The following is a 57,671-nucleotide window of genomic DNA, read 5'->3' as shown; positions in this document are numbered from 1 at the left end:
TGCTAATTTAATCGTTGTACCACCAAGGTCAACACCAACTAACCATTTCTCTTCCATGTTGCTTACCTACCTTTATCTAATTCTTATTTAGCTCTTTTTGAATTTCTTGCTTCAATAAAAATAAAGCTGTTTGATAGTCTTGTGGATCGATTAGCTGTGATTGATTTAATTCACGCAATTCATCTTGCATTAATTGTAAATCTGCAATTCGATCTCCCGTATAAATAATCGTACCAAATTTCTTTAGCAATTGCTGAATATCATAAATAGATACCATTTCATCACCCTCTATGCTCACTTACTATAAAAAATTATAATAAGAAAACGTTCACATATTTTATTATAATCAAGAAGAAAAAGTCTCGTCAATTTTTATTTGTCTATACAAGCTTATTTATAAGCAGTGTTCCTTTTTCTGTAATAATTTTTTCTATGTTTTTATCAAATGGCTCTACTGGAATGTGTTTTACCATTTGAAAATCATACGCTAATGACAGCGTTTTCCCTTTATAATGCACGAGATAACGATCATAATAGCCACCGCCGTACCCAATTCGCTCTCCTCGTTCTGTATAAGCTACGCCTGGGACAATTTGAAGATCAATTTCATCCATATTCACTTCTTCCGTAAGCCCGGGAATCGGTTCACGTAAATTCATATACACCGTTTCTAATTGATCAAAATCATTAATTTGCCGGAAGGACATCGTTCTAGTTCCTTTATTACACTTAGGAACTACAACTTTCTTTCCTTCTTCCCAAGCTTTTTCGATAATAGGATATGTATTCACTTCATTTTCCATTGAAAGAGTAATTCCAATTGTTTTAGCTTCAACCCACTCTTTTTGCGCATACAACGAAAATGCAATCTGTTCTGATAAAGTTGTATACTGTTCTTCTGATAAAGAATTCATGTGTTCTATTATTTGTTTACGTAAACGTACTTTCTCTGCTTTCACACATTCTCCCCCTTACAGTGACACTTTACTCTATGCTGATAGTGTATCACTTTTAACATAGGAATCGAATAAAAAAAGAAACAGTAGGAAAATATTCCTACTGCTTACTTTGTTTCACGGTGTAACGTAGACTTCTTGTCACGCTTGCAATACTTTTTAAGCTCGATACGCTCAGCGTTGTTACGTTTATTTTTCTTTGAGATATAGTTACGATCTCCGCATTCTGTACATGCTAGAGTAATATTCACACGCATTCTTATTTCCCTCCAGTACTAATAACTTAAATCAGACTATACTATAATACCACTTTTAAAATAAAAATTCTACACCTTTTGATATTGTCTAATTTTTTCTATAAGATTTTTCATATTTTCCCTTGCTATTACTGGGTTTCTAGCATGTGAATACACCAAAAATTTTGGTTGTTTTGTGTCAGAAACGATATAAGACCACTCTTTTTCAGTATATTTGAACTGTACTCCTTCAAATATACCTTCTCCCTTCCTTTCTATATCATCCAATAATTTCCTCATAATTTCCCCTTTTTCATTCCATGAACATACCACTTCATCATAAAGTAAATAGAGCGGAGGTGATTGCTCTACTATGCTGAGAAACGTTTTTCCTTGCAATGCTATTAGCTCGAATAATTTTCCAATCCGATATAAAATATCTCGCTTCCACCTTACTTGAAACGACTTTCTTTCATCCTGCGTATAAAATAGAAGATAACATTCTCCTAACTTCAAAGACATTGGGTAAATATTTCCTGTCGATTCGAGTAAGAAATCTGGAATATCGACCTCTTCCAAATCTGTACCTTGGTAAATATTACTATGTTTATCGTATAACTCGAAATGATTTCCTTGCTCAGAAAACATAAGAGCCATATTCGCTTTACTTGATTTCATCAAAGCTTTCACATGATTTTTTTGTTCGCTTGCATAAATCCATGTAACTGTACAACCAAGTCTTTGTAGAAAGAGCATAAGTAAATGTTGCAACGTATCATTTCTCTTATTAATAAGAAGATGAAACTTCTGCATCTGTATTTTCTCGATATCAATATGCCCCAATATAACTTCTATATACTCATTCATAGAAACATGAACCAGCTTATTTCGCCCCATCTCTTTCTCATGCACGTAATAAAACAATTCGGACATATATACTTGTTCTATCTCTTTTTGCTGCTTATACGTTAACGGCATGCCAGCTTGACCATACAACTTTATAACAATCTCATTCTCATTCTCCACTTGAATGAAAACCCCACCTGCACATTGCAAATGATGAACACTATATTGAAAAAGTGACTCGTTCATTTCTTTACATTCCATCGTATGAATCCCTATACCATGAATAGCATGTAAAAATAAATTTTTATAAGAGGTTGTTTCTATATTTTCTTGACTTCCAATTAATATACTTTCTCCTTTTTTAAAAAGAGAACCATACGCCATCGCAATCTTCACGATAAACTGGGGAGTAATTTCAACATTCCCTCTTCCTACAATGCGGCTTTTTTGTAACCACCCTGCACTCATTTCACTTTCTTGAATACCAGCCGCTCCTACTATCGAATGACTATCAATCGCCTTATAAGGCCATAGTTTTCCTTTTTGCTTAATTACCGTACTTCTTCCGATGTGACAGTGATCCGCTACAACACTTTTTTGAAACAGTGTAACATCATCTTCAACTATTGTACGCTCTCCTATTGTCGTTTCTAATAGTTCACAATACTTCCCAATGTGGGCATTTGCAAAAACAATACTTTTTTGAAGATGAGAATAATTTGAAACGATACTATTTTTCCCAATAATAGAATATGGCTCAATTACAGCTCCTGTACCAATCTTTGCTCCTTCTCCAATAAAAGAGGGGCCATGAATTTTCGTCCCTTTACCAATCGTCACCCCTTCTCCCATCCATACCATCGGTAATACTTCTGTATAAGGAATAGGTACTTGTAACTTTTTCGTTAACAAATCAAATTGTGCTTGTCGATATTGATTAAATGTGCCGATATCTAACCAATAACCTTCTGACAAATATGCGAATAACACATTTTTGTTTGCCAATAACGGAAACACATCATGACTGAAATCAAAAAATTGCCTAGGCGGTATGTAAGAAAAGATTTCTGGCTCCATAATATATATGCCTGTATTCACAACATTAGATACTACCTCATTCCAGCCCGGCTTTTCTATATATCGTGTAACCTCCTGGTCTTTATTCATTACAACCAATCCAAATGAGAGTGGATTTTCTACTTCTTTCACAAACATTGTTACCATTCTTTTCTTTTGTTCATGAAACCTAATTCCTTCTGATAATTGAAAGTCAGTTAATGCATCCCCGCTTATCACAACAAATGTTTCATCTAAAAATTGTTCTGCTTGTTTAATACTCCCTGCTGTGCCAAGCGGAGGAGAGTCTTCAAAATAATACAAGTTAACTCCCCATTTACTACCGTCACCAAAATATTGCTTAATGGTCGTACTCATATATTGAACAGTAATTGCAATTTCACGAATACCATGCTGGCGTAATAACTCAATATTATATTCTAAAACTGGTTTTTCTAATAATGGTAACATCGGCTTTGGAGTATTACATGTTAATGGTCTAAGGCGCCTTCCTTTTCCTCCAGCTAAAATAACCCCCTTCATATACTTCAGCCTCCACTTATATAATGTTCAGTAACTCCATATACCATATGTATATTCCCTATCCCACATGAACTAGCAGCATAAACTTGATTAGTTAAACACATCCTCATTTAGAAGACTATATAATTAAATTTCTAACCTATAAAAAAGTACATTTCAAACAACAAGAAAGCGCTTACTATAAATTGGTAAATAATACTTATTAACGACAAACATATATACTAATTTTTCCATTACATTATGATACATCTTATCATCATAAACTAAAGGAAACAACGAGCTTTTTTTGTCATGTTTTGACTAAAAAAAGCAGGTGATTTCTCATCACCTACTTTCATTCCTACTCATTCAATAAATAATGCTTTCCTTTTACTAAATAAAAGACATTTTCAGCAATATTTGTAATATGATCTGCTACACGCTCAATATATCTCGCGACAAATGATAATTGTGTAATTTGCGTAATTGCTTCTGGTTGTTCCGGAACTGAAGATATAAACTCACGAATTGCTTTTCCATATATTTCATCAACGGAATCATCCATTTCAGCAATTTGTTTTGCAAAAGTTAAATTTTCTTGTTCATATGCTTCTAACGCTAAATGCAACATCTCATTTGCAACCGCAAACATTTCATCTAGGTTGTGCAAACTAACAGCCACTTCTTTTTCCCCAAGACGAATTGTAGCCTTTGCAATATTAACAGCATGATCTGCAATGCGCTCTAAATCTGTCGCTGTTTTAATTGAAATAAAAATCCTTCTTAAGTCACTTGCTACAGGTTGCTGCTTCGTAATGAGCATAAGCGCAAGATCGTTTATTTCCTCTTCTAAATTATCCATGCGGTAATCACCATCAATGACCTCTAACGCTTTCTCTACATCCCTTGTATGCAGACCTTCCATAGCAATCAATAAAGCCGCATTTGCTAATTCTCCAAGCTCAATCACCTTTTGCTGTAACGCTTTTAAATCACCTTGAAACTGTTCTCTTACCATTTTTCTTCCCCCTCAATATTATGTGCCATTATATAAAAGTGAAACTTTAATCAACCCTCATCAATCGGGATTTGATAGGCAGCAAGATCCCCTCCCTAACTTCTTTGCTTTCGCTAAATTTTAAGGTGGGGGTCTTACTGCCCGCAAATAGCGGGGTAAATCTCCTACATAGCCTCTTACGCTTGTAATAAAACTTAAGATAAGGAGAAGTATTACTTCTTTATTAACAGTAAGATAAAATAAGAAATGCCCTCTGTTAAGAGGGCATTTGCTCTTAGCTTTGAAACGATATCAACCAAAGCGACCTGTAATATAATCTTCTGTACGCTTATCTGAAGGAGTCGTAAATAATTTGTTTGTATCTGTATACTCCACAACTTCCCCGCTTAAGAAGAAAGCTGTTTTGTCTGAAATACGCGCTGCTTGTTGCATATTATGCGTTACGATAACAATACTAAAATCTTTCTTTAGCTCTTGAATTAATTCTTCTACTTTTAATGTTGAAATTGGGTCTAATGCCGATGTTGGCTCATCCATTAAAATAACGTCTGGCTCAATAGCTAAGCAGCGTGCGATGCATAGACGCTGTTGCTGTCCACCAGATAAACCGTATGCATTATCGTGCAAACGATCTTTTAACTCATCCCAAATCGCTGCTCCACGTAAACTTTTTTCAACAATTTCATCTAATGTCTTTTTGTCACGAATACCATGGATTTTTGGACCGTATGTTACATTCTCATAAATAGATTTTGGAAATGGATTTGGCTTTTGGAACACCATTCCTACATGCGTTCTTAATTCTTCAACTGGATATGATTTATCAAATATATTGCGTTCTCTATACTCAATTACACCTGTAGTTCGAACGATCGGTACTAACTCTACCATGCGATTTAATGTTTTTAAGTAAGTTGATTTACCACAGCCACTTGGACCGATAATGGCTGTAACTTCATTCTCATGAATACTTAAATTAATATCTTTTAAAGCATGGTCTTCCCCGTACCATAAATTTAAATTTTTCGTATCAAATACTACCTTCTTTGGCGCAGTCTCGATTTTCTCTTCGTTTTTCACCTGTACATTTACTACTGTTGCTACCATTTGAATTCCCCTTTCATCCACTTCCAACTTATTTTCGATTTCGTAACCATAAAACAAATATATTGATAAATAGCAACAAACCTAACAAAACAATCATCCCAGCTGCTGCTACATACTGAAATTCTTCTTGTGGCCTACTCATCCAATTAAAAATTTGAATTGGTAGAACTGTAAATCTATCAAACATACTAAATGGAACATAATTTGCAAACGCAAGTGCCCCAATAACTAATAGTGGTGCAGCCTCTCCAATTGCTCTTGATATCGCTAACGTACAGCCCGTTATAATCCCTGGGAAAGCATATGGCAATACAATTTGATACATCGTTTGCCACTTCGTAGCACCTAATCCGTAAGAACCCTCTAATAAAACACTTGGTACTGATCGAATTGCTTCTTGACTCGCCACAACAACTGTTGGTAAAACGAGTAGACTCATCGTCAATGCTGCTGCAACTATACTCTCTCCTAAATGAAGAGCATATACAAAAATAGTTAAACCAAGCAATCCAAATACAACGGATGGTACTCCTGCCAACGTTTGATTATTAATCTCTATTATTTTTTTAAATAGAGATTCCTTCGCATATTGCTCTAAATAAAGTGCTGTTCCAACTCCAAATATAAAAGAAACAGGTATAACAATACTCATAAATAATATTGTCCCTGACAAAGCTGCAGCAATACCAGCTTCTTTCGGATTACGTGAAGCGAAATTTGTAAAGAAATCTATTGAAAGATAACTTATACCTTTTTCAACAATTTGAAACAGTAACAAAAACAAAATTACGATTGAAAATAAAATTGCTATATAAAATAACAATTTGTAAATTCGATCTTTTAAAAAGCGTGATGCCATATTTTTTTGTATTTTTTTATGATTCAACATTCGCATATTATGTCATCCTCCTAAAACGGCGCATAATTGACTGCGAAATGATGTTCATAATAAAGGTAAACAAAAATAACGTTGCGCCTACAGCATACATGCTGTAATACGTAATCGTTCCATGCGGAGCATCACCTAAACTTACTTGCACAATATAGGCTGTTAACGTTTGAATAGAATGTGTCGGATCAAGCGATACATTTGGTGTGGATCCTGCTGCAATTACAACGATCATCGTTTCACCAATTGCACGAGAAGCTGCTAATATAATTGCTGCCATAATCCCTGTAAAAGCGGACGGAAACACCACTTGTTTTACCATTTCAAACCGCGTCGCTCCGAGTGCTAATGAAGCTTCTTTCGTCCCTTTCGCCACAGCTCTCATCGCGTCTTCAGATAGAGATGCAATTGTAGGCATCATCATAAATCCGATAACGATTCCTGGACTAATCGCATTAAAAAACTGTAAATCTGGTATAATCCTTTGTAAAAGCGGTGTAACAACTGTTAATGCAAAAAAACCATATACAATTGTCGGGATACCTGCTAATAGCTCTAACATCGGCTTTAATATTTTCCGTGCACTATTTGAAGCATATTCGCTTAAAAATACGGCACACGCTAAACCGATAGGAATTGCTACAAACATAGCAATTGCTGTTACAAGGAACGTTCCACATATAAGTGGTAATATACCGAATTTAGGATCTTCAAAAAATGGTAACCATTCTTTCTCCGTTAAAAAGGAGTATAATGATATTTTTTGAAAAAACATGATTGTTTCATTAGAGAGCGTAAAAACAATTCCAAGTGTCGTCACAATAGAAACACTAGCAATTATTTTTAGTAATAAAGGCACTATTCGATTGATTCGCTGCGTTTTTTTTCTTTGTTTTGTATTTCTTTCAATCAAATGTTGTACAGAAAATGTAATTTGACTTTTGTCATTATGAGCCAAAGATGAAAACCCCTTTCCACCCTGACATTACCTTTTTATTTCTGTTAACATACGCAGCTGTTCATTGTATTTTTCTTTTCTTAATTTTACATATCCGACCTCTTCAGCGAGGTTACCGACATGCTGAATCATAAACTCAACATAGTTTGCTACATTCATTTTATTTCGGATAGATGCATTATTCACATAAGTAAGTAGCGGCCTAGATAACGGCTTATACTTACCTGATTGAATGGTCTCTTTCGTCGGAAATACACCATTTACTTTTATTGCTTTCACCTTATCTCGATTAGCCATATAATAAGCATATCCTACAAAAGCAATGGCATGTTTATCATTCATTACCCCTTGCATAATAACTTGATCATCTTCAGACAAAGAGACTTTTTTTACAATGCGATGATTTTGTAAGATGACATTTTGAAAATAATCATACGTACCAGAGTCTACGCCTGGTGCATAAAACTTCACTTGTTCACGTGGCCATGTTGAATAAATTTGTGACCATCGCTTCTCTCTTCCATCTTCACTCCAAAGTAGTCGTAACTCGTCTACTGACATATCGTCTACCCATGTATTATGGCGATTCACAACAATCGTAAGACCGTCGTTAGCAACCTCAAAAGGTGTGAACTGAATAGAGTTTTTCTTCATTTCATTTTTCTCGACTTGTTTCATTACTCTCGAAGCATTATTTATATCTACTTCTCCTTTACTGAAACGATTAAATCCTCCCCCAGTTCCAGAAATACTGATGGAAATTTTCACGTCTGGATGCACCTTTGTATATTCCTCCGCTACTGCTTCTATAATAGGAAAAACCGTTGAGGATCCATCAACTCTCACTTCTCCCGTATCATTTAAAGCAAATGCAGTAGACATTTCAAAACAGAGGAACCATATTGATAATACGAAAACTTTAATCGGTGTACGCATCCATTTCACGTGTTCTTCCTCCTAGAAGTAACCGGAAATAACAGGATTACAGATATAAGAATACTGCTAAACTATTAATTCGGTTTTAATTGTTTGTAAAAGTTTTGTAAAGTTCCACAAAAATCAACATACGGTACAATTTTAATTCAGTAGTAGCTATTCATTTCCTCTGATGATTTCCCTATAAAACAGTTATCCCCTATCCCATCATATACAAGTATCATTTATACGGCCGCGTTTTTTCAATGTTGTATACTTGTCCACATTTATTACACGATATGCATAAACCATAAAAAAAAGCACACTATCTTTTCAGATAGTGTGCTTTTTTACAACTTTTTTATTCATCATCTTGCTCTTTATTTTTATTGTCTTTATCATCTTTTGGAGCTTCACCATTTACTTCCTTGTTTTTCAAATCAAAGTAAGCGTCCATAATTTCACGACCAATATATCCATTAATACCAGTCTTATCATCATGTACCCATGGAACGACAACAGAGAATGCTACTTCTGGATCTTCAAGTGGCGCATAACCTACTAATGTTAAGTTATATGTTTCCACGCGTTCACCTTTTGCATTTCTACCAATCTCTTTATCTCCACCATACACAGTTTGCGCCGTACCCGTCTTCCCTGCCGCTTTATATTTTGCACCTGTAAAGTATTTTGTAGCTGTACCACCTGAATCATTATACACTTGTCTAAATCCTTCTTGAACATGTTTAATTTGCGATTCCGGCATATCAATACGATTTAATACTTTCGGTTCCATAGATTGAACAACTTTCCCAACTTCATCTGGTTTCACTGCCGGTTGACGAATTTCTTTTACAACTTGTGGTTGCATGCGATATCCGCCATTGGCAATCGTCGAAATATATTGCGCTAATTGAAGCGGTGTATACGTATCATACTGTCCAATTGATAAATCTAGTAAGAAACCTGGTTGACTACTTCTACCCATCTGACCAGCAGATTCATTCGGTAAATCAATTCCTGTTTTTACACCAAGTCCAAACTGTCCAAAATAATAACGCATCGTATCAAATGCTTTTTGAGGTATATCTAACGTACCACCTCTCACATATTTAACACCGGCGATATTCATCGCTGTTTTAAACATATAAACGTTAGAAGACATTTTTAAAGCTGTAAGGTCATTAATGTATCCCATCGTTTTCCAAGACGACTTCGTAGGTGTACCTTTTAATTTAATTGGTTCATCCAATTGCACCGATCCTGGTTGAATCGCACCAGTTTGATATCCAGTAAGTACTGTTGCACCTTTTACAGTTGATCCCATCGGATAAGAACTTGTCATGGTACCTAATGCAAAGTCATTTACTTTCGTTTGACCATCTTCGTTAACTAATTGTTTCCCCGCCATAGATAAAACTTCACCATTTTTTGGGTTCATCATTACAACGAATGCGCGATCTAAAAGAGGTTCGCTTCCTTTAAATCTCATTAAATTCTTCGCAAGAATATCTTCCACACGCTTTTGTAATTCCATATCAATTGTTAAATTCAGATCATTACCACTTTGTCCTTTTGATACATTAATCGTTTCTAAAATATTACCGTTTTTATCTGTAACATTTCTAACTTCTGCTTTCGTACCGTGCAGACTATCTTCATACTGTTGTTCAAGATAACTTTTTCCTACTCGGTCATTTCGATTATAATCACGAACAAGATAGTAATCTAGTCTTTCTCTCGGTAAGCCTTCATCAGATGTCGACACCCCACCTAGTACACTTCGGAATAAATCATCGTACGTATATTTTCGCTCCCAATCAACATTCGTATCTACACCTGGTAATGCTGCTAGGTTTTCACTAATAATCGAATATTCCTTTTCTGTAGCATCCTTTTTAATAACTTGAGGTGTCATTGCATATCCGCCGTCCATCTTACTTTTAATCGCTAGTATTTCTAGATCTTTTGCGGATAATTGATTAATCTCTTCTTCTGTTACACGACTTCGCTGACGCTCGTCTAATTCTTTATCATCAATTTTTTTATCTTTAAACTCTTGACGATCTTTATTCGTAATTTTTTCTTTAGCTTCCTCTTTATGCATAGCAAGCCAATAATCTTTTTTATCGCGATCTGTTAATTTATCTGTCGGTACTTCAATCAAATCTGCTAGCTTTTTCGCTGTTTCTAAGCGATCTTCTGCAGTTGATCCTTTCATTTTTGTAAATGTAATAGTACGAACGGCTGCATTATCTACTACAGGTCGCCCATAACGGTCAAATATTTTCCCACGCGGTACAGGATTACTTATCGTTGAGTTTTCTTTCTTCTCCACTTCATTCTTATATTCTTCACCGCGAACAATTTGTACATATCCGAGCCTTACAATAACCGCGGAGAACATTAAAAACACGCAGAAAAACAGCACGTTTAACCGAAAAGGAACGTGGGTCTTTTTCTTATTTTGCTTCTGCTTCTTGCTCATACAAACCCCCTCTACCAACAGCTATGTAATGTGAAAGGGACACCTTCATACAGGTGTCCTCACTGCTGTCTTACATCTTTTTCTATTCTAGCATAAAACAAACGAGAAGTTAACCTTCTGGTTCAGTTTGATTTTGCGCGTTCCCTTGCGTTACAACACTTGCTTTACTCGCATTTCCCTCATCATATTTGACATTTTTAACTGCAAAATAAATAAGAAAATGTCCAGCACCTAAAATACATAATAAGTAAGGTAAACTTTTTTCAGGTGGAAAGAATAGTACAGCACATAAAAAACTTAAAATGGAACAGATTCTTCCGGCGTTTAACCACAACTCCCGAACAACGACATATTCCACACGCCATTCTCTCGCATTTTTCGCTCTACCAATTACGTCATATGTCATTGATCCGTACGGAACAAGTAAAATAGGATATGCAATTGCAATACATGCCGCATAAATAAGTAATTTCGTGTATGTAACATTGAAAATAACTAAAAAGACGACAGCATATAAAATAATGCCTCCAAGTAAAATTGCTTTTTTTCGCCACTCCTTCTTTAACATACGAGCAACTAAGTAATAACATACAAAGGATACAGCAGAGTTCACTAAACTGTATTTCCCTAATGCAAACTCACTATTAGTTGCTAAATAAACATATACTGAAATGACAAAAATAAACGTTCCTTCTCTCAATCCTTGGAAAAAATGAGCTCGTGTAATCTTTCCCCAATTTTTATCAATCCGTCGTTCTTTCAATACTTGCACGATTTCATAACGACCTTCACATTCTCTTTTAGATAAAAAGAAGCTTAAGACGACAGCAATTGCAAATAGAACTAATGAAAGAAAGAATATAACAGTATAGCCACTCCATTTCTCCATACGTGAAATTGTGTATCCTGCTGCTATTGGTCCAATCATTCCAGAGAAGGATGTAAGAAGTCCAAGAAACCCATTAAAGAAATCTCTTGTTTCTGGTTCTGTAATTTCAAATGTCAATAAGTTAAAAGCCAACCAGTAAAAACCGTATCCTACTCCTAAAAGAGCCCCCATTAATAAAATATACTGAGAAGCACTTTTCCCTGCTACTAAGACAACAATAAAAAAAATTGCGAGCGTTCCTACTCCTATTCGTAATAAAATCGAGCGATCGATACGTTTCGCTAATTTTCCCCCTACAAGAAATGTGAGAGGCTGTAATACCACGCTGGCTAAATTATACAAGCCAAGATTCACATAATTTTGTGTTTGTTTCCATAAATAAATATTTACAAACGTATTCGATAAAGAAATTGCGAGCGTGTATAAACCTCCTATAAGGAGCAATAACACTAAATCCCGATTCACTTCAACGTCACCAATTATATGTTTCCATTTCATACACAACTCTCCTTTACTTCATGTTCTAGTCTTCCAAAGACAAGCCCAATTATGTAAAAGGAAAGCATAGAAAAAAGCTAGGAGCTCTCCCCTAGCTTTTTCTATATTTATTACGATTATTTTGCTTCTTGGTAACGTTTTTCAGCAGCGTTCCAATCTACAACGTTCCAGAATGCGCCGATGTAGTCTGGACGACGGTTTTGGTAGTTTAAGTAGTAAGCATGCTCCCAAACATCTAAACCGATAACTGGAGTTTTACCTTCAGTTAAAGGAGAATCTTGGTTTGGAGTGCTTGTTACTTCTAACTCACCATTGTTTACTACTAACCAAGCCCAACCAGAACCGAAGCGAGTTGCGCCAGCTTTTGCGAATTCTTCTTTGAATGCATCGAAGCTACCGAATTTTGCTTCAATTGCAGTTGCAAGTTCACCTACAGGTTGTCCTCCGCCGTTTGGAGATAGGATTGTCCAGAAGAATGTATGGTTAGCATGTCCGCCACCATTGTTACGTACTGCTGTACGGATTGCTTCTGGTACTTCGTTTAAGTTTGCAACTAATTCTTCTACGCTTTTGTCAGCTAATTCTGCATGACCTTCTAAAGCAGCGTTTAAGTTTGTAATGTACGTGTTGTGATGTTTTGTATGATGGATGTTCATTGTTTCTTTGTCAAAGTGAGGCTCTAAAGCATCATACGCATAAGGTAAATTTGGTAATTCGTGTTTTGCCATTGTTATATTCCTCCCAGTTTATGTATTGCCACTTAAGTGACATACAACTTCATTCTACCCTAATTGCCATAGGGTGCAAACAAATAAATCACATTGTCTTGCTATCATTAAAGTAGCAAAATTCCCACTTCTTTTCAATTAAAATGCTCATATATTCCGTAAAAAAAGCTTCCTTCTACAAGGAAGCTTCCTGCTAACATAATAAACATGCGAAATGGATATGGACCCTGTAGGACTCGAACCTACGACCGGACGGTTATGAGCCGTCTGCTCTAACCAGCTGAGCTAAGGGTCCACAATTATGTATGTAACAACATATCAAATAAAGGAATTCCTATCGGATATGCTCTTTAAGAAATGTAAGATAAATTTACCATATAGAAAAGAAAAGTGTCAATTGTATTTTTCTTATTTAAAAGAAGAAAGTTAATAAAAGAAATTTAGTTATCTCCACTATATGTAAATATAATATATCTTGAGATTCTCTAGATTCCTACGTTACAATGATTTTATACATACATAAAGGAAGTGAATCTATGTCCATATTTACCCAATTCGTAAAAAGCATATACTCGCCTAAAGATATGGCGCTATTCCGTTTTCAAAAAATCGGTAAAACCATTTTGTATATTATGCTACTTTGCTTAATTACTACTATTCCAAGAACTTTTTTGTACGGTAGTTTTATCCAGGATGGTGTTGGCATGGTAAATCAAGTCATCGATAAAGATTTACCTGATTTTAAAATCGAAAATGGCGAACTAAAAGCTGATATTGATCAACCTATTGAAAAAGAAGAAGGAAATACACTTTTCGTATTTGATCCAAATTCAACAGACCTAGAAAAATATCAAAATAAAACAGGTTTATTTGTTTTAAAAGATAAAGTAGTCTCTATGGGAAATGGTCAAACACAAACGTATTCTTATAACGATTTGTTAGGTGCATCTCTTGAGAAAAAAGATCTACAAGAATTTATTTCTTTATTCGATAATATTTATCCAATTTTATTATTTGTTATTGGATTCTTAGTGTACCTATTCCAATTATTCATAACTTTTGTAGGCGTGACTTTACTTGCGTTCATCGGTTCTGCTATGAGCGGTCAACGTAAACTATCCTATAAACAAGTTTGGACACTAACTGCATACAGCTACACAATTCCAACAATCTTCTTTATGATTATGGATGCATGCAAGATTGTCGTACCTGGATCAACATTCATCTATATCGCAGTTGTTTTAATTGTTCTGTACTTAACAATTAAAGAAGTTCCAAAACCGAAAGAAAAATAAGAACGAAAAAAAATGCCTAAATAGGCATTTTTTTTTTGGACAAGCATATATTCCTAGCAAAGGAGTGAAGAATATGAAGAGATTAGGTATATTCCTATTCGTGCTTGTTCTCGGTTATATATTTTATTACGATATAAAAATCGGTACTTTACCGATGTTAAGTTCATATAAAAAAACAACTGCTGCTCAAACAATTAAAAAAGAAAACACAGACAGTCAACAAAATAAAGCGAACAAAACAGAAAAAGAAACGGATGTATCTTATAAAACAATTGAAGTAAAAACTGGTGAGACAGTTCTTTCTATTACAGAACAAATTAACAAGAAAAAAATTCCTTCCATAGAAAAAGTCATTGACGACTTTAAACAATTAAACAAAAGTACCTCTGCTACAAAAATACAAATTGGAAAGTCTTATAAATTCCCGTTATATCAATAAGCTATCACTTAATCCTTGTCAATTACATAAAGGCGCTGATACAATAGTAAAAGTGAAACCGAGTACTTCGGTTTCTATAGCCCTATATCACGTATACTATCATTGATATGAGGGACTAAATAAGAAACTTCTTTTATAAGGAGAGCGATCTATTCGTGAATGAAATGACTCATCGTACAAAAACACGTCCAGTTAAAGTCGGTAATTTAACAATCGGCGGTAATAATGAATTAATTATACAAAGTATGACAACAACAAAAACACATGATGTTGAAGCAACAGTTGCTGAAATCAAGCGTTTAGAAGAAGCCGGCTGTCAAGTCGTCCGCGTTGCCGTTCCAGATGAACGCGCAGCAGATGCTATTGCTGATATAAAAAAACAAATCAACATTCCACTTGTTGCTGATATTCATTTTGATTATCGCCTTGCTTTAAAAGCAATTGAAGGTGGCATCGATAAAGTACGTATCAATCCAGGTAATATTGGTCGTCGCCATAAAGTAGAAGCTGTTGTAAATGCAGCAAAAGAGCGCGGTATTCCAATCCGTATCGGTGTAAACGCTGGTTCATTAGAGCGACACATTTTAGAAAAGTACGGGTACCCAACTGCAGATGGTATGGTTGAGAGCGCGCTACATCATATTAAAATTTTAGAGGACTTAGATTTCCACGATATTATCGTATCTATGAAAGCCTCTGATGTTAACTTAGCAATCGAAGCATACGAGAAAGCTGCTCGTGCTTTTGATTATCCATTACATTTAGGTATTACAGAATCTGGAACATTGTTTGCCGGAACTGTAAAAAGTGCTGCTGGTCTTGGAGCAATCTTAAATAAAGGCATCGGAAATACACTACGTATTTCATTAAGTGCTGATCCAGTTGAAGAGGTAAAAGTTGCTCGCGAATTATTAAAATCATTCGGTCTTGCGTCTAATGCAGCAACACTTATCTCTTGTCCAACTTGTGGTCGTATTGAAATCGATTTAATTAGCATTGCTAACGAAGTGGAAGAATACATCTCTACACTTCAAGTACCAATTAAAGTTGCAGTACTTGGTTGCGCTGTAAATGGCCCTGGTGAAGCTCGTGAAGCTGATATCGGTATTGCCGGTGCACGTGGAGAGGGATTATTATTCCGTAAAGGGCAAGTCGTTCGTAAAGTGCCAGAAGAAATAATGGTAGAAGAACTGAAAAAAGAAATCGACGTAATTGCTGCTGAAATGGCTGCTGAACGAGAAAAAGAAAAAGAAAAAGAGACACAAGAACAATAAAAAGAAGGTTGCCACAATATTTGTGAGCAACCTTCTTTTCTACGTAAAAAAGCTCGTCAGTTATATAACCGACGAGCTTTTACTTTGCACATTTTGGACAACGACCATATATTTCAAACTTATGACCCGTTACTTCATAACCGGTAAAATCTTTATTCATAAAATCCATTGGGCAGGAAGTAATCTCTTTCGTTCCCCCACAATCCAAACAAATAAAATGATGATGATGTTCCATAATAGAACAAGTAAAACGAAAATGTTTTTCACCATTTAATTCCGTTTGTTCTAAAACACCAATCTCAGCAAAAACTGTTAAGTTACGATAAATCGTATCAAAACTAAGCCCTGGATAATCGTCCTTCATATGCTCTAAAACGTCTTTCGCAGTTAAATAACGATTATGTGCTGCAAATAATCTGAGCATCTCTTCTCTTTTTCCAGTATGTTTGTATCCTTTTTCTTTCATTAGGCGTAAAGCTTCTGTTAGATTCATACCTATCCCTACTTTATGCAGTTTTTTTCTTCTTCCATAAAATCGCACCGATTAAAATAAGAACTGCTATCATAACAATTGTACCACCTGGCGCTAGATCAAGTTGATACGAAGCAAACATTCCACCAATTACTGCAATTTCACCAAATAAAATGGAAAAGAAAATTGTTTGTTTAAATCCTTTAGCAATACGAATACTTGCTGCAACTGGTAACGTCATTAATGATGATACCAGAAGAACCCCCACTACACGCATTGATACTGCAATGACAAGAGCAACTAATATAATGAAAATAAAGTGAATCCATTTCGCTCTTAAACCAGTTGATACTGCGTATTCCTCATCAAATGATAATAGAAACAGCTCTTTATATAATAAAATAATTGTCGCAACAACAACAATTGCTACAATCCCAATAATAATTAAATCTGTACTTGTTACAGCACTGACACTACCAAATAAATAACTAAATAAGTCTGTGTTAAATCCATTTGCAAGTGAAATGAAAATAACTCCAACCCCCATCCCTGCCGAAAGGATAATTGGAATTGCTAATTCTTGATAGTGCTTATATACAGTTCGTAACTTTTCGATTAGTAGCGCTCCACCAATCGAGAAAATCATCCCCATATATAAGGGGTTTAAAAATCCACCTGTAAAAATGGTTTTTTCAAGTAATAAACTTGCTGCAATACCCGATAACGTCACGTGACTTAATGCATCCGCAATAAGAGATAAACGACGAATAACAACAAACACACCAATTAGCGGTGCAACAAGTCCAATTAAAATACCAGCGTATAAAGAATTACGTAAAAAGTCATATTGTAAAAAATCTTGTATCATTATATCCTCCCGTGATGCTCATGTTCGTGTTCTAAACGATGAACATGATGTCCATATAAGACGGACATTTCTGCATCTTCTAACTCTCGGAACTTCTCTACATTTCCATGGAAATGTAGATGTTGGTTTAGGCATGCAACATGTGTTACTTTTTCAGTAACAGCTCCCATATCATGAGTAACAAGAATTAATGTGATCCCGAGCCTTTTGTTTAAATCCTCTAATATTTCGTAAAAACTTTCCACATTTTTCACATCGATTCCAACAGTAGGCTCGTCCAAAATAAGCAATTCAGGATCACTAACGAGCGCACGAGCAATAAATACACGCTGTTGCTGTCCACCAGAAAGCTCTCCAATGTTACGACCTTGAAACTCACTCATCCCTACATCAGCAATTGCTTTTTCTACCTTTTTCTTATCCTCTTTTGTGAAAAAGCGAAAAAGCCCTTTTTTCGAAACAAGTCCCATTGACACAACTTCAGAAACAGTTGCTGGAAAACCAGAATTGAAACTATTTGCCTTTTGGGATACATAACCAACTTTGTTCCATTCCTTAAACTTCTTACTATCAACGCCAAACACGCGAATGCTTCCTTCTTTTGGCTTTAAAACACCTAATAAACACTTAAGTAAAGTTGATTTACCTGAACCATTCGGTCCCACTAAACCTAAAAAAGCTCCCTTCGGAACTTGCAAATTAATATTTTCTAACACATTCCGATCTTCATATCGGAATGTTAAACCTTCAATTTCTAATATATTATTCATAGCATCTCACCTATTTTAATTCAGAATGATTCCGATTTATATCTATTTGAATTATAGTACAGCTTATTATAGTTGTAAACCAATCTGCCTAAAATATATCTATTTTTTCAAGAAACCTTACTATTATAACAAAAAGCAGAGAAAAATTCTCTGCTTCCGAAAAATATTCCTATAAACTTTTTAGTGAATAGCCGATTTAAACTTACCACCATTTGTCTCTTGCGTGCTCATAATCGTAACAAATGCATTTTCATCAATTTCATGCACAATTGATTTTAACTTCGTCACTTCTAGACGCGTTACAACTGCATAAATAACTTCTTTTTCTTTATCCGTGTAACCACCTTTCGCTACAAGCTTTGTAGTTCCACGGCCAAGACGATGCAAAATCGCGTTTGATACTTCCTCATATTGATCAGATACAATTAAAACCGCCTTCGTTTCATCTAGCCCTTGAATTACTGTATCGATCGTTTTAAATGCGATATAGTACGTCATAACAGAATACATCGCTTGTTCCACACCAAACACAAATGCTGCCCATGCAAAAATAAATAAGTTCACAAACATTACGAATTCACCAACAGAGAATGGTAATTTCTTCGTTAATAAAATCCCCATAATTTCAGTTCCATCTAGCGATCCACCATGACGAATTACAAGTCCTACACCAAGACCTAAAATAAGACCACCAAACACTGTCGCTAAAATAGGTTCTGTTGTAAATGGTGGTACCGCATGTAACGTTGACTCAATGAAAGCTAACGCTACAATACCAAATGTCGAAGATAACATAAATGTTTTTCCAATTTGCTTATAACCGGAATACATAAATGGGATATTGAGAACAACGACTAAAGTAGAAAAACTTAACCACCAAATGTTAGGAGTAAGATAATCTAATATAAGAGAAATACCAATAATTCCACCATCAATAATTTTATTTGGCATTAAAAATAGTTCAATTGCTACCGCCGCGCATGCTGCTCCAAAAATAATCATAACTAAACGATAAATGAGATGAATAACACTTTCTTTTCGATGTTGCTTTTGCTCCATAAGTCCTCCCTTTACTCTTTTTCTGTAGTTTTGTCCTTATATTATAACATACGCTTCTTTTCCTCATGAAAAAGAAACTCCACACGAATATGTACAAGCTATATGCTCATATATTTCGATAGAAGAACGCGTGAAGGAGGATAATAAGATGAACCTCATTAAACAAATTGTTAATAAAAAATTAAATCATATTTCTACAAAAGAGCTATTAAAATATAGCAAAGAATATGAAGTTCCCATTACAGCCGCACAAGCTGATCAAATCGTTTTACTTATGAAGGGTAAAAATATTAATATTTACGATAACAACGAGCGACTAGAGCTTTTAAAACAAATCGCAAAAGTAACTTCCCCTGCCACTGCCCAACAAGTAAATACATTATTTCAGCAACTACTAAAATAAGGAGGGGATTTCCCCCTCCTTATTGCGCTTTAATTTTTTCAAGAAGCCCTTCATCAAAAGTGCCGTTTTTCAGCATTTCGATTTCCAATTTGTATGGTGGCTTCTTATCTTTTTTATCTTCCCCTACATACGGTGTTTCAAGAATTTTTGGTACATGCATTAACTGTGGATGATGTACAATGTGATGCAATGCTTTATACCCAATGTGACCAAATCCAATGTTTTCATGACGGTCTTTTCCTGCTCCGCGTACATTTTTACTATCATTAATATGAAGTACTTGTAAACGATCTATACCAACGATCTTATCAAATTCGTTTAATACGCCGTCAAAGTCATTTACAATATCATATCCTGCATCGTGCGTATGACACGTATCAAAGCATACAGATAGCTTTTCATTATATTTTACACCATCAATAATCTTTGCAATTTCTTCAAAGCTACGACCGCATTCTGTTCCTTTTCCTGCCATCGTCTCTAACGCAATGTTAACCGTCTGTTCTGGCGTTAATACTTCATTAAGCCCTTTAATAATTTGTTGAATACCAGCATCTGCTCCAGCACCAACGTGCGCTCCTGGGTGAAGAACAATTTGTTTCGCTACACCTAATGCCGATGTTCTTTCAATTTCCATGCGAAGAAAGTCTACGCCTAATTGGAATGTTTCTGGCTTCGTCGTATTCCCAACATTAATAATATACGGCGCATGGACGATAATTTCCTCAATTCCGTTCAGCTCCATATGTTTTCTTCCTGCTTCTATGTTCAATTCTTCAATTGGTTTTCTTCGTGTATTTTGCGGTGCACCTGTATAAATCATAAACGTTGTTGCACCGTATGAAACAGCCTCTTCACTTGCTGCTAATAACATTTTCTTACCACTCATGGAAACATGAGATCCAATCTTTAACATACAATCACCTCTTCAATATACAATAGATATAATGATAGCATAATTTGTAGAAATATGTAGTGAATTGTTTGTTCACAAAAGACGCACTACACAAATTCATATGACTATTTAGACAGACTATACTCTTCATTTAAATTAGCGGGATTAAAAAAAGATAAGGGAAACCCCTTATCTTTTTTTATTGCTATATTTTCTCTTCACTTTGTCACGTTCTGTTGCAAGTTTACGTTTATAGTTTGGTTTTACTTTTTTCGGTTTTTTAATAACTTTCGTTGCCATAACATCAAGTTCGTCATTTGGTTTTTTACGGCTCTTACGACGACGACGCTCACCTAAATCTGCCCACTCATCTCCACGTAAATCTACATGTTTAAACTCGATATGACGTTGTTTTTCTAAGCTATCTAACGCTTCTTCGTTTGCTGGATCATAAATCGTCACTGCAATACCAGAATGCCCCGCACGTGCTGTTCTTCCAACGCGGTGAACGAAGAAATCTAAATCTGATGGTAGCTCATAGTTAATAACATGGCTAATCCCTTCAATATCAATACCACGTGCTGCTAAATCAGTCGCAACAATATATTGGAATTCAAGGTCACGAATTTGTTTCATCATTTTTTTACGATCACGTGGTGATAAATCCCCGTGAATTCGTCCAACTTTTAAGCCACGTTCCATTAATCCATCAGCAACTTGGTCTGCCATCTTTTTCGTATTCGTGAAAACAACTGCTAAATACGGTTTAAATTGAAGTAGCATTTTATGCACTAAATCAATTTTATTACGATGTTTAGAAGGCACTAAATAGTGTTCAATGTTTCCAGCTGCAACTTGTTTTGGATTGATATGAATATGCTCTGGATTCTCCATATATTTCTTCAGAAACGGTTTTAGTTTTTGAGGAATTGTTGCAGAGAAAACTAACATTTGCAAGTTTTTAGGCATGCGTGCTGCAATTTTGTCTACATCATGAATGAATCCCATATCAAGCATTAAGTCTGCTTCATCGACAATAATCGTATTTGCTTTATGAACAAATAATGCTTGTTCTTCAACTAAGTCTTTAATACGTCCTGGTGTCCCAACTACGATATGAGGTTGTTTTTTCAATTTCTCAATTGAACGTTGTTTATCAGTTCCACCAATTAAACAACGTGCTGTAATCATTTGGTCTTCCGCACAAAACTTTGTTAATTTCACGATTTCTTCGTAAATTTGTTGTGCTAACTCACGAGTAGGCGCTGTAATAACAAGTTGTACTTCTTCACGACTTGCATTAATTCTGTTTAATGTAGGAAGTAAGTATGCATGTGTTTTCCCAGAACCTGTTTGGGATTGTCCAATTACACTTACACCTTTTTTCACGACTGGGAAAATTTTCTGCTGAATTCCTGTCGGCTCTGTAAAGCGTAGTTCACGAACTGCATCTATTAAAAATGGTTTAAAATCATACTGTGTAAAAGTTTGTTGTGTCATAAGTTACACCTTCTTTCTAAAATTTCTACTGCGCGCACAAATCAGTCAAGTCTACATTATATCGAAATCTACAAGTAAAATCCATCTTTAGTTTAGGTTTTCACTTCAAAAACTAACCTTCTTCCCTTTTATTGCATATTGTATGTGTATATACCTAACTGAAGAAAGGAGGATTTCTCACATGTTTCCGAAATCCCCTACAAGGCAAATGTATCCGAATCCAGGGCAGCAACCTTATACACCATATCCAATTCCACAACTACCACCAATGGCACAAAAAAAGAAAGGTTTTCTTGCTAAGCTTTTTAAAAAACACGATCCAACCGAGCCATTTATGCAAATGGTTCCACCTTACCGACAAATGGAAGGGCAACCAATGATGCATCAGCAACCACCACCGCAGCAATACCAGCAACAATATCCGCAGCAACATCCACAATATCAACCATACATGCAGCAACATCCTGAGCAAATGATACCGCCTCAAATGTATGAATCAAATGAAACGCGCGGCGGCTCAACTACAACTGCGGCAACAGCAAGCAGTGGCATCGGCAGTTTTTTTTCGAACTTAATTTCGAATCCAACTAATATGATAAATAACATCGAAAAAGTATCCCAAGTCGTTCAATCTGTAGGTCCTGTCGTCGAACAGTATGGTCCTATTATGCGTAGTCTACCAAGCATTGTTAAAATCCTCACCTCTGGAAAAAGCACGGAAGAAAATCAAACGGAAAATGTAACAGAGCCAGTTGAGGTAGAAAGTCCGCCTCCTGCACCTCAAAAAAAGAAACGAAAACGAAAGAAAATAGTGATTGAACCTGTAATAGAAAAAGAGTTACCGAAAGAACCAGTTCAACAAACAGCAACAAAACCAAAACTATATGTGTAACAATCCTTTGTTTTCTATCCACTCCTCCTTTATAATGTAAAAGACTATGCACAAAAGTATCCCTTGTTTAGAAGGAGAGGATTACTCATATGAAAATTGTTAAAATTTCCCCTCGTGGTTATTGCTACGGTGTTGTCGATGCAATGGTAATTGCACGTAACGCCGCATTAGATAAATCATTGCCGAGACCCATTTATATTTTAGGTATGATTGTTCACAATAAACATGTTACAGACGCTTTTGAAGAAGATGGAATCATCACATTAGACGGTCCAAGTCGCTTAGAAATTTTAGATAAAATTGATTCTGGTACTGTTATTTTCACTGCACACGGTGTTTCTCCAGAAGTTAAACAACGCGCAAAAGAAAAAGGTTTAACAACAATCGATGCTACTTGCCCAGATGTTACCAAGACGCATGACCTTATCGAAGCTAAGAAAGCGGAAGGGTATCATGTCATTTATATCGGTAAAAAAAATCATCCAGAGCCAGAAGGCGCAGTTGGTATTGCACCTGACATCGTTCACCTTATCGAAAGAGCCGATGATTTAAAAACATTAGAAATCCCAACAGATAAAATTTTAGTAACAAATCAAACAACGATGAGTCAATGGGATGTTCAACATTTAATGGAGGACATTCAAAAAAAATTCCCAACAGCAGAATTCCATAAAGAAATTTGTTTAGCAACTCAAGTTCGCCAAGAAGCTGTCGCTAAACAAGCTGATGTTGCAGACTTAACAATTGTTGTTGGTGATCCGAAAAGTAACAATTCAAATCGCTTAGCACAAGTATCACAAGAAATCGCGGGTACAAAAGCATATCGAGTTGCTGATGTAAGCGAAATTCAATTAGAGTGGCTACAAGGTGTAGAAAACGTAGCTGTTACAGCAGGTGCTTCTACTCCAACGCCAATTACGAAAGAAGTTATCGCTTTCTTAGAGCAATATAACCCAATGAATCCCGCTACATGGGAAAGAGTTCGAAAAGTACCGTTACAAAAAATATTACCTCGCGTGAAAGTGAAAAAAGAACAATAATAAAAACCGTTGCTTGCATGAGCAACGGTTTTTATTTTTCTTATACAAATATAAATGGATCTGTATGTAACTGCGAAGCATGAATGTGTACATTGAGTTTCTTTGCATCCACTTTTTCTTGTAATTGCTTTTGTACACCTTGTTTCATTACTTTTTCAACATTATGTCCTGGGTCAACTATATTTAAACCGAGCATCATCGCATCATGAGCAACATGATAGTACATGTCACCAGTTACATATACATCTGCTCCTTTAAATTTCGCTTGGTTTATATATTTATTACCATCTCCACCAAGTACAGCTACTTTACGCACTTTATCGTCTAACTTACCGACAACTCTTGCGCCCTTCACGTCTAATGATTGTTTCACATGTTCTGCAAATTGACCAAGCGTCATTTCTTCTTGTAAGTATCCTATTTTTCCTAGGCCTAACGTTTCACCTTTATTATCAAGCGGATACACATCGTATGCTACTTCTTCATAAGGGTGCGCCGTTACCATTGCTTTAATCACTTTCCGCTGTAATGAAGCTGGAATAATCGTTTCGATCCGCACTTCTTCTACACGTTCTAACTGTCCAGTTTCCCCGATATAAGGATTTGTCCCCTCTTGAGGTACAAATGCGCCCGTACCCTCGCTACTAAACGTACAGTGGCTATAATTGCCGATATGACCAGCACCTGCGTCTCCTAATGCATTCCTTACTTCTTCTGCATGAGTGACTGGCACAAACACAACAACTTTTTTCATTTCTTCTGCATATGTCGGTGCCAAAACTTCTGTATTTTGCAATCCTAACGCCTCAGCAAGTAAATCATTTACCCCGCCCTTAGCAACATCCACATTTGTATGCGCTGCATAGATTGCAATATCATTTTTAATACACGTTTCAATAATTTTCCCATACGCCTTATCTGTATGAATCGCTTTTAACGGGTTAAAAATTAAAGGATGATGAGCAATAATGACATTTGCCCCTAATTGAATTGCTTCATCCACAACTTCTTCCGTTACATCTAACGCAATCAATACGTGCCGCACGGGTTTATTAAGCGCTCCAATCTGCAGGCCAATCTTATCTCCTTCCATCGCCAAATGCTTCGGATACATACTTTCAAATAAAGAAATAATTTCATGGCCATTTGGAATTTTACTCATGATAAAACCTCCCCTATCATTTTCATTTTCGCTTCTACTTCCCCACGCTTCGCTTTTGTTTCTTCAGAATCAGCTGCACGTTCTAACTGTTTTAAAATATTTTGGAAGTTTTTTAATTCTCCTTCCCATTTTTCAACGAAGGCTTCACTTTTTTCTGTTATTAAAAATGGTCCCATAAACAATTCAGCTTGTTTATTTTCAGAGTAAGGCGCTGCAACATTTCCTCGCTCCCCTACTAAAATTTCGTAAATTTTCCCATCTTCTTTTACGATTTTTTCATGGATAAGCTCCCAACCATTCTCAATAAACCATTCACGAATATGATGCGCTGCAATATTAGGCTGTAAAATTAAACGTGTTACACCTTCTAATTTTTCTTTACCACTTTCTAAAATGTCACGAATTAACGCTCCGCCCATTCCGGCAACTGTAATTACATCTACTTCTCCTGGTGCGATAACAGCTAATCCATTCCCTTTACGCACATCTACTTTATCTTGTAAACCACTTTCAGCTACAGTTGCTTGCGCAGAGCGAAATGGTCCATCTACGACCTCTCCTGCAACTGCTTTTGTAGCAATATTATTTATAATTGTATAACACGGTAAATACGCATGATCCGATCCAATATCAGCGACTGTAGATCCTACTGGTATTTCACGTACAACTTCTTCTAATCGTTTTGAAAGCTTTACTTCATTCATGTATTTCCATTACTCCTTCTCTTGTCAGTCTGTCTCCATGATAATGAATTTATAGTAGTTGTTGCAAGCCCATAACAACAATTCACTGCTCTATCATTCATCGTATTTTAGAAAATATAGAAAAACAAGCCCTTTGCATAAGCAAAAGGCTTGTCATACGGAACTTTATTTTTTCTTCGATAACCAATCAGCTACTTTAGCGGCTTGATCAGCTGGAACTATATTGGCAGGCATATTGCCTTTTCCTTTCGAAAGAATTTCTTTAATTTCATCCTTTGAAAGTTTCCCACCAATTTTTTGCAAGTTAGGTCCAACTGCCCCTTGTAACTGATCACCATGGCAGCTCGTACAGCTTTGCTTCACAATATCTTCTGGTTTTGATGCCGTTTGTGCTGGCTTCCCGCCATTTTTTGCATCAGCTAACTCTTTAGATTTATTTAGCCCCTGAAATGAAAATACAAACATAACGATAATACCCAATGCTGCAATAAGAGCGAACGGAATCAGCGGATTACGTTTCATATCTCTTCTCCCCCCTCTATACCCCTAAATAGTTAGATGATTCAGTCATTTCCATTGTACTTGAAAACGCTCTATCAGAAAAGAGTAAACTACCACTTGTTAAAAATATTCCATAAATTCAGTTTATTGTTTTTTATTGTCATATCGCTTATTATTTCGATAATTATTAACGTTTCTCATCATATTTTTCGCTTTTCTACATATATTTTTGTATAGAATAAACAAAATTAATCGAAAAATCGAAAAATGAGCATTTGCAAATCAAAAGACAATTCTGTAAAATAAATTACAAGAAATTGTAATCGTTGCCGATAGCTAAATTTTAACAAAAATTAACAAAATAAAAAAGTTTACTTCACAATGGTGAAGTAAACTTAAAAAATAACCTATTCTAAGAAATCCTTAAGACGCTTACTACGGCTTGGATGTCTTAATTTGCGAAGTGCTTTTGCTTCAATTTGACGGATACGCTCTCTCGTTACGCCAAATACTTTCCCAACTTCTTCAAGCGTACGAGTTCGTCCATCATCTAAACCGAAACGAAGACGTAGAACATTTTCTTCACGATCTGTTAGCGTATCTAACACATCTTCTAATTGTTCTTTTAGCAATTCATAGGCTGCATGGTCCGCAGGCGATGTTGCTTCTTGGTCTTCAATAAAGTCACCTAAATGGGAGTCATCTTCTTCACCAATTGGTGTTTCAAGAGAAACTGGCTCCTGTGCAATTTTTAAGATTTCACGTACTTTTTCTGGAGCAAGATCCATTTCTTCACCAATCTCTTCAGGAGACGGTTCACGACCTAAATCTTGTAATAATTGGCGTTGTACACGAATTAACTTGTTAATCGTTTCAACCATATGGACTGGAATACGAATTGTTCGCGCTTGGTCTGCAATGGCACGTGTAATAGCTTGGCGAATCCACCAAGTTGCATACGTACTAAATTTGAAACCTTTACGATAATCGAACTTTTCAACAGCTTTAATTAGACCCATATTACCTTCTTGAATTAAGTCTAAGAAAAGCATACCACGGCCTACATAGCGCTTTGCAATACTTACTACAAGACGTAAGTTTGCTTCTGCAAGACGACGTTTCGCTTCTTCATCGCCTTCTTCAATACGCGTTGCAAGTCGAATTTCTTCTTCTGCAGATAGTAAGTCTACACGACCAATTTCTTTTAAATACATACGAACAGGATCGTTGATTTTAACCCCTGGTGGTACACTTAAATCATTGAGGTCAAACTCTTCTTCTGTTTTTGAAATTTGGCGATTATTAGGGCCTTCTTCGTTGTCATTATCACCAACTAAGTCAATGCCTTGTTCACCTAAATATTCATAGTATTCATCCATTTGATCGGATTCAATTTCAAATCCATTCATGCGTTCTGCAATCTCTTCATATGTAAGAACGCCACGTTTTTTTCCGAGCTCAGTGAGTTGTTCTTTCACTTGCTCAAGGGTCATTTCAGTTTCAATTTGTTTAGAACGAGCTGGTTTGTCAGCCATCTGTTCCCCTCCTTACGCGAGATACAAACATTCATTATACTAAAACTTTATCAAAAAAGCTATTTTCTCGCTTTTTGATTTTGTAAATATGCTACATAATATTTAGCAGCCTCTACAGGATCTGTTTTTTCCATTTGTTTCACTTTAAAGATGATCTCCATCTTTTCAAGTTTTTCCTGATGCCGCCTAAGCGTCTCCAAATGGCCTTGCAACACTTCTTCTGTGTATTCTGGATTAATAAATTCATCCGTCGAAATATCAGTGATAATATTTTTCAACTTTTCATCAGAGAGCCAACTTAAAAATGTTCCGACTGAAGGTTCATTTCCCTTTTCATAATATGCGTATAGTTCATATAAAATCCCTTTATGTTCTTCTGTATGAAAATCTTCTATATGGGATTCCATACGAACAGCTACTTCTGCACTTTGCAACATATGGTAAATAATTTCTCTTTCCGCTCTTTCAAAACCTGTTAACTTCGGTTTTGTTTGAACGACTTGAGACGGTTTAGCAACCTGCTTTATTTGTTTTTGCTGTACCTTTTGTTCTTTGCGATATTGGTGCAATTGATTCAAAAGTGTTTCCATTGAATACGAAAATTCTTGCGATAATGACTTCAAATATGACTCTGCCTGCATCGCATCTTGTAACAACGATAACTCTTTTAAAACACTTTTCACATATTCTTCTTTGCCAGACTCATCTTGCAAATTTTTCCCTAAACGCAAATAATTTATTTTAAAACCAACAAAACTCACACTTGATTTCACAAGATTTTCAAAAGCGGTAGTCCCATATTGTTGCACATATTCATCAGGATCAAGCTTATCTGGCAAGGATGTGACTTTCACTTGGCAACCAACTTTTAGCAATAATTGCCCTGCTTTCATCGTCGCTTCTCGCCCTGCTTTATCACCATCATAGCAAAGAACAACAGTTTCAACGTTACGTCGCAGAAGTTTTGCTTGTTCTTCAGTTAAAGCTGTTCCCATTGTCGCAACAGCTTCTTCCACACCACTTTTTACCGCAGCTAGTACATCGGCATATCCTTCAAAAAGAACCACTTGCCCACGCTTTCTAATAAACGGTCTTGCTTGGTGGAAGTTATACAACAATTTACTTTTGTGAAAAATCGGTGTTTCAGGGCTATTTAAATATTTCGGAGTGTCATCCCCTAACGCCCTTCCACTAAACGCTATCACCTTACCTTGTAACGTATAGATCGGGAACATAACTCTTCCACGGAAGCGATCGTAATGACTACCATCCTTCTCACTTCTTATTAGAAGGCCAGCTTGTTCCATACTAGACAGCGATAAACCTCTTTTTTGTAAAATTTTCGTCGCCGCATCCCAAGCAGGTGATGCATAACCAATTTCAAACTTCTCAATCATCTCTTTCGTAATACCACGGTTTAATAAATATGAAAGTGCTTCATTTCCCTCTTCCGTATTTACTAATAAATGATGATAATACTTTTTCAATAATTCATGAGCTTGTTGCATGATGACAGTGTCATCAGATATGTCTTCTTGTTGTCCTTGTCCTGATGTGTACTCTGCAACCGCAATTCCATTTCTTTCGCCTAGCTTTTGAACAGCCTCGGTAAAAGCCAGTCCTTCCATTTTCATTAGAAAGGAAAATACATTTCCACCTTCTCCACATCCGAAGCAATGAAAAATTTGCTTATCAGATGAAACAGAGAATGAAGGAGAATTCTCACCATGAAATGGACAAAGGCCGAAATAGTTACGCCCCTGTTTTCTAAGTTGAACGTATTCACCAATGACTTCTACAATATCGGATGATGTCCGAATCTGTTCAACAACTTCTTCGGGAATTCTGTTCCCCATAACTCCATCTCCGTGTCGTATTTTGTATTCGATATAAATTAAAAAATTCCTTTATAATTCGACAATATTTTTCTAAACTTGTTAGAAAGTGTTGCCGATTACATTGTATAAACGATTTTGAACCTTTCCTATAGGTCCTTTATCTGCATAAATCGCATATACATACTTGCTATATAAAATTGTATACATTTGCTCATCTGTTACAAATGTATCTCTTAGAAACAATACATATACACCTTTTTCCAAGAAGAGTAGCAAGCCACATATACTGTTTGATCTTGAGATCTGTAACTTTTTCATGTTGATCCATATAACAATCAACTCCATTTTGTTCAGTATCTACAATGATCCAATTGCCTTGCTATTTCCTTAAAGGATGAGCATATGATGCGACAAACAAAATTCCGACATGAAATTCCGCTCCAACTTGCACAATTTCAGCCTTCACGGGATATACATCTACACCAACTAATATGTTGTTGATGTTTTGCATATTTCTGTATTCTACATCCCTTCTGTGAATCCTTCCATAATGTGCGTTTTCTTGTATAGATTTTGTCGATTTAACGTAATTACATGTCTTTTTCGTAAATCCTATCCCTAGTTTATTCTGAAAAATTAAAGTCTAAACGTAAAATATAGGTTTTTATCACAATTTTTTATTATAATATATTTTCTTCAACTACGCTACATATCCCTTTATTTTTTCATCTTACATTTCAGGATGACAAACTCACACCTTGAATATACTAAAAGACAAAGGAGTATAAGTATAACCATTACACTACAATCTATTACAAAATCCATAGGTATCATATTTCACACGAGCGAAAAAAGCACATTCACCTTTGGTAAATGTGCTAAAACATTTTTTGGTTTTGCACTGCATTCACAATAATATTTGCTGTTTCTTCAATCGCTTTATTCGATACATCGATTACTTGGCAATTTATTTTACTAATTACTTCCTCAAAGTGATCAATTTCTTCTTGAATACGATTAATATTTGCATATGTTGCTCCATCACTTAATCCAAGTGATTTTAATCGTTCTTTTCGAATATGATTTAACTTATCTGGCGTAATTTTCAAACCGAAACATTTTTCTTTTGCCACTTGATATAGTTCTTCAGGTGGGTCAACTTCTGGCACGAGTGGTACATTCGCAACTTTCAAGCGTTTGTTATGAGCTAAATATTGGGAAAGTGGTGTTTTTGATGTACGCGAAACACCAATCAACACGATATCTGCTTTTAAAATACCTCGTGCATCTCTGCCGTCATCATACTTCACAGCAAACTCAATCGCTTCAATCTTTTTAAAGTATTCTTCATCTAACCTACGGACAACACCTGGCTCATATCTCGGCACTTGCCCCGTAATTTCTTCAATTTGATCAATAAGAGGGCCGATAATATCGTATGCCTCTACCCCTTCTTTTGCAGCCTCTGTTACTAAATACTGGCGCATATCAGGCTTAACTAACGTAAAACATATAAGTGCTTGATTACTCTTAGCAATCGAAATCACTTCTTTTAATGTCCCTGTATCTTCTACATACGGTACACGTCTAATATCAGGAGCAAACGGGAATTGCCCCATTGCTGCTCGAACAACCAAATCAGCCGTTTCCCCTACAGAGTCAGATACGACATATACGATTTTATTATCCATTACATTACCTCACTTTAAACAAATTACACTTATTCGTTATTTACTAAATTTACAAACGCACGTGTAATATTTGTTTTTGTAATTCGCCCAATCACTTCTAAACCTTGTTTCGTATCTTTTACAACTGGCATTGCATCAATCTGTCTTTCTATTAATTCCATCGCAATATCATATAAAGAATCCTCTCTACGACACATCGCAATGTTTGGCATCCTTGTCATGATAATATTAACCGGAAGAGAGGTTAAATCCTGCTTTCCTAAGCTCGCTCTTAATAAATCTTTACGAGACACAACACCAACTAATAGAGTCATCTGATCTACAACGAACAATGTACCAACGTCCTCTAAAAACATCGTACAAATTGCATCGTATACGGAAACATTTTTATCAATTACAACCGGTCTAGATTGATAATCTTGTACTTTAATTTTCTTAACAGCTTCAGATAATAGCTGCCCCCCAGTTTTACCCGTATAAAAATAACCTACGCGTGGACGTGCTTCTAAATAACCAGCCATCGTTAAAATTGCTAAGTCTGGTCTTAGCGTCGCACGTGTTAGACCCAATTGCGCTGCAATTGATTCCCCTGTAATAGGACCGTGATCTTTTACAATCTGAATGATATGTTCTTGCCGTTTATTCAGCTCTATGATAATCACCACCTTTAATGCACAACGAAAAAAGTTATACTATCTCTTAAATATTATATACTAAATATGCTATTCGAAAAAGAAAGTATGTAAAAAGGACCGTATACGGCCCAAAATTATATTTGAAACTTATCAAGTTGTTCTAAAAAACGTCTTGATTTCAAATAAATTCCGCAATATTCATCATAATATGTATTCAATACTAAACGCATTTGTTTTTTTGTGCTATCCTTTACCGATACATTTCCGAGCCTATGTAAATCGAAATGGAAGAAAAGACGTAATAATTTATGAACAGCTTCTCCTACCGGTATACGATATGGGTCTTGCTCTGCATGACGTGAGCACAGAAAACCGCCTTCCCTGACGGAGAAGGCGACAAAGTCTGTTTCTTGATGACAAATCGCACATGTATCAAAGTACGGGCGCATCCCTAATACCGGAAGCATTTTCGTTTGATAAATTAATGATAATACTTCTGGATCAACACCCTCACACATATAATGCAACGTTTGATATAACATTTCAAATAAATACGGATTATGTTTTTTATCTTCTGTTGCTTTATCAGTTAACTCAACAATAAATGATGCATAAGCAGTTAAAAATATATCCTCGCGAATTTCTTTCATAGTTGAAATAATCTCGCCTTGTTGCAATGTTCCAAGCCCAGATCCCATTTGAATTAGAAAATGGCCATGTGTCATTAATTGCGACACAGATGCTAATCGGCTTTTCGGTTTTTTTGCCCCTCTTGCCATTGCACTTACCTTACCAAGTTCTCTTGAGAATATTGTAACAATTTTGTTCGTTTCTCCGTAATCTGTCGTACGGATAACGATGCCCTCAACTTTTTGAAACATGTTCGTCACCATCCAAGGTTTGAACAAAACGGGTCAAGAAATTGGAGAGTCTAGATGCGCTAGCTCCTCTTCATGTTGATCCATCTCATCGTTTACGTCTTTTTCCATTTCTTTCAAAAGCAAGTACGTTTCAATGCTTCCTGTTTTGGAGAAAAACTTCCAGGTAAAATCTAGCATAAGAATCCACCTTTCTCAATAAGCGTAGCCTATAAACCAATTTCCTTTGTTGTTATTAAATTGACCCATTTTGTCCATTTTCATGTGAGAAAAATTTTTCCTAATTTATCAAAGTTCATAAAAACCAATAATCAGTGGATGAACCAACCATCCACTGATTACAACTTTACTCTATTTTAGTACTCATCCTCGCGGAAACCTAGGTCACGAAGCTGAGACATTTTATTACGCCAATCTTTTTGCACTTTTACCCATACTTCTAAAAATACTTTAGAACCAAGTAGCGCTTCAATATCAAAACGAGCTCGCTTACCAACTTCTTTTAACATTTTTCCTTGTTTTCCGATGATGATTCCTTTTTGTGATGCACGTTCAACAACAATCGTTGCATTTATATAAACTGCCCCGCCCTCACGCTTTTGAATCGCATCGATAACAACAGCCACAGAATGCGGCACTTCTTCACGTGTTAAATGTAGTACTTTCTCACGAATAAGCTCTGCAATAATAAATCTCTCCGGATGATCCGTTACTTGATTCTCTGGATAGTATTGTGGTCCTTCTGGTAAATACTTTTTAATTGTCCCAATTAAAGCGTCCACATTATTACCGTCTAACGCAGAAATTGGTACAATCTCTGCAAACTCATGTAGTTTACGATATTGATCAATTAACTCTAGTAATTGCTCTGGATGAAGTTGGTCAATTTTATTAATGACTAAAAATACTGGTTGTTTTGTTTCTTTTAATTTCTCAATGATGAATTCCTCACCACGACCAAATCCTTCAACTGCATTAACCATAAACAGAACAATATCAACTTCTTTTAATGTCGTTTGCGCCATCTTTACCATGAAGTCGCCTAATTTATGTTTAGGTTTATGTATTCCTGGTGTATCAATGAAAATAACTTGTGCATCATTTTCTGTATATACACCTTGAATTTTATTACGAGTCGTTTGTGGCTTATCACTCATAATAGCAATTTTCTGGCCGATAATACGGTTTAAAAATGTAGATTTTCCAACATTCGGTCTGCCAATAATAGAGACAAAACCTGATTTATAACCTTTTCTATTCATGTAAATCCTCCGCTAAAAATGCTCCTGGTAACAATTCTCCGACTGTCGTCTCTTGAACGTCACCATGTAAGTTTGATAAGTATACTTTCGTATCCTGTTTACATAATTCTACCATAACTTGTCGACATGCTCCACAAGGAGGTACTGGACGCTTTGTATCTGCTACAACCGCAATGGCTACAAATTCGTTATCCCCTTCAGAAACCGCCTTAAATAAAGCTGTTCTTTCAGCACAATTACATAAGCCATATGATGCATTCTCAACATTACATCCACGATACACTTTTCCATCGCGCGTTAATAATGCTGCACCTACTTGAAATTTAGAATATGGTACGTACGCTTGTTTACGCGCTTCGATTGCTTCTAGAATTAATTGTTTACTATTCATATTCCCGCATCCTTCCTGTTCACAGCTATGAAGAGATACACTCTCTCATTAAAGGCCCTTACGGCACTTCCAAAGCTTAATAAAAGCTTCGGAATGCAACTATACCATATACGGTAAAAAGATAATAGCACCAATTATAACAGCTATAATTGCAAACAATAAAACCGCTCCTGCCGCAACATCCTTTGCAATTTTTGCAAACGGATGAATATCGGCAGTCGCTAAATCTACCGTTTTTTCCACAGCCGTATTTACCATCTCTAAACTCATTACACTCCCTATTACAATAAGTAATATCATCCACTCTATTTTCGTAATATGGAAATAAAAGCCGCAGCATATAACAATGACTGCGGCTAAATAATGGATTTTCATATTTCGTTCATGACGAAAACAAAAGAATATACCAGCTATAGCATATCCAAAACTATCTATAAGTTTTCCTTTTTTCATCGTCCTAATCCAAAAGCTTCTAAAATTTCTTTTTGTCTTCCGAACATTTCTTTTTCATCTTCTTCTGTCATGTGATCATAACCAAGTAAATGTAAAAAGCCATGTAACGCCAAAAATCCAAGTTCACGATCGAAAGAATGTCCGTACTCTTCAGCTTGCTCTTTCGCCCTTGGAATAGAGATAATAAGATCCCCTAACATGCGCGGCATCTCTGCACCAACAATCTCCATTTCTCCTTCTCCCATCTCTTCCATGGCAAAGGATATTACATCTGTAGGTTGATCTTTATCTCGGTAATCACGATTAATTTCTCTAATGCGCTCATTATCTACAAATGTCACCGATACCTCCGCACCATCCTCGATATTTTCCATTTGAGCTGCTTTTTCTAACACTTCACGAATTAAACTCATATACTCTTCTTTTACTTCTTCTGTTTCATCAATAAAATCAATTAACAAACTCATTCTTTCTCCTTTTCTTCCGGAGGTTCCGGATATGTAATACGCGAATGGAAAATACCATTTAACGTTTCACACAACGTTTTTCCAACGATTTGTAGTTCCTTAAACGTCAAATCACATTCACTAAATTGACCGTCTTGCAGTCGATCTTTAATAATACTTTGCACCAAATTATTAATTTGTTCTGGCGTTGGGTGATTCATAGAACGTACCGCAGCTTCTACACTATCAGCAATACCAACAATTGCCGATTCTTTCGAAGTTGCTTTTGAACCTGGATAACGGAACATCTCTTCTGTATATTTTTCTTTATCTTCTTTAATAGCTTTATAATAAAAATATTTCAGTAACGTTGTACCGTGATGTTGCCCAGCGATATCAATAATTTCTTGTGGAATATGATATTCTTCGAGCATTCTTACTCCATCCGTTACGTGAGCAATTATAATATCTTTACTCGTTACAGGATCTAATTTATCATGCGGGTTTTTAATTCCCATTTGGTTTTCAATAAAGAATTGCGGTTGTACTGTTTTTCCTACATCATGATAATATGCCCCTACACGCGCTAATACACCATTTGCCCCAACTGCTTCACAAGCAGCCTCAGAAAGATTCGCTACCATTACACTATGATGATATGTCCCTGGCGCTTCTAACAAAATTCTGCGTAAAAGCGGATGATTTGGACTTGATAGTTCCATAAGCTTCATACTTGATACGATTCCAAGTCCACTTTCTAAATATGGTAAAATCCCCATAGCCAAAACGGATGATATAATCCCTGAAAGTGAAGCCATTAATAATTGCGTACCAATTTCAAGAGGCGAAAAATTCCCATTACGTAATAATAAAAGCGCCGCCAATACGACTACATTTAATACAGAAACGAGTATACCAGCTTGTAAAATCATTGTACGACGATTTTTTTCTCGCAAGAAAATACTAACCGATAACGAACTTAACAATACGTAAATCCCTACACTATAATTTAATGTACTCGTTACTCCTTCATTAAACATAATACTTCCGCATACAGAAAAAATCATACTCGTTAAAAAGACAAATCGATCACCAATCATTAGTTTTACAAGTATTGTTCCCATCGCAACTGGGACAACATATGCAATCCCTGCGTATTCAAGTTTTTGAAACAAACTAATGATTTTCATTAAGACGATTGTGATAGACAAAATTGTAATATACGCTAAAACATACGGTCTATCTTCTCTTTTTCTCTTTAAAAATAATTCAAATTGTTTATGCATAAAGTATAGTAACACACCAATGAGTACCGCTAATCCAACATAAGGTTGAAAACCGTTCCCTTTTTCTAACAAACCAACTAATTTCAACTGATTATACACATCACTTGAAATTGTTTCACCTTCTCTAACAAGAACTTGTCCTTGAAGAATATAAACAGGTGGAACTAAATCTTCCTCTGCTTTTCTCTTCTCTTTCGTTAAGATTGGGTCATAAAAATAGTTAGCTGAAATTGCATATCTTCCTAGCGCCTTAATTGATTCTTTTAAACCATTATCAACATTAACACTATTCATCTCACTTACATATCGTTCTTTCGCATCTTTCAATTCGTCCATTTTAATATGCTCAGTCATGATACTATTAATCGCTGTGACCGCAGCATCTTTCGCTAATACTAATTGGCTCGGATCTGCATTAATCAAATTCAGTAAGTTTGAATCAGATAACTCTTTCGTTAAGTCAGCGGGTAGTTTCTTTTTTAACTTGTCCACTTTCTCAGCATCAGTCATCTTTTTTTGATCATCCGGTCCAACAGCTTTAATCTCTTGCACCACTTCATCCACTTTAGCAAAGACGTCATTCACAATATCAACTTTGTTTTGTTTATACTCACTTTTATATGTATATTGATCTTCAACTTTTGTAGCGGCTTCTTTTTTCTTTTTATCCGTTGTAACTTTATCTTCAATTTTTATAGGAGAATGGATTGTCTTTTTCGCAATAGAATACATATTAACATCTAATTGTTCTGGTTTTACATTATTCATAAGCGCAAAAAACAGCACTGCTCCTAACACAACGTAAGAAATCCAACTTAGTTTTTTCGAATGTTGTAAATTACGAAACCACTTAGAAATTTCTTGAGATCTTGACATGATTTCAATACCTTCTCCTCTCCAGAAATAAAGTGAAACTATTTATAGCTTTCATTTCTTCTACCAAACGATACTTTGAGGCAATATTTTATACACTAGTACCAATAGTTTATTTTCCTTATCTTTCATGATAGTAAAAAATATGACGTTCGCCAACCTTATCATACAAAAAGAAATGATCCTGACAAATAGGATCATTCCATTTTATCATATGCCTCAATAATACGTTGCACCAATGGATGTCTCACAACGTCCGTTTGTTCTAATGTAATAAATGACAGACCTGATACACCAGATAAAATATTAGCAGCTATAGATAGCCCTGATTTTACCCCTTTTGGCAAGTCTACTTGTGAAGGGTCCCCTGTAATAACCATTTTAGAACTAAAACCTAATCTTGTTAAAAACATTTTTATTTGAGCACCCGTTGTATTTTGAGCCTCATCTAAAATAACAAATGAATCATCAAGCGTACGCCCCCTCATATAAGCAAGCGGAGCTATTTCAATTACTCCTCGCTCCATCATACGCTGCGTATATTCTTGTCCAAGAATATCATGTAAAGCATCATATAACGGGCGTAAGTATGGATCTACCTTCTCTTTCAAATCCCCTGGTAAAAAACCTAAATTTTCTCCAGCTTCTACAGCAGGTCTTGTTAAAATAATTTTCTTTACATATCCTTGTTTTAAAGCCCTCACAGCCATTACTACAGCTAAATATGTTTTTCCAGTTCCTGCAGGCCCTATCCCAAAGACAATATCATTCTTCTTCATCGCATGAATATATCTTCTTTGCCCCATTGTTTTTACACGAATGGATTTACCTTTTGCAGTCTTGAAAATTTCTTCCTCATATAACTCTTCAAATTGAGCAATTTTCCCTTGTTGTGCAAGCTGAATCGCATACGCAACATCTCTCTCTGAAATTGATATACTTTTACGAATTACAACAAGTAATTGCTGTAAGATTTTTTCTACGAGTGCCACCGTTTCAACTGCCCCAGATACATGAACAGTTTCTCCTCTAGTTACGATCGATACATTCAGTTCTCGTTCAATTACTTTTAAATGCGCATCATTAACTCCAAAAAGAGCGATTGCTTCGTTAGCATTTTCCAATTGTTGGTTCATTTCTACTAATTGTTCTGCCATTACTCAGTCTCCTTGAATATCGGATTCGGATATTGGTTGTGGCTCTGCAATATTTTCAACCACAGTATAATGCAATGTAACTTTTAGTTGATCCGCCTCAACCTCTTTACTCAAAATCTTATCACTTACAATCATAGCATGTTCATCCAATTTTTTCTTTAGTTCTTTTTCGGCCATCTCCTTCGCTACTTTCAGCGCTTGCTTTTCTGTATATTCTCGATTCGCTTCTTCCTCTTCTCTCACAACATCTTTTTCATATGCAATCGGCAGTGTAAAACCAAATAATTTCACATCATGCTTTACACTTTCAGTACGAGAGCGTTTATACTTATCATGCTGAAATCCCCATATTTTTATTTTCGTATCCCCAAATTTAAGAAAATGTTCATTGTATACATTACCAGTATACACTTGGAATTGCGTCTTTAACGGGACATCCACCTTAGATGTATACCACGTTTCGCCATATACAATACCTTTCGCTGAAACAATCGTCGGACTTTCCTCATTACCATATATTCCCGATACGAGAATCTGTCCTTTTTCTACATGATCATTTTTCAGTACAACCGGCTTTCCAACTTCTACAAACGTTTTTGTAATAATCGCTTCTTTTTTTGCTACTAAATTTTGCGGCCTTTGTTCCTTTTCTTTCTTTGGTTCGTTTTTTTCAACAATTTTAAAATGATAAGTCGTTCCCCTTACTTCTAGTCCCGCCCAAGTAATGGCATTAATATTATCTGTCAAATGGCGTTGTACATCTTCTACATTCGGCATTTGAAATTGTAGTTTCCCTTTTTTAATACCCATTTTATCCAATTCTTTCATCAATATATATTCTGTTTCAGGTTTAGCTCCTGTAATTTCAATTTTCCAAACCATATTTGACATTGCAATCACACCAAAAAAGAAAATTAAAAAACCAATTAAAAATCCACTGTTTTTAATTAAACGTTTATTCCAAAAAGGAAAACCATAACGTCCAATAAAATATAATTTACATTCATTTTTTCTATAAATTGGTTTTATTTTTTTCACATCGCGTAACAACATACAAAAAACTAACGTTTCATCAGCTATCTTTTTAACATCCCAAACTAATAAATTCCTCCGTACACATTCATTAACAAACCGTTCCGCTCCTCTACCTTCAATTCGCACTTTTACATATCCAAGCCACTTTATAAACCATTTATTTTTCATTTACCACCTTCACTACCTTTCTAAAAGTAGATATACTACTTTTTATTTGAAGCATTAAAATAGCTCGTACTAAAATAAAACAGAGTAAAACTGTAATCAGTCTCTATCAACGGAACTTTTACAGGATAAAGAAGAAAAACTTCACAAATGGAAGTTTCACTTCAATCACCTTTTTTTTCATTTTCTAAAAATGTTACTTGCTCAATTATCCCCTCGAGTAAAAGCTCTTCTGGAAGAATCGTTTTAATAACAAAGGATTGTCCTTTAATTAATAATTGACCGTGTTTTAAAAGCAATCGCACTTCTTTATCTGAAAACACTAATAACCCCCGATGATTTTCTATATAAATATGTATTTGCCCAACAAGAGTAATCCGAGGTAGATCCATTAATACATCCACTGGTAGGTCTACTTGTTTTGTCAACCAATTTTTCATTTGTTCTAATTTCTTCATCTCGAAAGACCCCCTCTCATCCCATATATATGTATTTCTTCACAAGTGCCTATCGTGTTATAACGACTTCACTAACATAACTATATTCTGCAAGAGTTCATATCATGTTAATTAAAACAGTCGCTATATGAAATCATATTTGTCAGGACAATGATGGATCAGATAATAGAAGTATTAATACAAGAATATGCGCCCCTACAGGATATCAGTACAAGTTACATTAAGAAATTGAGCCTAGCGAGAAGTGGGAAACTTGAAAAAACCTGTTACAATTCGTTCTGGACGTGACATACTGACCATAGAATAAGTAGTTGTCATTTATTGGACAACTGAGATAAAGTAAAACTATAATCAATCCTCACCAATCGGGCTACCCGTTAATGCGGGATAAAATCAAAAAAAAAGAAAATTTCTTCACTCTGAATGTTACGTTGTAAGTAAGAATATTTTATAGATGGTTGTTATATGAATTTCAAAAAATATTAGGGTTCATTAAAAAATGAATTAATAAATGAGGAAATACGAAAGGAAATCGGCTTTGGTCAAGAAGTTTTGAATGTTATAAAACAAGTTACCGACAGTAATATCCAGCCATTTTATGCAACTGATGCAAAATCTAAAATAGTTAGAATCTCTTTCGTTACCTTTGAGGATTATGCTGAAGAGCAAGCTATAAAACTTCAATCTGAGTTTCAGAAGGCTCGGTACTTAGCTTTTATTCGCGAAAGAAGTTTTAGTCAAGGAAGTAAGAATAGGTGTAGAATCGGAATTATACAAGGAAATAATAAATTGAAACTTTAACTAGAGGGGTTTTTATCACTTACAGAAACGCTTTTTAAGCAATATAGCGTTTCTCCTTAATCAGAACAATAAAAAAACGTCTCATACGAAATGAGACGTTTTTTTATGCTAATAGCTGGATAACCAGCTTATTCACAAGTGATCCGTCTGTTTTACCTTTTACTTTCGGCATAACAGCAGTCATCACCTTACCCATATCTGCTTTAGAAGTCGCACCAACTTCAGAAATAACTTGCTTGATTACATCAACTAGTTCTTCTTCAGTTAATTGCTCTGGCAAATATGCGCTTAAAATCTGAATTTCACTTTGCAGTTTATTAACAAGGTCTTCACGACCAGCTTTTTTAAATTCAAGGAGGGAGTCCTTATACTGTTTTACTTCACGAGCTAAAACTGTTATTTCCTCTTCTTCAGTAAGAGTATGTTGCAGTTTAATACCTTCATTTTGTAAAGCAGCCTTAACCATACGAATAACGGTTAATTTTTCTTTTTGTTTATTCTTCATCGCTTGTTTCATATCATCGTTTAAACGACCGAGAAGACTCATAACTTACACCCTCTCTTAGAATTTACGCTTTCTTGCCGCTTCAGATTTCTTCTTACGTTTTACACTTGGTTTTTCATAAAACTCGCGCTTTCTTGCTTCAGCAAGTGTACCAGTTTTAGAAACCGATCTTTTAAAACGGCGAAGTGCATCCTCCAAAGACTCGTTTTTACGAACGACTGTTTTTGACATTCTCTTTCCCTCCCTCCGAAACATCACACTTACATACTAACTTCAGCATGCAAAAAGAAACACTTCTTCAGCATGTCTTTTACGATTATAATACATTTTATCACTTCAGGTCAACTATTTGGCAGAATAAAAGAAGAATAGAAGCATTTCCTTTTCAAAAGTTATGCAAATAACTAGTATCCTTCACTGATGAAGACAACTATATTTTTATCATTTCATCTTTTTTCATACAGGGATGCATGAAACGCCTCCCCACCTTCTATTACTTAACCGCTTCAAATAAAGAAAGCATGCAAACCGTTTCCGGTTGCACGCTCTTTTTATGCGCTAGCTGATTCTTTTTTCACATCATCTTCAAGAACACGAACAAATTGCGCTTCGTTATATGGATAACCAGCTTTCGTAATTTTCACTTTCACTAGCTTACCAATTAATTCTTCTGATCCTTCAAATACAATTTTCAAGTAGTTATCTGTATAACCTACATATAACCCTTCACGGTCGCCCTCTTTAAATTGCTCTTCCGGAATGATTTCAAGCACTTCACCTTCAAACGCTGATGCGTACTCTTTCGCTAATTGATTAGATAGCTCAATTAAACGATGAACACGATCGTTCTTCACATCTTCAGGAACTTGATCTTCCATGCGCGCTGCAGGTGTTCCTGTACGTTTTGAGTAAGGGAACACATGTAACTCAGAGAAGCGGTTCTCTTTAATGAAATTGTATGTTTCCATGAATTCTTCTTCTGTTTCACCTGGGAAACCAACGATTACGTCAGATGTAATCGCAAGGCCTGGTAACGCTTCTTTCAAACGATCTAAACGCTCTTGGAAGAATTCCATCGTATATTTACGACGCATACGTTTTAATACAGTATTAGAGCCAGATTGCAACGGAATATGCAAGTGACGTACAACTACTTCAGATTTATCTAACACTTCAATTACTTCATCTGAAATTTGACTCGCTTCAATAGAAGAAATACGAAGACGTTTTAATCCGCCTACTTCCGCTTCCATATCACGAAGTAATCCAGCTAAGTTATAATCTTTTATGTCTTCGCCGTATCCACCTGTATGAATACCCGTTAATACGATTTCTTTATAGCCTGCATCCACTAATTGTTGCGCTTGTTTAATAACTTCTTTTCCATCACGAGAACGCATTAAACCGCGCGCCCAAGGAATGATACAGAATGTACAGAAGTTATTGCAACCCTCTTGTATTTTTAAAGACGCACGTGTACGATCCGTGAAATAAGGTACATCAAGTTCTTCGTACACACGTGTTTTCATAATATTGCGGACAGCATTAATTGGTTGACGCTCTTTACGGAATTCTTCGATGTAACCTAACATCTTTTCACGATCCTGTGTACCAACTACAATATCTACACCTGGAATCGCCATAATTTCAGCTGGAGATGTTTGTGCATAACATCCCGTTACGCAAATAACTGCATCTGGATTTTGACGCACAGCACGTCTGATTACTTGACGGCTTTTTTTGTCCCCAGTATTCGTTACTGTACATGTGTTAATAACATATACATCAGCTTTCTTTTCATATTCTGTTCTTTCATAACCACCTTGTTTAAACAATTGCCAAATGGCTTCTGTTTCATAGTGGTTTACTTTACAACCTAACGTATGGAACGCAACAGTTGACATTGATCATCACCCCATCAATTCAAAATGATACGAAGCAGCACTTAACGCGTATAACGGCGCCGTTTCTGTTCTTAAAATTCTTGGTCCTAAACTACATGGTACAAATTTATGTTCACGAAGCGCTGTAATCTCTTCCTCAGCTAAACCGCCTTCTGGGCCAAATACAATCAATAGCTTTTGACCTGGTTTCATTGTCGTTAAAGCTTTCGCAAAATTAGATTTCTCGCCTTGTTTTGCTTCCTCTTCGTAAGCAACAAGACAAGCATCATACTCACCACTCATTGAAAGCAATTGCTTAAATGATGCCGGAGCATGTACTTCTGGAATTTCACTTCTATGTGATTGTTCCGCAGCTTCTTTCACAATTTTTCTTAAACGCTCAACTTTTTTATCAGCTTTTTTCGCATCCCATTTTACGATAGAGCGAGATGCTTGAAATGGTAAGAATGCAGCTGCCCCAAGCTCAGTTCCTTTTTGAAAAATTAACTCTAGCTTGTCTCCTTTTGGCAGTCCACTTGCAATCGTCACGAAAACAGGAAGTTCACTTGACGCCTCTACCCATTCTACAATAGCCGTATTAATAAATTCACTGGTAATTTCATCAATTGAACATACTGCTGTTTTTCCATTTACACAGCAATAAATATGATCACCAGCTGACATACGCATCACTCTTGCGATATGATGTACGTCATCACCTACAATGCGAATACTTGTCTCATTTACATATTTCTCTTCTACAAAATAACGTTGCATATAATCACCTTAGTAGAGTTTCGTTCCTTTCGTAAGTCAACACTTACGAAAAGAACGAAACGTTATCATTTTTCATATAACAAACGGCAAGTCCCTCACCTTATAGTGAGAGACTCCCCTTTTCATTATAGACTAAAATCTATATTACGCATTTCGTGCAATAATTGCTACCCAATCTTCCATTCGTAACACTTCTTCAATTGTAAATCCAGCTTTTTCTAGCGCCTCAGAAATTACTTTTTCCTTCGCAGCAATAATGCCCGATGTAATAAATAATCCACCTGACTTCACAACTCTTGCTGCATCTTCAGGGAATAATAGAATAATTTCTGCTAATAAGTTAGCTACGATTAAATCAACTGGACCTTCAATACCTTCTAAAAGACTATTTTGTCCAACAGACACGATATCATCTGTTTTATTTAAACGTACATTCATTTCTGCACTTTCAACCGCAACCGGATCTAAATCATACGCTTGAACAGAAGACGCACCTAATTTTGCTGCTGCAATACTAAGTACACCAGAACCTGTTCCTACATCAATAATGTTGTCACCTGGCTGTACTGTTTTTTCTAAAGCACGGATACACATCGTTGTTGTTGGATGAGTTCCTGTACCAAACGCCATACCCGGGTCTAATTCAATGATTTTTTCATCAGGAGAAGATGGTGTATATTCTTCCCAAGTCGGTACGATTGTGAATGTATCAGAAATTTGTACTGGATGGTAATATTTTTTCCAAGCAGTAGCCCAATCTTCTTCATTGACTTCGTTAACGGTAATATTTCCAGTACCAATTTCGATGTCGTAAGATGGAAGCACATCAATAGATGATTTTACACCTGCAATCGCTTCATGTAAAGAATCCGTTTGCGGGAAATACGCTTTTATTAATACACCTTCCGCCGGATATTCATCTGGGTTCAATGCATAAATTTCACCATATTGTTGCTCGCGCTCTTTCGTTAACTCCGCTGGATCCTCAATCGCAACTCCACTAGCACCAGCTTCATGTAAAATATGAGAGACAGCTTCTACTGCTTCTTCTGTTGTATGAATACTAATTTCTGACCATTTCACAATTTACCAACTCCATTTTTTATTTCCATTATTCCCCTTTGAAAGCACGTTTAAGCTTTCCGAATAAACTATCATCCTGCTCTTCTTGTCCTGCAAATTCACGTAATAAATCTTTTTGCTGTGAAGTCAATTTCGTCGGTACAACAACACGAACGACTACATATTGATCTCCTTGGCCGTATCCACGTACATTCGGAGCACCTTTTCCTTTTAAGCGGAATTCTGTTCCAGTTTGTGTTCCTGCTGGAATTTTCAGCTTCACTTTACCATGAACAGTAGGAACTTCCACTTCATCACCAAGCGCCATTTGCGCAAATGTTAATGGCATTTCGCAAATAATGTGATCTCCTTCACGCTCGAAGAATTCATGATTTCTTACATGAACGACAACATATAAGTCTCCTGCTGGTCCGCCATTTACGCCGGCTTCACCTTTTCCAGACACTCGAATTTGTTGACCATTATCGATACCCGCTGGAATTTTAACATTGATTTTTTTACGTTTACGAACTTTACCTGAACCGTGACATGTCGTACATTTTTCTTTAATAATTTGTCCAGTTCCTGAACAATGACCACAAGCTTGACGGTTTACGATACGACCAAACGGTGTGTTTTGTTCAACACTCACTTGACCAGAACCTGAACAATGTTTACATGTTTCTTTTGAAGTTCCTGGTTTTGCTCCACTACCTTTACAAGTATCACATGGATCTTCTACTGGAATTTCCACATTTAATTCCTTACCAAAAATAGCTTCTTCAAAATCTAAAGTGACTTGATATTGTAAGTCAGCACCTTGGCGCGGAGCATTTGGATCACGACGTCTGCCGCCGCCACCGCCAAAGAAAGAACTAAATATATCTTCAAAACCGAAGCCACCGCCGAAGTCTCCTCCGCCGCCAAATCCACCGAATCCTTGATTTGCACCAGCATGACCAAATTGATCGTACTGCGCACGCTTTTGATCATCACTTAACACTTCATATGCTTCTTGTACTTCTTTAAACTTTTCAATTGCATTTTCTTCTTTGCTTACGTCTGGATGGTATTTTTTAGCCAAACGACGATACGCTTTTTTTATTTCATCTGTTGAAGCGCCCTTGCTAAGTCCAAGGACCTCATAATAGTCTCGTTTACTCATAAATTTACAACCCCCGAATCTTTCACATAAACGTAATTTTAACACCGAAAGAAAGTGCTTTGCAACAAAGTTTCCTCACTTACAGTATGCAAAGCGAAAAACTTAAGATCCTCACACATCGCTTCTCATTCGTGAAAAAAGCCAAAGTCAAGGCACGCTTGACTTTGACTTTTTGTCATCTTACTTATTATGTTTACAGTTGAATTACTTGTCTTCTTTTACTTCTTCAAACTCAGCGTCAACTACATTGTCTTTCTTCGCGCCAGCGTCTTGTGCACCTTGCGCACCTTCTGCTTGACCAGCAGCTGCTTGAGCTTGCTCGTATAATTTAACAGTTAATTGTTGTACGATTTCTTGTAAAGCATCTTTTTTCGCACGAATTTCTTCAAGCTCGTTTTTCTCAATTGCAGCTTGTAATGCTTCTTTCGCTTCTGTTGCTTTTGCAACTTCAGCTGCATCTACTTTACCTTCTAAATCTTTTACAACTTTGTCTGTTTGGAATACAAGTTGGTCAGCTTCGTTACGAAGTTCAACTTCTTCCTTACGTTTTTGGTCAGCGTCAGCATTTGCTTCCGCTTCTTGTACCATACGTTCTACTTCTTCATCAGAAAGACCTGAAGAAGATTGGATTGTAATAGCTTGCTCTTTGCTTGTTCCTAAGTCTTTCGCACGTACGTTAACGATACCGTTCGCATCAATATCGAATGTTACTTCGATTTGTGGAATACCACGTGGTGCTGGCGGAAGGTCAGTTAATTGGAAACGACCTAACGTTTTGTTGTCAGCTGACATTGGACGCTCACCTTGTAATACGTGAATGTCTACTGCTGGTTGATTATCAGCAGCTGTCGAGAATACTTGTGACTTACTTGTTGGAATTGTAGTGTTACGCTCGATTAATTTCGTGAACACGCCACCCATAGTTTCAATACCTAAAGAAAGTGGAGTTACGTCTAATAATAGAACGCCTTCTACATCACCAGTAAGTACGCCACCTTGAACTGCAGCACCTAATGCTACAACTTCATCAGGGTTTACACCTTTATATGGCTCTTTACCAGTTTCACGTTTAATAGCTTCTTGTACAGCTGGGATACGAGTAGATCCACCAACAAGAATAACTTTATCTAATTCGCTTGGAGCAAAACCAGCGTCTTTTAATGCACGACGAGTTGGCTCTAATGTTCTTTCAACAAGACCTGCTGAAAGCTCTTCGAATTTCGCTCTTGTTAACGTTAATTCTAAGTGTAATGGACCAGCAGCTCCAGCACTAATGAATGGTAATGAAATTTGAGTTTGTGTTACACCAGAAAGATCTTTTTTCGCTTTTTCAGCTGCATCTTTCAAGCGTTGAAGCGCCATTTTATCTTGACTTAAATCAATGTTATTTTCTTTTTTGAACTCAGCTACTAAGTGATCGATGATAACTTGGTCAAAGTCATCGCCACCAAGACGGTTGTCACCAGCAGTTGAAATAACTTCGAATGTGCCGTCTGCTAACTCAAGGATAGATACGTCAAATGTACCGCCACCTAAGTCATATACTAAGATTTTTTGTTCTTCGTCTTGTTTTTCTAAACCGTAAGCAAGTGCTGCTGCTGTTGGCTCGTTAATGATACGCTCAACTTCTAAACCAGCGATACGACCAGCATCTTTCGTTGCTTGACGCTCTGCATCGTTGAAGTATGCAGGTACTGTAATAACAGCTTTCGTTACTGTTTCACCTAAGTATGCTTCAGCAGAAGCTTTTAAATTTTGTAAAATGATTGCAGAAATTTCTTGAGGTGTATAATCTTTACCTTCAACTTCTACTTTGTAGTCTGTACCCATATGACGTTTAACAGACATGATTGTATTTGGGTTTGTAATTGCTTGGCGCTTTGCAACTTCCCCAACTTGACGTTCTTCATTTTTGAAAGCTACAACAGAAGGTGTTGTACGGTTCCCTTCTGGATTTGGGATAACCTTTGGTTCTCCACCTTCCATAACAGCTACACAAGAGTTTGTTGTACCTAAGTCAATACCGATAATTTTACTCATGGCGAATCCTCCTAGTTTTATGTAAATTATTGATTTACTTTTACCATTGATGGGCGAATCACACGGTCTTTTAATTTATAACCTTTTTGGAATTCTTCCACAACCGCGTTTGATTCAAATTCACTATCTTCCACTTGCATAATAGCTTGGTGTTCATTAGGATCAAACTGTTTACCAACAGCTTCAATCACTTCCACACCTTCTTTAGTCAGCGCTTCTAACAATTGACGATGCACCATCTCCATACCTTGTAACAATGATTTCGTTTGCTCATCAGTCGCTTCCACTTGCATTGCTCTTTCAAAATTATCAAGAGCTGGCAAGATGTCTGAAACTAGACTTTGTGCTCTATATTTTTCAGCAGCCTGTTTATCCATTTGGACACGGCGCTTATAATTTTCAAAATCAGCTTGTAGACGTAATGTGCGACCTTCCGTTTCCGTTAGTTTCGCTTGTAACTCATCTACTTTTTCTTGTAAAAGAGCAGCCTCACTTTTTTCTTCTACAGTTTCTTCACTGTTTTCTGGCGTGACAGCTTCTTCAACTTGCGCTTCTTTTACTTCTTCTACCACTTGTTCGTTACGCTCTTCCACAATATTCACCTCCTTAAAAGGTATTAGGTATCATGCATAGCATGATTACCTAATCATTATATATTACACACAGCAATGAAAATTTCATCACTTGAGCGAATGTATTACTCTCATTTACTTTTTAAGCCCATCAGTAAATTGTCTCGTAAATAACTGTAACAAACTAATTACACGAGAATATTGCATTCTCGTAGGACCTAAAATAGCAATTGTTCCAAGTTGCTCTTCGCCGATCGAATATGTTGCAGAAATTAAACTACAATCCTCCATAGCCGTCGAAGAGTTTTCCCTACCAATTTTCACTTGAATCCCGACTTGTTTATGACGCAAAATGTCATAAAATTCGGCTTCATTATCAATCATGGTAAGTAAAGATCTAACCTTTTGAATGTCATGGAACTCTGGCTGCGAAAGCATATTTGCTTTTCCTCCAAAGTATATCTTTTCCGATAACGGAACTTGAAATGTACCATCCAACATTTTTATTGCACTATCGTAATTATGAACATACCCACGTAAAACTGTAACAATTTCCTTAAAGATTTTATTATGAAGTTCTTCCATCGGTACGCCAGATAGCTTTTCATTTAAAATATTAACCATTTTTTCTAAATCTGATAAATCAACAGATTCCGGAACGGTAATCGTTTTACTTTGTACATGCCCTGTATCGGTTACAATAATAGCGACTGCAGTTTGACGATCAAGCGGCACAATTTGTACATTTTTAAGTTTATTTGTACTTAACTTCGGTCCAAGAACAATTGCCGTATAATTCGTAAGTTCTGATAAAATTTGAGCAGATTGCTGTGCAATTTTTTCCGCTTCAAAAATTCTTTCAGCAAATAAATCTTTAATTTGTACAATTTCAGCGTTCGGTAAGTTTTGCGGCGCTAAAAGATGGTCTACATAAAATCGGTAGCCTTTCTCAGAAGGAACACGTCCAGAAGAACTGTGCGTTTTTTCAATAAAACCTAATTCTTCTAAGTCCGCCATTTCATTTCGAATAGTAGCTGAACTAAATGTGATTTCATCTTTTTTAGCCAACGTTCTAGACCCAACGGGCTGCGCTGATCCAATAAAGTCATCAATAATTGTTTGTAAAATTAAGAGCTGACGTTCCGTAAGCATCTCATCATCACCTCTGTTAGCACTCTTTGTCTTTGAGTGCTAAATCTATTAATAACTTACCAAAATTGACATTCAATTGTCAACGGAAACGTCACGAAATAATGAAACTTTTTCACGCCTATGGAACATTTAATTAGTCAATCAAAAATGATTGGAATACTTCATTCCCTAATAATTTTCCTTTTCGCGTTAAACGCACATGTCCATCTTCCTCTTCAAGCAATCCCTGCTCTTGGTTGCTTTGTAACTGCTTCGCGAAAACTTGATCCATCTCTACATTAAATTTATTGCGGAACGCCGTTTTAGAAACACCTTTTGTTTTTCGAAGCCCTAAGAACAGCTCTTCTTCCATTCTTTCTTTCTCCGTCACTTTGTGAACATCTAAATACGGAAATCCTGTTTCATCAATTTTATTAAAATATTGCTTCAGAGGACCAACATTTTGAATACGTTCTCCGTTCACATAACTATGAGCTCCAGCTCCAAATCCATAATACTCTTCATTATTCCAGTATGTGAGATTATGTCTACTTTTATTGTCACCTTTTGAGAAATTACTAATTTCATACTGGTTATAACCGTGTTTCTCCATTTCATCCATTACTATTTCATACATTTTCGCTTCATGGTCTTCACCCGGAAGACGTAATTTCCCTTTGTTCATTAAGTTATAAAACACTGTTTTTGGCTCCACAATTAATGAATATGCCGAGAAATGTTGTACACCAAGCGTAAAAGCAATATCTAATGTTTCTTTTACATCTTCTATCGTCTGTCCTGGCAAAGCATAAATAATATCTACATTAATATTTTTAAAGCCTACTTCCTGTGCCTCTCGAATCGCGAGGAATGCATCTTCCCTCGTATGCTTGCGCCCGATCTTCTCAAGAAGTTCATCACGGAACGTTTGCACACCAAAACTAATTCGATTTACTCCACCTTCTAGCAGTACATTTAGCTTCTCTTTCGGTAAATCTCCTGGATTCGCTTCAAATGTTAATTCACAATTCGGGGCGAACGGACGCAAATGACGATTAATAATCTCGAGTAATTTTTTTGTCTGTTCCATATTTAACGCTGTCGGAGTTCCCCCACCCACAAAAATCGTTTTCATACTATCAAATGGAACTTTTTGAACCGTATTTATTATTTCCTTCTCTAAATAATCTAAATATTGATCAACCGGTTGGCGTTCAATAAACACTTTATTAAAATCACAATAGTGACAAATGTGCTGACAAAATGGAATATGAATGTATGCAGCTTGTACCAAATATAACTCCTACCTTTCTAAAAAGAAAACCTCCGCACTCCGGAGGGTTCTCTACTTCTCTAACGTATTACGAATTTGTTCCATTCGCATTTTTCCCCAATCATACATCATTTCAACGATCGGTAAAAGTGACATGCCTAGTTCCGTCATATAATACTCAACGCGAGGAGGAATTTCGGGATATACTGTCCGATCAACAATCCCATCTTCCATTAACTCTTTTAATTGGTTCGACAAAACTTTATGAGAAATGCTTGGGAATAACCGTTGTAATTCACTGAAACGATGCGGCCCTTCCACACCAAGATGCCACAGTATCACAACTTTCCACTTTCCACTAATAATAGAAAGCGTCAATTCCTTTTCACAATTAAAATTACCATTTTGTATTTTATCTTGAATATCTTTTCGAATATTTTCGGACATTAACAATCTCCTAACTCTATATGAACTAAAAAGCTCTCTCATTATTGTAAATGAGAGCTGCTCAGATGTCTAAAAAGTAATTATACAGAAAAAAGAAGCCGCACAAACGACTTCTTTTTTATTTCAAATATTAGTTGTCATCCATTTTCAGTACAGCCATGAATGCCTCTTGCGGTACTTCTACAGAGCCAACAGACTTCATACGTTTTTTACCTTCTTTTTGCTTATCAAGAAGTTTACGCTTACGAGAAATGTCACCGCCGTAACATTTTGCAAGTACGTTTTTACGCATCGCTTTAATTGTAGAACGTGCTACAACTTTATTTCCGATAGTCGCCTGAATTGGCACTTCGAACTGTTGTCTCGGAATTAATTCTTTTAATTTCTCTACGATTACTTTACCACGGTCATACGCTGAATCACGGTGTACGATAAATGATAAAGCATCCACTTGTTCATTATTTAAAAGAATATCCATTTTCACAAGTTTAGATGGCTTATAGCCAATTAACTCGTAGTCAAATGATGCATACCCTTTCGTATTTGATTTCAATTGATCGAAGAAGTCATATACGATTTCTGATAACGGGATTTCATATGTTAATGTAACACGCGTTTCATCTAAATATTGCATATCAATAAACGTTCCACGTTTACCTTGGCAAATCTCCATTACAGCTCCAACATAGTCATTCGGAACCATAATTGAAGCCTTCACAAACGGCTCTTCTACACGATCGATAGACTGTGGATCTGGCATATTAGATGGGTTATCAACAATAACATCTTCACCGTTAGTTAAATAAACTTTATAAATAACGCTTGGCGCTGTTGTAATTAAGTCAATCTTAAATTCACGTTCAATACGTTCTTGAATGATTTCCATGTGAAGAAGCCCTAAGAAACCACAACGGAAACCAAATCCTAGCGCTTGAGATGTTTCTGGTTCAAACTCAAGAGCAGAATCGTTTAACTCTAATTTTTCTAATGCATCACGTAAATCGTTATAACGAGCAGAGTCAATTGGATACAGACCACAGAATACCATCGGGTTTAACTTACGGTAACCTGCTAACGGCTCTGCAGCTGGACGTTTCGCATGTGTAATCGTATCACCAACACGTGTGTCACCAACATTTTTAATCGATGCTGCTAAGAAACCTACATCACCTACTGTTAACTCGTCACGTTGCGTAGTTTTCGGTGTAAATACACCTACTTCTGTTACTTCAAATTCTTTACCCGTTGCCATCATACGTACTTTATCGCCAACTTTTACTGTTCCATTTACAACACGAATATAAGCAATTACACCGCGGTACGGATCATATAAAGAGTCGAAAATCATACATTGTAATGGCTCTTCTGAATCACCCGACGGAGCTGGTACTTTTTCAACAATTTGTTCTAAAATTTCTTCAATACCAATTCCAGCTTTCGCAGAAGCAAGTACCGCTTCTGATGCATCTAAACCAATTACATCTTCTACCTCTTGACGTACACGTTCTGGATCCGCACTCGGTAAGTCGATTTTATTAATAACTGGTAAAATTTCTAAATTATTATCAAGCGCTAAGTATACGTTTGCTAACGTTTGCGCTTCAATACCTTGCGCTGCATCTACTACAAGAATCGCGCCTTCACAAGCCGCTAAACTACGAGATACTTCGTACGTAAAGTCGACGTGTCCTGGTGTATCAATTAAATGAAGAATATACTCTTCACCATCTTTTGCTTTATAGTTTAATTGTACTGCGTTTAATTTGATTGTAATACCACGCTCACGCTCTAAATCCATAGAGTCAAGCAACTGAGCTTTCATTTCACGTTGTGTTAACGCGTTTGTTTTCTCTAAAATACGGTCTGCTAACGTTGATTTTCCGTGGTCAATATGAGCAATAATAGAGAAATTACGAATTTTTGACTGTCTTTTTGCTCTTTCTTCTTTATTCATCTATGTTCTCAACTCCTAATAGTCTCGCCAATATACACTAGCACTGATTATATCAATAGAGCAACAAAGATTCAATGAAAACTCGTGCTGCTTACGATACAAATCATTCTATCTATATCTTATGCGAATAAACCATAAGAGACAAACCCTTTTCAAATTTTAAAACGGCTGTCTTACAAACCAGTAAAACAACCGCCTCCCATGTTACTCTTAGCTAAAAATTCCTTTTATTTTCCCAACAACGATATCCGTTCCGAACTTCGTCATTTCATAAGCTACACTTGCTACTGCCATCCCAATTCCTTCTACAACATTAAAACTTCTTAAACGTTCTAACTGTTGTTGTTTTTCTGAGGCCGAAAACGAGCTACCCAAAATTTCTGATTCAGCACCTGTACTTTCTGTCCCTGTCATATGAGCTATTTGTTCATATGACAGTTGCTGATAGCCTTTCATACTTTTCAAACCATGATTAGCAAGTGCCACTCCTGCTATCATCATAAGTAAACATAAAGCCACACTACATATACACAAAAGCGTAAAGCGACTCAAACGATAATCATCTGTTCCCCTCAATGTGTATATGCTCCCGTATTATCTTGATCAATTTGATGATGCAGCGCCGCATTTAAACCACTCGCTATTACATTCGCCATATCCTCAATAAAAGTATCTACTTCTTTTGGGGTTACCATTAAATTATGACCAAGAGGAGATAGCACTTCATAAATCAGCCTTCTTTTTTCTTCTTCTTCCAACGTACCAACAGCACCTAAAAACATATTTCTGCTCTTTTCATCCGGCATATCTTCTTCCGTTAATTTTTTCTTTTCTCCAAATGAAAATCCCGCTGGTAACAAAGAGCGTGAAGGTTTATTTCCTTCTTTCATCTCTCGGCCGAAATGTTTCAAAATAAAATCAATCGTATCACTTGTAATCGAAACAGCATCGACCACAGTCGGAACACCAATCGCGATTACAGGGATACCTAATGTGTCTTTACTTAGTTCTTTACGTTTATTCCCAACCCCCGATCCGGGATGAATTCCAGTATCAGAAATTTGTATCGTGCTATTTACTCGTTCAATAGAACGGGCAGCTAATGCGTCAATCGCAATTACAAAGTCCGGGTTCGTCTTCTCAATAATCCCATAAATAACATCGCTCGTTTCGATTCCTGTAATTCCCATTACCCCCGGCCGAATTGCACTAACAGGCCTAAACCCTTCTTCTACACTTTCAGGCTGTAATTGAAACAAATGTCTCGTTACTAATACATTTTCTACAACTATCGGTCCAAGAGCATCTGGTGTTACATTCCAATTCCCAAGACCTACAATTAAACAGCTTGCTTCTTTTGTAACGCCAACCTCTTCTAAGAAATTAGAAAATTCTTTTGCAAAAATACGCTCCACTTTTTGTTGAAGTTCTGTATCTTGCTGACGTATACCTTGAACTTCAAGCGTTAAATAATTTCCAGGCTTTTTACCCATCGCTTCAGAGGCAGCTTCATCAATTGTTACTTTTGTAATTATAGTCCCCTCTTCTTCTCTCTCTTTTACAATAACTCCCTGTATCCCTTTTTGTTCCTCTTGGCTTTCTTGCAACATTTGATGGGCTTCTACAGCAAGGTCAGTTCTAATGCTATATTTACTTAAATCTAATGGTTCTTTCATCGTATCTCCTCCGTAATTCATAGTAAATATCGTTAGATTTCCCAAAGTTATATAAGGTCATTCTTTCCTTTACGTGAAATTTCATGGATATACTATTGCAATTCTCTTCACCGTTTGATAGAATATCACTTGTTCTATGTAAGAATCGAGTCATTCGATTGCACCAGGGAGGTGAAAAGTATGGCAAACATCAAATCTGCTATCAAACGCGCTAAACTTAGCGAAGAGCGTCGTGCACATAACGCTTCTATCAAGTCTGACATGCGTTCTGCTGTTAAAACTGTAGAAGCTTTAGTTACTAATAACGATCTTGAAAATGCTAAAGAAGCTTTCAAAACTGCTTCTAAAAAACTTGACAAAGCAGCTCGTAAAGGTCTTATCCACCAAAACGCTGCAGCTCGTCAAAAATCTCGCTTAGCGAAACAAGTAAACGCGTAAGGCGTTTAAAAAACGATCCATTTGGATCGTTTTTTTATATACAAAAAAGTTCATGTACTTAGTACATGAACTTTTTTGTGTCATCACATATGATTTAATCGCATTAAGAAAAACTCGAGCACAAGTTTCTTATCCATCTTTCCCGTCTTCATACTATAATCAACTTCCGCTAATTCTATAATCACTTTTTTTAATTCTTCAAAAGAGAAAAACTTCGTTTGATTCATTGCCAACTTCACGCGATACGGATGTACACCAATATGAGACGCAATTTGATTTTGTCCATAACCACGTTGCTGTAGCTCTTTCACTTGATACAACAAGCGGAATTGACTCACTAATAACGCAAGCAATTTAATCGGCTCTTCCTGCTGCGTAAATAATCCATCCAAAATTTGCATTGCACCTGCAATATCTTTTTTCACCACTTTTTCTGTCAAAGCGAATACATTTTGCTCAACGGATTTTGGTACAAGCTCTGCAACAAGTTTCGTCGTAATCTCTCCGCCCATACCGACGTATAACGTTAACTTGTCCATTTCCTTCGCCAACATTGTTACATTACTTCCCACAAGCTCTAGCAACAAACTAACAGCCGCGTTATCAATATGCACATGCACTTCATCTGCACGAGCAACAATCCACTTCTGAACATCCTGTATTTGCATCGCATTTGCTTCTACTACATCTGCTGTTTTCTTTAATAGTTTTGTAATTTTTTTTCGCTCATCAAGTTTTTCGTAAGGCGCAACAAAAACAAGAATAGAAAATGGAGAAGGTTCACCAATGTATTCTTCTAAAATTTTTATATTTTGCTCTAACTTTTCTTTTTGCGAAGTCAAAAATAGCGGTGATTTTATTAACAGTACTTTCCGTTCTCCGAAGAAAGGAAGCGTACGCGCATCCTCAACCACATCTTCTAAATACGCTTCTTCTAAATCGTATGTCACAACATTAAACTCTCGATCTTCTTCTTCAAGTGCTTCTGTCGTAATAAGCTTTATCGTTTCATTTATAAAAAAAGCTTCCGTTCCATATAGTAAATATAACGGAGCAAACTGTTTCTTTTTAATTTTTTTATGTATATCACTCATACTTTTTCCTACTCCCTAACTTGGCAATATATATTTATACTAATGCCCTAGCTTTTGTTTTACAAGTACAAAGGAACAGGCTTTATAACCCGTCCCTTTATTTATATTAAACGCCACGCAATAAGCCCCGGGTTTCTTATTGGTGTGCGGTAATCACCTTCCCTTTATTATTCGCAATAAAAATTTGAGTATAAGTGCCAACTGTTAACATGCTTGGAAACGAAAAACTCACATTACTTCATGATTTAAAAGTAGCAAAAAAGCTCGTTTTCTCTTCATATGGAAATTGTAGATTTTTTTCTGACAATATTTTATACTAAAGTGGAATGTTGGGGAGGGATTCTAAATGAATGATTTTGAACAAAACGTT

The 57,671-nt window shown here is 36.2% G+C and carries 61 protein-coding genes and 1 tRNA gene (2 of these 62 cut by a window edge); 8 read left to right on the top strand and 54 right to left on the bottom strand.

All coding sequences use genetic code 11. The features are described 5' to 3' along the window. The 14 genes from glcK to ACTFRM_RS16185 form a co-directional block, all read right to left on the bottom strand. Window positions 1-57: the 5' end (the start) of a glucokinase gene (gene glcK, locus ACTFRM_RS16250; protein ID WP_000391704.1), read on the bottom strand. It extends 927 nt beyond the left edge of the window; the window shows 57 of its 984 coding nt (coding positions 1-57); its start codon is at window positions 55-57; its stop codon lies beyond the left edge, outside the window. Window positions 58-76: 19 nt separating this feature from the next. After that, window positions 77-277 carry a YqgQ family protein gene (locus tag ACTFRM_RS16245; protein ID WP_000253699.1) on the bottom strand — a complete coding sequence of 67 codons (201 nt, stop codon included), beginning with the start codon at window positions 275-277 and terminating at the stop codon, window positions 77-79. 103 nt (window positions 278-380) lie between these two features. Next, entirely contained in the window at window positions 381-959 is a 579-nt protein-coding gene (locus ACTFRM_RS16240) for a 5-formyltetrahydrofolate cyclo-ligase (RefSeq protein ID WP_000642749.1), read from the bottom strand. A 104-nt stretch (window positions 960-1,063) separates the two neighbouring features. Continuing rightward, window positions 1,064-1,213, bottom strand: a complete 150-nt coding sequence (rpmG, locus tag ACTFRM_RS16235) for a 50S ribosomal protein L33 (protein ID WP_001265616.1) — start codon at window positions 1,211-1,213, stop codon at window positions 1,064-1,066. Between the two features lie 69 nt (window positions 1,214-1,282). After that, entirely contained in the window at window positions 1,283-3,637 is a 2,355-nt protein-coding gene (locus ACTFRM_RS16230) for a sugar phosphate nucleotidyltransferase (protein ID WP_102955919.1), read from the bottom strand. Window positions 3,638-3,977: 340 nt separating this feature from the next. Beyond that, window positions 3,978-4,634 carry a phosphate signaling complex protein PhoU gene (phoU, locus tag ACTFRM_RS16225; RefSeq protein WP_000251240.1) on the bottom strand — a complete coding sequence of 219 codons (657 nt, stop codon included), beginning with the start codon at window positions 4,632-4,634 and terminating at the stop codon, window positions 3,978-3,980. Between the two features lie 291 nt (window positions 4,635-4,925). After that, entirely contained in the window at window positions 4,926-5,741 is an 816-nt protein-coding gene (gene pstB / locus ACTFRM_RS16220; protein WP_000226686.1) for a phosphate ABC transporter ATP-binding protein, read from the bottom strand. 28 nt (window positions 5,742-5,769) lie between these two features. After that, complete coding sequence (gene pstA, locus ACTFRM_RS16215; protein ID WP_001242557.1) at window positions 5,770-6,636, bottom strand: phosphate ABC transporter permease PstA; 867 nt, start codon at window positions 6,634-6,636, stop codon at window positions 5,770-5,772. Between the two features lies 1 nt (window position 6,637). Then, a complete protein-coding gene (gene pstC / locus ACTFRM_RS16210) occupies window positions 6,638-7,588 on the bottom strand; it encodes a phosphate ABC transporter permease subunit PstC (protein WP_000940918.1) in 951 nt (316 codons plus the stop codon). 27 nt (window positions 7,589-7,615) lie between these two features. Then, on the bottom strand, window positions 7,616-8,533 hold the full coding sequence (locus ACTFRM_RS16205) for a PstS family phosphate ABC transporter substrate-binding protein (protein WP_102955918.1): 918 nt from the start codon (window positions 8,531-8,533) through the stop codon (window positions 7,616-7,618). A gap of 331 nt (window positions 8,534-8,864) precedes the next feature. Then, a complete protein-coding gene (locus ACTFRM_RS16200) occupies window positions 8,865-10,991 on the bottom strand; it encodes a peptidoglycan D,D-transpeptidase FtsI family protein (protein WP_000038992.1) in 2,127 nt (708 codons plus the stop codon). Window positions 10,992-11,100: 109 nt separating this feature from the next. After that, on the bottom strand, window positions 11,101-12,378 hold the full coding sequence (locus tag ACTFRM_RS16195; RefSeq protein ID WP_000871384.1) for an MFS transporter: 1,278 nt from the start codon (window positions 12,376-12,378) through the stop codon (window positions 11,101-11,103). 116 nt (window positions 12,379-12,494) lie between these two features. Further along, window positions 12,495-13,106: a superoxide dismutase [Mn] gene (gene sodA / locus ACTFRM_RS16190; RefSeq protein WP_001052031.1), complete on the bottom strand. Its 612-nt coding sequence runs from the start codon at window positions 13,104-13,106 to the stop codon at window positions 12,495-12,497. A 221-nt stretch (window positions 13,107-13,327) separates the two neighbouring features. Next, window positions 13,328-13,401: transfer RNA gene (locus ACTFRM_RS16185), tRNA-Ile, on the bottom strand. 241 nt (window positions 13,402-13,642) lie between these two features. Here ACTFRM_RS16185 and yqgB point away from each other — a divergent pair. From yqgB to ispG, 3 genes are all read left to right on the top strand, one after another. After that, entirely contained in the window at window positions 13,643-14,401 is a 759-nt protein-coding gene (yqgB, locus tag ACTFRM_RS16180) for a protein YqgB (RefSeq protein WP_000021897.1), read from the top strand. A gap of 73 nt (window positions 14,402-14,474) precedes the next feature. Next, complete coding sequence (yqfZ, locus tag ACTFRM_RS16175) at window positions 14,475-14,840, top strand: protein YqfZ (protein WP_000825414.1); 366 nt, start codon at window positions 14,475-14,477, stop codon at window positions 14,838-14,840. A gap of 164 nt (window positions 14,841-15,004) precedes the next feature. Beyond that, window positions 15,005-16,114, top strand: a complete 1,110-nt coding sequence (ispG, locus tag ACTFRM_RS16170) for a flavodoxin-dependent (E)-4-hydroxy-3-methylbut-2-enyl-diphosphate synthase (RefSeq protein WP_139848869.1) — start codon at window positions 15,005-15,007, stop codon at window positions 16,112-16,114. Between the two features lie 79 nt (window positions 16,115-16,193). Here the strand turns inward: ispG and ACTFRM_RS16165 are convergent, their stop codons facing one another. The 4 genes from ACTFRM_RS16165 to ACTFRM_RS16150 form a co-directional block, all read right to left on the bottom strand. Beyond that, window positions 16,194-16,607, bottom strand: coding sequence for a Fur family transcriptional regulator (locus ACTFRM_RS16165; RefSeq protein WP_001054516.1), 414 nt, complete (start codon window positions 16,605-16,607; stop codon window positions 16,194-16,196). A 13-nt stretch (window positions 16,608-16,620) separates the two neighbouring features. After that, window positions 16,621-17,454 (bottom strand): metal ABC transporter permease, encoded by an 834-nt coding sequence (locus ACTFRM_RS16160; RefSeq protein ID WP_000613815.1) that lies wholly within the window; start codon window positions 17,452-17,454, stop codon window positions 16,621-16,623. After that, complete coding sequence (locus ACTFRM_RS16155) at window positions 17,454-18,224, bottom strand: metal ABC transporter ATP-binding protein (RefSeq protein WP_001059662.1); 771 nt, start codon at window positions 18,222-18,224, stop codon at window positions 17,454-17,456. The genes ACTFRM_RS16160 and ACTFRM_RS16155 overlap by 1 nt, the downstream gene beginning before the upstream one ends. 180 nt (window positions 18,225-18,404) lie before the next feature. Continuing rightward, the gene (locus ACTFRM_RS16150) at window positions 18,405-19,283 is read right to left on the bottom strand and encodes a YitT family protein (protein ID WP_000435963.1); all 879 of its coding nucleotides are present in this window, start codon (window positions 19,281-19,283) and stop codon (window positions 18,405-18,407) included. 148 nt (window positions 19,284-19,431) lie between these two features. Between ACTFRM_RS16150 and ACTFRM_RS16145 the strand changes: the two genes are divergently transcribed. Next, window positions 19,432-19,686 (top strand): DUF2624 domain-containing protein, encoded by a 255-nt coding sequence (locus tag ACTFRM_RS16145; RefSeq protein ID WP_001048954.1) that lies wholly within the window; start codon window positions 19,432-19,434, stop codon window positions 19,684-19,686. Between the two features lie 19 nt (window positions 19,687-19,705). Here ACTFRM_RS16145 and ACTFRM_RS16140 read toward each other — a convergent pair whose 3' ends face one another. Continuing rightward, window positions 19,706-20,602 (bottom strand): deoxyribonuclease IV, encoded by an 897-nt coding sequence (locus ACTFRM_RS16140; protein WP_000912460.1) that lies wholly within the window; start codon window positions 20,600-20,602, stop codon window positions 19,706-19,708. A gap of 168 nt (window positions 20,603-20,770) precedes the next feature. Next, entirely contained in the window at window positions 20,771-22,081 is a 1,311-nt protein-coding gene (locus ACTFRM_RS16135) for a DEAD/DEAH box helicase (protein WP_000194017.1), read from the bottom strand. A gap of 181 nt (window positions 22,082-22,262) precedes the next feature. Here ACTFRM_RS16135 and vrrA point away from each other — a divergent pair, with 181 nt between their 5' ends. After that, window positions 22,263-22,973, top strand: a complete 711-nt coding sequence (gene vrrA, locus ACTFRM_RS16130) for a VrrA/YqfQ family protein (protein WP_440043456.1) — start codon at window positions 22,263-22,265, stop codon at window positions 22,971-22,973. 89 nt (window positions 22,974-23,062) lie between these two features. Further along, window positions 23,063-24,013, top strand: a complete 951-nt coding sequence (locus ACTFRM_RS16125) for a 4-hydroxy-3-methylbut-2-enyl diphosphate reductase (protein WP_000706662.1) — start codon at window positions 23,063-23,065, stop codon at window positions 24,011-24,013. A gap of 40 nt (window positions 24,014-24,053) precedes the next feature. On the opposite strand, the gene ACTFRM_RS16120 is transcribed toward ACTFRM_RS16125, so the two are convergent. The 33 genes from ACTFRM_RS16120 to gpr form a co-directional block, all read right to left on the bottom strand. Further along, window positions 24,054-25,175, bottom strand: coding sequence for a Nif3-like dinuclear metal center hexameric protein (locus ACTFRM_RS16120; protein WP_163093004.1), 1,122 nt, complete (start codon window positions 25,173-25,175; stop codon window positions 24,054-24,056). Then, window positions 25,172-25,879, bottom strand: coding sequence for a tRNA (adenine(22)-N(1))-methyltransferase (locus tag ACTFRM_RS16115; protein ID WP_001006542.1), 708 nt, complete (start codon window positions 25,877-25,879; stop codon window positions 25,172-25,174). Before ACTFRM_RS16115 ends, ACTFRM_RS16120 begins: the two co-directional genes overlap by 4 nt. A gap of 165 nt (window positions 25,880-26,044) precedes the next feature. Then, window positions 26,045-26,401: a cytochrome c550 gene (gene cccA, locus ACTFRM_RS16110; protein ID WP_000828141.1), complete on the bottom strand. Its 357-nt coding sequence runs from the start codon at window positions 26,399-26,401 to the stop codon at window positions 26,045-26,047. 386 nt (window positions 26,402-26,787) lie between these two features. After that, on the bottom strand, window positions 26,788-27,915 hold the full coding sequence (gene rpoD, locus ACTFRM_RS16105) for an RNA polymerase sigma factor RpoD (RefSeq protein WP_000764065.1): 1,128 nt from the start codon (window positions 27,913-27,915) through the stop codon (window positions 26,788-26,790). Window positions 27,916-27,974: 59 nt separating this feature from the next. Next, a complete protein-coding gene (dnaG, locus tag ACTFRM_RS16100) occupies window positions 27,975-29,771 on the bottom strand; it encodes a DNA primase (RefSeq protein ID WP_000528221.1) in 1,797 nt (598 codons plus the stop codon). Window positions 29,772-29,852: 81 nt separating this feature from the next. Beyond that, complete coding sequence (locus ACTFRM_RS16095) at window positions 29,853-30,071, bottom strand: hypothetical protein (protein WP_002164428.1); 219 nt, start codon at window positions 30,069-30,071, stop codon at window positions 29,853-29,855. A 61-nt stretch (window positions 30,072-30,132) separates the two neighbouring features. Beyond that, window positions 30,133-30,264 (bottom strand): hypothetical protein, encoded by a 132-nt coding sequence (locus tag ACTFRM_RS16090; RefSeq protein WP_002024806.1) that lies wholly within the window; start codon window positions 30,262-30,264, stop codon window positions 30,133-30,135. Between the two features lie 367 nt (window positions 30,265-30,631). Continuing rightward, window positions 30,632-31,444 carry a pyruvate, water dikinase regulatory protein gene (locus ACTFRM_RS16085; RefSeq protein WP_000368944.1) on the bottom strand — a complete coding sequence of 271 codons (813 nt, stop codon included), beginning with the start codon at window positions 31,442-31,444 and terminating at the stop codon, window positions 30,632-30,634. A gap of 29 nt (window positions 31,445-31,473) precedes the next feature. Then, window positions 31,474-32,106 (bottom strand): helix-turn-helix transcriptional regulator, encoded by a 633-nt coding sequence (locus ACTFRM_RS16080; protein ID WP_000583756.1) that lies wholly within the window; start codon window positions 32,104-32,106, stop codon window positions 31,474-31,476. A gap of 107 nt (window positions 32,107-32,213) precedes the next feature. Continuing rightward, window positions 32,214-32,960, bottom strand: coding sequence for a DNA repair protein RecO (recO, locus tag ACTFRM_RS16075; protein WP_000487009.1), 747 nt, complete (start codon window positions 32,958-32,960; stop codon window positions 32,214-32,216). Window positions 32,961-32,993: 33 nt separating this feature from the next. Next, entirely contained in the window at window positions 32,994-33,137 is a 144-nt protein-coding gene (locus ACTFRM_RS16070) for a YqzL family protein (protein ID WP_000883924.1), read from the bottom strand. 176 nt (window positions 33,138-33,313) lie between these two features. Continuing rightward, a complete protein-coding gene (era, locus tag ACTFRM_RS16065; RefSeq protein ID WP_001080230.1) occupies window positions 33,314-34,219 on the bottom strand; it encodes a GTPase Era in 906 nt (301 codons plus the stop codon). Then, the gene (locus tag ACTFRM_RS16060) at window positions 34,212-34,610 is read right to left on the bottom strand and encodes a cytidine deaminase (protein WP_001086283.1); all 399 of its coding nucleotides are present in this window, start codon (window positions 34,608-34,610) and stop codon (window positions 34,212-34,214) included. Before ACTFRM_RS16060 ends, era begins: the two co-directional genes overlap by 8 nt. 99 nt (window positions 34,611-34,709) lie before the next feature. Beyond that, window positions 34,710-35,063, bottom strand: coding sequence for a diacylglycerol kinase family protein (locus ACTFRM_RS16055; RefSeq protein WP_000715464.1), 354 nt, complete (start codon window positions 35,061-35,063; stop codon window positions 34,710-34,712). After that, entirely contained in the window at window positions 35,060-35,530 is a 471-nt protein-coding gene (ybeY, locus tag ACTFRM_RS16050) for an rRNA maturation RNase YbeY (RefSeq protein WP_000054684.1), read from the bottom strand. Before ybeY ends, ACTFRM_RS16055 begins: the two co-directional genes overlap by 4 nt. Beyond that, entirely contained in the window at window positions 35,527-37,671 is a 2,145-nt protein-coding gene (locus ACTFRM_RS16045) for an HD family phosphohydrolase (RefSeq protein WP_000091510.1), read from the bottom strand. Before ACTFRM_RS16045 ends, ybeY begins: the two co-directional genes overlap by 4 nt. Window positions 37,672-37,865: 194 nt before the next feature. After that, window positions 37,866-38,825, bottom strand: coding sequence for a PhoH family protein (locus ACTFRM_RS16040; RefSeq protein WP_000840501.1), 960 nt, complete (start codon window positions 38,823-38,825; stop codon window positions 37,866-37,868). A 3-nt stretch (window positions 38,826-38,828) separates the two neighbouring features. Then, a complete protein-coding gene (gene yqfD / locus ACTFRM_RS16035; protein ID WP_000792498.1) occupies window positions 38,829-40,028 on the bottom strand; it encodes a sporulation protein YqfD in 1,200 nt (399 codons plus the stop codon). A gap of 161 nt (window positions 40,029-40,189) precedes the next feature. Next, entirely contained in the window at window positions 40,190-40,483 is a 294-nt protein-coding gene (gene yqfC / locus ACTFRM_RS16030) for a sporulation protein YqfC (RefSeq protein ID WP_000732269.1), read from the bottom strand. A gap of 904 nt (window positions 40,484-41,387) precedes the next feature. Next, window positions 41,388-41,831, bottom strand: a complete 444-nt coding sequence (locus ACTFRM_RS16025) for a GatB/YqeY domain-containing protein (RefSeq protein ID WP_000054562.1) — start codon at window positions 41,829-41,831, stop codon at window positions 41,388-41,390. A 15-nt stretch (window positions 41,832-41,846) separates the two neighbouring features. Then, window positions 41,847-42,020, bottom strand: a complete 174-nt coding sequence (gene rpsU, locus ACTFRM_RS16020; protein WP_000048061.1) for a 30S ribosomal protein S21 — start codon at window positions 42,018-42,020, stop codon at window positions 41,847-41,849. 320 nt (window positions 42,021-42,340) lie between these two features. Then, window positions 42,341-43,693 (bottom strand): tRNA (N(6)-L-threonylcarbamoyladenosine(37)-C(2))-methylthiotransferase MtaB, encoded by a 1,353-nt coding sequence (gene mtaB / locus ACTFRM_RS16015; RefSeq protein ID WP_000108680.1) that lies wholly within the window; start codon window positions 43,691-43,693, stop codon window positions 42,341-42,343. Between the two features lie 6 nt (window positions 43,694-43,699). Further along, a complete protein-coding gene (locus tag ACTFRM_RS16010) occupies window positions 43,700-44,449 on the bottom strand; it encodes a 16S rRNA (uracil(1498)-N(3))-methyltransferase (protein ID WP_001190154.1) in 750 nt (249 codons plus the stop codon). A gap of 144 nt (window positions 44,450-44,593) precedes the next feature. Further along, window positions 44,594-45,532: a 50S ribosomal protein L11 methyltransferase gene (prmA, locus tag ACTFRM_RS16005; protein ID WP_440043455.1), complete on the bottom strand. Its 939-nt coding sequence runs from the start codon at window positions 45,530-45,532 to the stop codon at window positions 44,594-44,596. A gap of 28 nt (window positions 45,533-45,560) precedes the next feature. Next, complete coding sequence (dnaJ, locus tag ACTFRM_RS16000) at window positions 45,561-46,676, bottom strand: chaperone protein DnaJ (protein WP_000043947.1); 1,116 nt, start codon at window positions 46,674-46,676, stop codon at window positions 45,561-45,563. Window positions 46,677-46,880: 204 nt separating this feature from the next. After that, entirely contained in the window at window positions 46,881-48,716 is a 1,836-nt protein-coding gene (gene dnaK / locus ACTFRM_RS15995) for a chaperone protein DnaK (RefSeq protein WP_000034700.1), read from the bottom strand. A gap of 26 nt (window positions 48,717-48,742) precedes the next feature. Next, the gene (gene grpE, locus ACTFRM_RS15990) at window positions 48,743-49,309 is read right to left on the bottom strand and encodes a nucleotide exchange factor GrpE (protein WP_000392711.1); all 567 of its coding nucleotides are present in this window, start codon (window positions 49,307-49,309) and stop codon (window positions 48,743-48,745) included. Between the two features lie 114 nt (window positions 49,310-49,423). Continuing rightward, window positions 49,424-50,440, bottom strand: coding sequence for a heat-inducible transcriptional repressor HrcA (gene hrcA / locus ACTFRM_RS15985; protein WP_000954941.1), 1,017 nt, complete (start codon window positions 50,438-50,440; stop codon window positions 49,424-49,426). A 133-nt stretch (window positions 50,441-50,573) separates the two neighbouring features. Next, window positions 50,574-51,713 (bottom strand): radical SAM family heme chaperone HemW, encoded by a 1,140-nt coding sequence (gene hemW, locus ACTFRM_RS15980; protein WP_000249433.1) that lies wholly within the window; start codon window positions 51,711-51,713, stop codon window positions 50,574-50,576. Between the two features lie 51 nt (window positions 51,714-51,764). Beyond that, entirely contained in the window at window positions 51,765-52,139 is a 375-nt protein-coding gene (locus ACTFRM_RS15975) for a winged helix-turn-helix transcriptional regulator (RefSeq protein WP_001293539.1), read from the bottom strand. A gap of 130 nt (window positions 52,140-52,269) precedes the next feature. Next, complete coding sequence (lepA, locus tag ACTFRM_RS15970; RefSeq protein WP_001030951.1) at window positions 52,270-54,093, bottom strand: elongation factor 4; 1,824 nt, start codon at window positions 54,091-54,093, stop codon at window positions 52,270-52,272. A 210-nt stretch (window positions 54,094-54,303) separates the two neighbouring features. Then, the gene (locus ACTFRM_RS15965; protein WP_001215037.1) at window positions 54,304-54,669 is read right to left on the bottom strand and encodes a YqxA family protein; all 366 of its coding nucleotides are present in this window, start codon (window positions 54,667-54,669) and stop codon (window positions 54,304-54,306) included. Continuing rightward, window positions 54,666-55,769 carry a GPR endopeptidase gene (gene gpr, locus ACTFRM_RS15960; RefSeq protein ID WP_000662618.1) on the bottom strand — a complete coding sequence of 368 codons (1,104 nt, stop codon included), beginning with the start codon at window positions 55,767-55,769 and terminating at the stop codon, window positions 54,666-54,668. Before gpr ends, ACTFRM_RS15965 begins: the two co-directional genes overlap by 4 nt. 180 nt (window positions 55,770-55,949) lie before the next feature. Here gpr and rpsT point away from each other — a divergent pair, with 180 nt between their 5' ends. Continuing rightward, the gene (rpsT, locus tag ACTFRM_RS15955) at window positions 55,950-56,207 is read left to right on the top strand and encodes a 30S ribosomal protein S20 (RefSeq protein WP_001274011.1); all 258 of its coding nucleotides are present in this window, start codon (window positions 55,950-55,952) and stop codon (window positions 56,205-56,207) included. 83 nt (window positions 56,208-56,290) lie between these two features. On the opposite strand, the gene holA is transcribed toward rpsT, so the two are convergent. Beyond that, complete coding sequence (gene holA / locus ACTFRM_RS15950) at window positions 56,291-57,301, bottom strand: DNA polymerase III subunit delta (RefSeq protein WP_440043454.1); 1,011 nt, start codon at window positions 57,299-57,301, stop codon at window positions 56,291-56,293. A 346-nt stretch (window positions 57,302-57,647) separates the two neighbouring features. On the opposite strand from holA, the gene ACTFRM_RS15945 reads away from it, so the two are divergent. Beyond that, window positions 57,648-57,671 carry the 5' end (the start) of a YqzM family protein gene (locus ACTFRM_RS15945; protein ID WP_000997609.1) on the top strand. It continues 111 nt past the right edge of the window, so 24 of the gene's 135 nt are visible here — the first part of the coding sequence; the start codon lies at window positions 57,648-57,650; the stop codon falls past the right edge of the window.

This window comes from Bacillus cereus group sp. MYBK227-1 (genome assembly GCF_051916325.1).
In the GTDB taxonomy this organism is placed as follows: Bacteria; Bacillota; Bacilli; order Bacillales; family Bacillaceae_G; genus Bacillus_A; species Bacillus_A cereus.
Note: the sequence above shows the minus strand (reverse complement) of the source record. Positions and strands in the feature narration are given on the sequence as shown.

Excerpts from the sequence above, each read along its gene's own strand:
- ACTFRM_RS16245 (WP_000253699.1), bottom strand. The coding sequence starts at position 277 with ATGGTATCTATTTATGATATTCAGCAATTGCTAAAGAAATTTGGTACG.
- rpmG (WP_001265616.1), bottom strand. The coding sequence starts at position 1,213 with ATGCGTGTGAATATTACTCTAGCATGTACAGAATGCGGAGATCGTAAC.
- ACTFRM_RS16230 (WP_102955919.1), bottom strand. The coding sequence starts at position 3,637 with ATGAAGGGGGTTATTTTAGCTGGAGGAAAAGGAAGGCGCCTTAGACCA.
- phoU (WP_000251240.1), bottom strand. The coding sequence starts at position 4,634 with ATGGTAAGAGAACAGTTTCAAGGTGATTTAAAAGCGTTACAGCAAAAG.
- pstB (WP_000226686.1), bottom strand. The coding sequence starts at position 5,741 with ATGGTAGCAACAGTAGTAAATGTACAGGTGAAAAACGAAGAGAAAATC.
- pstA (WP_001242557.1), bottom strand. The coding sequence starts at position 6,636 with ATGCGAATGTTGAATCATAAAAAAATACAAAAAAATATGGCATCACGC.
- ACTFRM_RS16200 (WP_000038992.1), bottom strand. The coding sequence starts at position 10,991 with ATGAGCAAGAAGCAGAAGCAAAATAAGAAAAAGACCCACGTTCCTTTT.
- ACTFRM_RS16195 (WP_000871384.1), bottom strand. The coding sequence starts at position 12,378 with ATGAAATGGAAACATATAATTGGTGACGTTGAAGTGAATCGGGATTTA.
- sodA (WP_001052031.1), bottom strand. The coding sequence starts at position 13,106 with ATGGCAAAACACGAATTACCAAATTTACCTTATGCGTATGATGCTTTA.
- yqgB (WP_000021897.1), top strand. The coding sequence starts at position 13,643 with ATGTCCATATTTACCCAATTCGTAAAAAGCATATACTCGCCTAAAGAT.
- yqfZ (WP_000825414.1), top strand. The coding sequence starts at position 14,475 with ATGAAGAGATTAGGTATATTCCTATTCGTGCTTGTTCTCGGTTATATA.
- ispG (WP_139848869.1), top strand. The coding sequence starts at position 15,005 with ATGACTCATCGTACAAAAACACGTCCAGTTAAAGTCGGTAATTTAACA.
- ACTFRM_RS16165 (WP_001054516.1), bottom strand. The coding sequence starts at position 16,607 with ATGAATCTAACAGAAGCTTTACGCCTAATGAAAGAAAAAGGATACAAA.
- ACTFRM_RS16160 (WP_000613815.1), bottom strand. The coding sequence starts at position 17,454 with ATGATACAAGATTTTTTACAATATGACTTTTTACGTAATTCTTTATAC.
- ACTFRM_RS16155 (WP_001059662.1), bottom strand. The coding sequence starts at position 18,224 with ATGAATAATATATTAGAAATTGAAGGTTTAACATTCCGATATGAAGAT.
- ACTFRM_RS16150 (WP_000435963.1), bottom strand. The coding sequence starts at position 19,283 with ATGGAGCAAAAGCAACATCGAAAAGAAAGTGTTATTCATCTCATTTAT.
- ACTFRM_RS16145 (WP_001048954.1), top strand. The coding sequence starts at position 19,432 with ATGAACCTCATTAAACAAATTGTTAATAAAAAATTAAATCATATTTCT.
- ACTFRM_RS16140 (WP_000912460.1), bottom strand. The coding sequence starts at position 20,602 with ATGTTAAAGATTGGATCTCATGTTTCCATGAGTGGTAAGAAAATGTTA.
- ACTFRM_RS16135 (WP_000194017.1), bottom strand. The coding sequence starts at position 22,081 with ATGACACAACAAACTTTTACACAGTATGATTTTAAACCATTTTTAATA.
- vrrA (WP_440043456.1), top strand. The coding sequence starts at position 22,263 with ATGTTTCCGAAATCCCCTACAAGGCAAATGTATCCGAATCCAGGGCAG.
- ACTFRM_RS16125 (WP_000706662.1), top strand. The coding sequence starts at position 23,063 with ATGAAAATTGTTAAAATTTCCCCTCGTGGTTATTGCTACGGTGTTGTC.
- ACTFRM_RS16120 (WP_163093004.1), bottom strand. The coding sequence starts at position 25,175 with ATGAGTAAAATTCCAAATGGCCATGAAATTATTTCTTTATTTGAAAGT.
- ACTFRM_RS16115 (WP_001006542.1), bottom strand. The coding sequence starts at position 25,879 with ATGAATGAAGTAAAGCTTTCAAAACGATTAGAAGAAGTTGTACGTGAA.
- cccA (WP_000828141.1), bottom strand. The coding sequence starts at position 26,401 with ATGAAACGTAATCCGCTGATTCCGTTCGCTCTTATTGCAGCATTGGGT.
- rpoD (WP_000764065.1), bottom strand. The coding sequence starts at position 27,915 with ATGGCTGACAAACCAGCTCGTTCTAAACAAATTGAAACTGAAATGACC.
- dnaG (WP_000528221.1), bottom strand. The coding sequence starts at position 29,771 with ATGGGGAACAGAATTCCCGAAGAAGTTGTTGAACAGATTCGGACATCA.
- ACTFRM_RS16095 (WP_002164428.1), bottom strand. The coding sequence starts at position 30,071 with ATGAAAAAGTTACAGATCTCAAGATCAAACAGTATATGTGGCTTGCTA.
- ACTFRM_RS16090 (WP_002024806.1), bottom strand. The coding sequence starts at position 30,264 with ATGCAAAACATCAACAACATATTAGTTGGTGTAGATGTATATCCCGTG.
- ACTFRM_RS16085 (WP_000368944.1), bottom strand. The coding sequence starts at position 31,444 with ATGGATAATAAAATCGTATATGTCGTATCTGACTCTGTAGGGGAAACG.
- recO (WP_000487009.1), bottom strand. The coding sequence starts at position 32,960 with ATGTTTCAAAAAGTTGAGGGCATCGTTATCCGTACGACAGATTACGGA.
- ACTFRM_RS16070 (WP_000883924.1), bottom strand. The coding sequence starts at position 33,137 with ATGCTAGATTTTACCTGGAAGTTTTTCTCCAAAACAGGAAGCATTGAA.
- era (WP_001080230.1), bottom strand. The coding sequence starts at position 34,219 with ATGAATAGAAAAGGTTATAAATCAGGTTTTGTCTCTATTATTGGCAGA.
- ACTFRM_RS16060 (WP_001086283.1), bottom strand. The coding sequence starts at position 34,610 with ATGAATAGTAAACAATTAATTCTAGAAGCAATCGAAGCGCGTAAACAA.
- ACTFRM_RS16055 (WP_000715464.1), bottom strand. The coding sequence starts at position 35,063 with ATGAAAAAAGGAAAACTTATAGATAGTTTTGGATATGCTATAGCTGGT.
- ybeY (WP_000054684.1), bottom strand. The coding sequence starts at position 35,530 with ATGAGTTTGTTAATTGATTTTATTGATGAAACAGAAGAAGTAAAAGAA.
- ACTFRM_RS16045 (WP_000091510.1), bottom strand. The coding sequence starts at position 37,671 with ATGTCAAGATCTCAAGAAATTTCTAAGTGGTTTCGTAATTTACAACAT.
- ACTFRM_RS16040 (WP_000840501.1), bottom strand. The coding sequence starts at position 38,825 with ATGGCAGAACAATTAGTAGAAATGAACCAACAATTGGAAAATGCTAAC.
- yqfD (WP_000792498.1), bottom strand. The coding sequence starts at position 40,028 with ATGAAAAATAAATGGTTTATAAAGTGGCTTGGATATGTAAAAGTGCGA.
- yqfC (WP_000732269.1), bottom strand. The coding sequence starts at position 40,483 with ATGAAGAAATTAGAACAAATGAAAAATTGGTTGACAAAACAAGTAGAC.
- ACTFRM_RS16025 (WP_000054562.1), bottom strand. The coding sequence starts at position 41,831 with ATGAGTCTTCTCGGTCGTTTAAACGATGATATGAAACAAGCGATGAAG.
- rpsU (WP_000048061.1), bottom strand. The coding sequence starts at position 42,020 with ATGTCAAAAACAGTCGTTCGTAAAAACGAGTCTTTGGAGGATGCACTT.
- mtaB (WP_000108680.1), bottom strand. The coding sequence starts at position 43,693 with ATGTCAACTGTTGCGTTCCATACGTTAGGTTGTAAAGTAAACCACTAT.
- ACTFRM_RS16010 (WP_001190154.1), bottom strand. The coding sequence starts at position 44,449 with ATGCAACGTTATTTTGTAGAAGAGAAATATGTAAATGAGACAAGTATT.
- dnaJ (WP_000043947.1), bottom strand. The coding sequence starts at position 46,676 with ATGAGTAAACGAGACTATTATGAGGTCCTTGGACTTAGCAAGGGCGCT.
- dnaK (WP_000034700.1), bottom strand. The coding sequence starts at position 48,716 with ATGAGTAAAATTATCGGTATTGACTTAGGTACAACAAACTCTTGTGTA.
- hrcA (WP_000954941.1), bottom strand. The coding sequence starts at position 50,440 with ATGCTTACGGAACGTCAGCTCTTAATTTTACAAACAATTATTGATGAC.
- ACTFRM_RS15975 (WP_001293539.1), bottom strand. The coding sequence starts at position 52,139 with ATGTCCGAAAATATTCGAAAAGATATTCAAGATAAAATACAAAATGGT.
- lepA (WP_001030951.1), bottom strand. The coding sequence starts at position 54,093 with ATGAATAAAGAAGAAAGAGCAAAAAGACAGTCAAAAATTCGTAATTTC.
- gpr (WP_000662618.1), bottom strand. The coding sequence starts at position 55,769 with ATGAAAGAACCATTAGATTTAAGTAAATATAGCATTAGAACTGACCTT.
- rpsT (WP_001274011.1), top strand. The coding sequence starts at position 55,950 with ATGGCAAACATCAAATCTGCTATCAAACGCGCTAAACTTAGCGAAGAG.
- holA (WP_440043454.1), bottom strand. The coding sequence starts at position 57,301 with ATGAGTGATATACATAAAAAAATTAAAAAGAAACAGTTTGCTCCGTTA.